Source organism: Streptomyces caeni (genome assembly GCF_042678285.1).
GTDB classification, from domain to species: domain Bacteria; phylum Actinomycetota; class Actinomycetes; order Streptomycetales; family Streptomycetaceae; genus Streptomyces; species Streptomyces caeni.
In genome coordinates this window covers 1-56,839 of sequence record NZ_JBHUDX010000053.1, presented here as the reverse complement: position 1 = coordinate 56,839, position 56,839 = coordinate 1, and the positions used below count along the sequence as shown (strand labels likewise).

Annotated in this window: 49 protein-coding genes and 1 pseudogene (1 of these 50 cut by a window edge); 19 read left to right on the top strand and 31 right to left on the bottom strand. The window is 71.2% G+C overall.

Annotation, left to right across the window (positions count from 1 at the left end):
• Nucleotides 1-2,214 carry the 3' portion of a dolichyl-phosphate beta-glucosyltransferase gene (locus ACFSL4_RS19660; RefSeq protein ID WP_381084382.1) on the top strand. 243 nt of this gene lie to the left of the window's left edge, so 2,214 of the gene's 2,457 nt are visible here — the last part of the coding sequence; its start codon lies beyond the left edge, outside the window; its stop codon occupies nt 2,212-2,214.
• Nucleotides 2,215-2,282: 68 nt separating this feature from the next.
• Nucleotides 2,283-2,933 (top strand): hypothetical protein, encoded by a 651-nt coding sequence (locus ACFSL4_RS19655; protein WP_381084380.1) that lies wholly within the window; start codon nt 2,283-2,285, stop codon nt 2,931-2,933.
• Between the two features lie 4 nt (nt 2,934-2,937).
• Here ACFSL4_RS19655 and ACFSL4_RS19650 read toward each other — a convergent pair whose 3' ends face one another.
• Together ACFSL4_RS19650 and ACFSL4_RS19645 are read right to left on the bottom strand one after the other, a co-directional pair.
• Nucleotides 2,938-4,752 carry a bifunctional metallophosphatase/5'-nucleotidase gene (locus ACFSL4_RS19650; protein WP_381084378.1) on the bottom strand — a complete coding sequence of 605 codons (1,815 nt, stop codon included), beginning with the start codon at nt 4,750-4,752 and terminating at the stop codon, nt 2,938-2,940.
• A gap of 244 nt (nt 4,753-4,996) precedes the next feature.
• On the bottom strand, nt 4,997-6,280 hold the full coding sequence (locus ACFSL4_RS19645) for an adenylosuccinate synthase (protein ID WP_381084376.1): 1,284 nt from the start codon (nt 6,278-6,280) through the stop codon (nt 4,997-4,999).
• A gap of 194 nt (nt 6,281-6,474) precedes the next feature.
• On the opposite strand from ACFSL4_RS19645, the gene ACFSL4_RS19640 reads away from it, so the two are divergent.
• On the top strand, nt 6,475-7,371 hold the full coding sequence (locus tag ACFSL4_RS19640; RefSeq protein ID WP_381084374.1) for a diacylglycerol kinase catalytic domain-containing protein: 897 nt from the start codon (nt 6,475-6,477) through the stop codon (nt 7,369-7,371).
• 61 nt (nt 7,372-7,432) lie between these two features.
• Here ACFSL4_RS19640 and ACFSL4_RS19635 read toward each other — a convergent pair whose 3' ends face one another.
• Nucleotides 7,433-7,930, bottom strand: a complete 498-nt coding sequence (locus ACFSL4_RS19635) for a GbsR/MarR family transcriptional regulator (protein ID WP_381084372.1) — start codon at nt 7,928-7,930, stop codon at nt 7,433-7,435.
• Between the two features lie 112 nt (nt 7,931-8,042).
• Between ACFSL4_RS19635 and ACFSL4_RS19630 the strand changes: the two genes are divergently transcribed.
• On the top strand, nt 8,043-8,972 hold the full coding sequence (locus ACFSL4_RS19630) for an ABC transporter ATP-binding protein (protein WP_381084370.1): 930 nt from the start codon (nt 8,043-8,045) through the stop codon (nt 8,970-8,972).
• The gene (locus ACFSL4_RS19625; protein WP_381084368.1) at nt 8,969-10,579 is read left to right on the top strand and encodes an ABC transporter permease; all 1,611 of its coding nucleotides are present in this window, start codon (nt 8,969-8,971) and stop codon (nt 10,577-10,579) included. Before ACFSL4_RS19630 ends, ACFSL4_RS19625 begins: the two co-directional genes overlap by 4 nt.
• Before the next feature lie 7 nt (nt 10,580-10,586).
• Here the strand turns inward: ACFSL4_RS19625 and ACFSL4_RS19620 are convergent, their stop codons facing one another.
• From ACFSL4_RS19620 to ACFSL4_RS19605, 4 genes and pseudogenes are all read right to left on the bottom strand, one after another.
• Nucleotides 10,587-11,177, bottom strand: a complete 591-nt coding sequence (locus tag ACFSL4_RS19620) for a Uma2 family endonuclease (RefSeq protein WP_381084739.1) — start codon at nt 11,175-11,177, stop codon at nt 10,587-10,589.
• Nucleotides 11,178-11,264: 87 nt separating this feature from the next.
• On the bottom strand, nt 11,265-12,485 hold the full coding sequence (locus ACFSL4_RS19615; RefSeq protein ID WP_381084366.1) for a cytochrome P450: 1,221 nt from the start codon (nt 12,483-12,485) through the stop codon (nt 11,265-11,267).
• Between the two features lie 74 nt (nt 12,486-12,559).
• Nucleotides 12,560-12,628: pseudogene (locus tag ACFSL4_RS19610) on the bottom strand (DNA-binding response regulator); the annotation flags it as partial.
• Nucleotides 12,629-12,693: 65 nt separating this feature from the next.
• Nucleotides 12,694-13,656 (bottom strand): alpha/beta hydrolase family protein, encoded by a 963-nt coding sequence (locus ACFSL4_RS19605; RefSeq protein WP_381084364.1) that lies wholly within the window; start codon nt 13,654-13,656, stop codon nt 12,694-12,696.
• A 258-nt stretch (nt 13,657-13,914) separates the two neighbouring features.
• Between ACFSL4_RS19605 and ACFSL4_RS19600 the strand changes: the two genes are divergently transcribed.
• Nucleotides 13,915-14,610, top strand: a complete 696-nt coding sequence (locus ACFSL4_RS19600) for a TetR/AcrR family transcriptional regulator (protein ID WP_381084362.1) — start codon at nt 13,915-13,917, stop codon at nt 14,608-14,610.
• Between the two features lie 813 nt (nt 14,611-15,423).
• Here the strand turns inward: ACFSL4_RS19600 and kynU are convergent.
• Both kynU and ACFSL4_RS19590 read right to left on the bottom strand, forming a co-directional pair.
• Nucleotides 15,424-16,647 carry a kynureninase gene (gene kynU / locus ACFSL4_RS19595; RefSeq protein WP_381084360.1) on the bottom strand — a complete coding sequence of 408 codons (1,224 nt, stop codon included), beginning with the start codon at nt 16,645-16,647 and terminating at the stop codon, nt 15,424-15,426.
• The gene (locus tag ACFSL4_RS19590; RefSeq protein ID WP_381084358.1) at nt 16,640-17,497 is read right to left on the bottom strand and encodes a tryptophan 2,3-dioxygenase family protein; all 858 of its coding nucleotides are present in this window, start codon (nt 17,495-17,497) and stop codon (nt 16,640-16,642) included. The genes kynU and ACFSL4_RS19590 overlap by 8 nt, the downstream gene beginning before the upstream one ends.
• 206 nt (nt 17,498-17,703) lie before the next feature.
• Here ACFSL4_RS19590 and ACFSL4_RS19585 point away from each other — a divergent pair, with 206 nt between their 5' ends.
• Entirely contained in the window at nt 17,704-18,111 is a 408-nt protein-coding gene (locus ACFSL4_RS19585; RefSeq protein WP_381084356.1) for a hypothetical protein, read from the top strand.
• Between the two features lie 12 nt (nt 18,112-18,123).
• Entirely contained in the window at nt 18,124-18,543 is a 420-nt protein-coding gene (locus tag ACFSL4_RS19580) for a DUF3151 domain-containing protein (RefSeq protein WP_381084354.1), read from the top strand.
• A gap of 108 nt (nt 18,544-18,651) precedes the next feature.
• On the opposite strand, the gene fbaA is transcribed toward ACFSL4_RS19580, so the two are convergent.
• The 6 genes from fbaA to ACFSL4_RS19550 all read right to left on the bottom strand — a co-directional run bounded on the left by fbaA (nt 18,652) and on the right by ACFSL4_RS19550 (nt 24,714).
• Entirely contained in the window at nt 18,652-19,683 is a 1,032-nt protein-coding gene (gene fbaA / locus ACFSL4_RS19575; protein ID WP_381084352.1) for a class II fructose-bisphosphate aldolase, read from the bottom strand.
• A 167-nt stretch (nt 19,684-19,850) separates the two neighbouring features.
• The gene (pyrE, locus tag ACFSL4_RS19570; protein WP_381084350.1) at nt 19,851-20,399 is read right to left on the bottom strand and encodes an orotate phosphoribosyltransferase; all 549 of its coding nucleotides are present in this window, start codon (nt 20,397-20,399) and stop codon (nt 19,851-19,853) included.
• Between the two features lie 46 nt (nt 20,400-20,445).
• Nucleotides 20,446-21,234, bottom strand: coding sequence for an aldose epimerase family protein (locus ACFSL4_RS19565; RefSeq protein ID WP_381084348.1), 789 nt, complete (start codon nt 21,232-21,234; stop codon nt 20,446-20,448).
• Between the two features lie 253 nt (nt 21,235-21,487).
• Nucleotides 21,488-22,333, bottom strand: a complete 846-nt coding sequence (locus ACFSL4_RS19560) for an SRPBCC family protein (protein ID WP_381084346.1) — start codon at nt 22,331-22,333, stop codon at nt 21,488-21,490.
• Nucleotides 22,334-22,409: 76 nt separating this feature from the next.
• Nucleotides 22,410-24,062, bottom strand: a complete 1,653-nt coding sequence (locus ACFSL4_RS19555; protein ID WP_381084344.1) for a polyamine aminopropyltransferase — start codon at nt 24,060-24,062, stop codon at nt 22,410-22,412.
• A gap of 94 nt (nt 24,063-24,156) precedes the next feature.
• A complete protein-coding gene (locus ACFSL4_RS19550) occupies nt 24,157-24,714 on the bottom strand; it encodes a DUF2617 family protein (RefSeq protein ID WP_381084342.1) in 558 nt (185 codons plus the stop codon).
• A gap of 940 nt (nt 24,715-25,654) precedes the next feature.
• On the opposite strand from ACFSL4_RS19550, the gene ACFSL4_RS19545 reads away from it, so the two are divergent.
• Both ACFSL4_RS19545 and ACFSL4_RS19540 read left to right on the top strand, forming a co-directional pair.
• Complete coding sequence (locus tag ACFSL4_RS19545) at nt 25,655-26,836, top strand: pyridoxal phosphate-dependent aminotransferase (protein WP_381084340.1); 1,182 nt, start codon at nt 25,655-25,657, stop codon at nt 26,834-26,836.
• A 360-nt stretch (nt 26,837-27,196) separates the two neighbouring features.
• Entirely contained in the window at nt 27,197-27,598 is a 402-nt protein-coding gene (locus tag ACFSL4_RS19540; RefSeq protein WP_381084338.1) for a hypothetical protein, read from the top strand.
• 30 nt (nt 27,599-27,628) lie between these two features.
• Here ACFSL4_RS19540 and ACFSL4_RS19535 read toward each other — a convergent pair whose 3' ends face one another.
• Nucleotides 27,629-28,159 (bottom strand): YbjN domain-containing protein, encoded by a 531-nt coding sequence (locus tag ACFSL4_RS19535; protein WP_381084336.1) that lies wholly within the window; start codon nt 28,157-28,159, stop codon nt 27,629-27,631.
• A 142-nt stretch (nt 28,160-28,301) separates the two neighbouring features.
• Here ACFSL4_RS19535 and ACFSL4_RS19530 point away from each other — a divergent pair, with 142 nt between their 5' ends.
• Nucleotides 28,302-28,736, top strand: coding sequence for a hypothetical protein (locus ACFSL4_RS19530; protein ID WP_381084334.1), 435 nt, complete (start codon nt 28,302-28,304; stop codon nt 28,734-28,736).
• A gap of 7 nt (nt 28,737-28,743) precedes the next feature.
• On the opposite strand, the gene clpB is transcribed toward ACFSL4_RS19530, so the two are convergent.
• Nucleotides 28,744-31,341, bottom strand: coding sequence for an ATP-dependent chaperone ClpB (gene clpB, locus ACFSL4_RS19525; protein WP_381084332.1), 2,598 nt, complete (start codon nt 31,339-31,341; stop codon nt 28,744-28,746).
• A 138-nt stretch (nt 31,342-31,479) separates the two neighbouring features.
• On the opposite strand from clpB, the gene ACFSL4_RS19520 reads away from it, so the two are divergent.
• Complete coding sequence (locus ACFSL4_RS19520) at nt 31,480-31,893, top strand: pyridoxamine 5'-phosphate oxidase family protein (RefSeq protein ID WP_381084330.1); 414 nt, start codon at nt 31,480-31,482, stop codon at nt 31,891-31,893.
• 134 nt (nt 31,894-32,027) lie between these two features.
• Here ACFSL4_RS19520 and ACFSL4_RS19515 read toward each other — a convergent pair whose 3' ends face one another.
• Both ACFSL4_RS19515 and ACFSL4_RS19510 read right to left on the bottom strand, forming a co-directional pair.
• The gene (locus tag ACFSL4_RS19515) at nt 32,028-32,363 is read right to left on the bottom strand and encodes a hypothetical protein (RefSeq protein WP_381084328.1); all 336 of its coding nucleotides are present in this window, start codon (nt 32,361-32,363) and stop codon (nt 32,028-32,030) included.
• On the bottom strand, nt 32,360-32,626 hold the full coding sequence (locus tag ACFSL4_RS19510; RefSeq protein WP_381084326.1) for a hypothetical protein: 267 nt from the start codon (nt 32,624-32,626) through the stop codon (nt 32,360-32,362). Before ACFSL4_RS19510 ends, ACFSL4_RS19515 begins: the two co-directional genes overlap by 4 nt.
• A gap of 235 nt (nt 32,627-32,861) precedes the next feature.
• On the opposite strand from ACFSL4_RS19510, the gene ACFSL4_RS19505 reads away from it, so the two are divergent.
• Entirely contained in the window at nt 32,862-33,848 is a 987-nt protein-coding gene (locus ACFSL4_RS19505) for a helix-turn-helix transcriptional regulator (protein ID WP_381084324.1), read from the top strand.
• 501 nt (nt 33,849-34,349) lie between these two features.
• On the opposite strand, the gene ACFSL4_RS19500 is transcribed toward ACFSL4_RS19505, so the two are convergent.
• From ACFSL4_RS19500 to ACFSL4_RS19465, 8 genes are all read right to left on the bottom strand, one after another.
• Nucleotides 34,350-35,387, bottom strand: a complete 1,038-nt coding sequence (locus tag ACFSL4_RS19500; RefSeq protein ID WP_381084322.1) for a helix-turn-helix transcriptional regulator — start codon at nt 35,385-35,387, stop codon at nt 34,350-34,352.
• Nucleotides 35,388-35,805: 418 nt separating this feature from the next.
• Nucleotides 35,806-36,897 (bottom strand): sugar ABC transporter substrate-binding protein, encoded by a 1,092-nt coding sequence (locus ACFSL4_RS19495; RefSeq protein ID WP_381084736.1) that lies wholly within the window; start codon nt 36,895-36,897, stop codon nt 35,806-35,808.
• A gap of 387 nt (nt 36,898-37,284) precedes the next feature.
• On the bottom strand, nt 37,285-37,737 hold the full coding sequence (locus ACFSL4_RS19490) for a heat shock protein transcriptional repressor HspR (protein ID WP_381084320.1): 453 nt from the start codon (nt 37,735-37,737) through the stop codon (nt 37,285-37,287).
• A gap of 4 nt (nt 37,738-37,741) precedes the next feature.
• Nucleotides 37,742-38,917 carry a molecular chaperone DnaJ gene (gene dnaJ, locus ACFSL4_RS19485; RefSeq protein WP_381084318.1) on the bottom strand — a complete coding sequence of 392 codons (1,176 nt, stop codon included), beginning with the start codon at nt 38,915-38,917 and terminating at the stop codon, nt 37,742-37,744.
• 51 nt (nt 38,918-38,968) lie between these two features.
• Nucleotides 38,969-39,628: a nucleotide exchange factor GrpE gene (gene grpE, locus ACFSL4_RS19480; RefSeq protein ID WP_381084316.1), complete on the bottom strand. Its 660-nt coding sequence runs from the start codon at nt 39,626-39,628 to the stop codon at nt 38,969-38,971.
• Nucleotides 39,625-41,463 (bottom strand): molecular chaperone DnaK, encoded by a 1,839-nt coding sequence (gene dnaK / locus ACFSL4_RS19475; protein WP_381084314.1) that lies wholly within the window; start codon nt 41,461-41,463, stop codon nt 39,625-39,627. The genes grpE and dnaK overlap by 4 nt, the downstream gene beginning before the upstream one ends.
• A gap of 87 nt (nt 41,464-41,550) precedes the next feature.
• On the bottom strand, nt 41,551-42,210 hold the full coding sequence (locus ACFSL4_RS19470) for an arsenate reductase/protein-tyrosine-phosphatase family protein (protein WP_381084312.1): 660 nt from the start codon (nt 42,208-42,210) through the stop codon (nt 41,551-41,553).
• Nucleotides 42,207-43,676 (bottom strand): tyrosine-protein kinase domain-containing protein, encoded by a 1,470-nt coding sequence (locus ACFSL4_RS19465; RefSeq protein ID WP_381084310.1) that lies wholly within the window; start codon nt 43,674-43,676, stop codon nt 42,207-42,209. The genes ACFSL4_RS19470 and ACFSL4_RS19465 overlap by 4 nt, the downstream gene beginning before the upstream one ends.
• Before the next feature lie 628 nt (nt 43,677-44,304).
• On the opposite strand from ACFSL4_RS19465, the gene ACFSL4_RS19460 reads away from it, so the two are divergent.
• The 4 genes from ACFSL4_RS19460 to ACFSL4_RS19445 all read left to right on the top strand — a co-directional run bounded on the left by ACFSL4_RS19460 (nt 44,305) and on the right by ACFSL4_RS19445 (nt 50,068).
• The gene (locus tag ACFSL4_RS19460; RefSeq protein WP_381084308.1) at nt 44,305-44,832 is read left to right on the top strand and encodes a hypothetical protein; all 528 of its coding nucleotides are present in this window, start codon (nt 44,305-44,307) and stop codon (nt 44,830-44,832) included.
• On the top strand, nt 44,829-46,724 hold the full coding sequence (locus ACFSL4_RS19455) for a DUF4012 domain-containing protein (RefSeq protein ID WP_381084306.1): 1,896 nt from the start codon (nt 44,829-44,831) through the stop codon (nt 46,722-46,724). The genes ACFSL4_RS19460 and ACFSL4_RS19455 overlap by 4 nt, the downstream gene beginning before the upstream one ends.
• Complete coding sequence (locus tag ACFSL4_RS19450; RefSeq protein ID WP_381084304.1) at nt 46,717-47,628, top strand: glutaminyl-peptide cyclotransferase; 912 nt, start codon at nt 46,717-46,719, stop codon at nt 47,626-47,628. The genes ACFSL4_RS19455 and ACFSL4_RS19450 overlap by 8 nt, the downstream gene beginning before the upstream one ends.
• A 172-nt stretch (nt 47,629-47,800) precedes the next feature.
• Complete coding sequence (locus tag ACFSL4_RS19445) at nt 47,801-50,068, top strand: (Fe-S)-binding protein (RefSeq protein WP_381084302.1); 2,268 nt, start codon at nt 47,801-47,803, stop codon at nt 50,066-50,068.
• 78 nt (nt 50,069-50,146) lie between these two features.
• On the opposite strand, the gene ACFSL4_RS19440 is transcribed toward ACFSL4_RS19445, so the two are convergent.
• Nucleotides 50,147-51,070 carry a GDP-L-fucose synthase family protein gene (locus ACFSL4_RS19440; RefSeq protein ID WP_381084300.1) on the bottom strand — a complete coding sequence of 308 codons (924 nt, stop codon included), beginning with the start codon at nt 51,068-51,070 and terminating at the stop codon, nt 50,147-50,149.
• 176 nt (nt 51,071-51,246) lie between these two features.
• Nucleotides 51,247-52,005: an FkbM family methyltransferase gene (locus ACFSL4_RS19435; protein ID WP_381084296.1), complete on the bottom strand. Its 759-nt coding sequence runs from the start codon at nt 52,003-52,005 to the stop codon at nt 51,247-51,249.
• Between the two features lie 329 nt (nt 52,006-52,334).
• Here ACFSL4_RS19435 and ACFSL4_RS19430 point away from each other — a divergent pair, with 329 nt between their 5' ends.
• Nucleotides 52,335-53,414: a CgeB family protein gene (locus ACFSL4_RS19430; protein ID WP_381084294.1), complete on the top strand. Its 1,080-nt coding sequence runs from the start codon at nt 52,335-52,337 to the stop codon at nt 53,412-53,414.
• A 29-nt stretch (nt 53,415-53,443) separates the two neighbouring features.
• Nucleotides 53,444-55,000: an oligosaccharide flippase family protein gene (locus ACFSL4_RS19425; RefSeq protein WP_381084292.1), complete on the top strand. Its 1,557-nt coding sequence runs from the start codon at nt 53,444-53,446 to the stop codon at nt 54,998-55,000.
• Between the two features lie 102 nt (nt 55,001-55,102).
• Here ACFSL4_RS19425 and ACFSL4_RS19420 read toward each other — a convergent pair whose 3' ends face one another.
• Complete coding sequence (locus ACFSL4_RS19420) at nt 55,103-56,560, bottom strand: O-antigen ligase family protein (protein WP_381084290.1); 1,458 nt, start codon at nt 56,558-56,560, stop codon at nt 55,103-55,105.
• 49 nt (nt 56,561-56,609) lie between these two features.
• The coding region (locus ACFSL4_RS19415; RefSeq protein WP_381084288.1) for a GDP-mannose 4,6-dehydratase at nt 56,610-56,839 on the bottom strand (230 nt) is incomplete at its 5' end.

The window sequence follows — 56,839 nt, the reverse complement described above, 5'->3', positions numbered from 1 at the left end:
CAGCTCGTCGCCAGCCCCCGCAACCGCGGCAAGGGCAACGCCCTGCGCCTGGGCGTCCTCGCCTCCTGCGGCCGCCGCGTCCTGGTCACGGATGCCGACCTGGCCGCCCCCATCGAGGAACTGGCGGCCCTCGACGAGGCGATGAGCGAGGGCCGCTTCGCGGCGATCGGCTCCCGCGCCGCACCCGGCGCGACCATAGAGCGGCGCCAGCACCGGATGCGCGAACTGCTCGGGCGCGCCGGGAACGTCCTGATACGCCGGATCGCCGTGCCCGGCGTCCAGGACACCCAGTGCGGCTTCAAGCTCTTCGACGGCGACCGCGCCCGCGAGGCGTTCACCGCGTCCCGGATCAGCGGCTGGGGCATCGACGTGGAGATACTCCAGCACTTCCGCCGCTCGGGCTGGCCGGTCACCGAGGTGCCGGTGCGCTGGGCCCACCAGCCCGGCTCCAAGGTGCACGCCCTCGACTACGCCCGGGTCCTGGCCGAGCTGACCGTGCTCAAGGTCCGCGCCGTGCGCCCCGCCGACGTCCTCGCGGTGGCCGCCTTCCTGCTGATGTCGCTGGCCCTGTACTCGGGCCGCTGGGCGGGCCCGGACCACCGCTACCTGCCGGACTCGCTGCAGGACCAGAACCAGTGGGAGTGGTTCTTCGCGGTGACGGCCGACAACGTCGCCCACCTGCGGGACCCGCTCTTCACCACCCTCCAGGGCTTCCCCGACGGCGTGAACCTCATGGCCAACACGGTCATGCTCGGCCTGACCGTGCCGTTCACACCGGTCACCCTGCTGTTCGGCCCCGCCGTCTCCCTCGCGCTGGTGATGACGCTCGGGCTCGCGGCCACCGCCGCCGCCTGGTACCGGCTGATCGCCGAGCGGGTGGTGCCGACCCGCGGCGCGGCCTTCATCGGCGCGGCGCTCGCCGCGTTCGCGCCCCCGATGGTCAGCCATGCCAACGCGCACCCCAACTTCGTCGTCCTGTTCATGATCCCGCTGATCGTGGAGCGCGTGCTGCGGCTGTGCACGGGCGCGCGGGTCGTCCGGGACGGCGTCGTCCTCGGGCTGATGACGGCGTACCAGATCTTCCTCGGCGAGGAACCGCTGCTGCTGGCGTCGCTGGGCATGGTGCTGTTCGCGGGCGCCTACGCGGTCGTACGCAGGGACGTGGCGAGGGCGGCCTGGCGCCCGCTGCTGAAGGGCCTGGCGATCGGCGCGGGGGTGTGCCTGCCGCTCGTCGCGCTCCCCCTGTACTGGCAGTTCTTCGGCCCGCAGAGCTACACGAGCGTGCTGCACGGCGACAGGGCGGGCAACAGCCCCCTGGCCCTGTTCTCCTTCTCCGGACGCTCCCTGGTCGCCGGCGACGACGCGATGGCGAACGCGCTCTCCCTCAACCCCACCGAGCAGAACGCCTTCTACGGCTGGCCGCTGGCGGCCCTGGCCTTCGCGATCGTGATCCGGCTGTGGGAGCGCGCCCTGGTCAAGGCCCTGGCGTTCACGGCGGTGGCCGCGGGACTGCTCTCCCTGGGCCCGCGCTTCCAGATCCCGCTCACCCACTCCACGGTCCCGGGCCCGTGGGCGCTGCTCGCGGACAAGCCCCTGTTCGAGTCGGTCATCGAGGGCCGGGTCGCCATGATCTGCGCGCCCGTCCTCGGCATGCTGGTGGCGGTGGCGGTCGAGCGGCTGGTGCACACGCCGAGCATCGGCAACCAGTTCATCGGCCTGACGGCGGTCGCCGCCGCGCTCATCCCGATCGTTCCGGCGCCGCTGAGGGCGGTCGAGCGCGCTCCGGTGCCGGCCTTCATCGCGGACGGGACGTGGAAGTCGTACGTCGGCAGGGACGAGACGCTCGTGCCCATTCCGCTGCCCGACTCGGGCAACGCGGAGGCACTGCACTGGCAGACCGCGGCGGGCCTGCGGTTCAAGCTGCCCGGCGGCTACTTCAACGGCCCCTACGGCAGCGAGCGCATCGGCATCTACGGCGCCTCGCCCCGCTACACCTCGAACATGCTGCGCGACATCAGCTTCACCGGCGTGGCCCCCGTGATCGGCGAGAACTGGCGGGCGCAGGCGCGCCGGGACTTCGCCTACTGGAAGGCGGGGGTGCTGGTGCTGCCCCCGCAGCAGTACCAGGACAAGCTGCGTGAGACCGTGGACAAGCTGGTGGGGCGGCCGGGTAGGTGGGTCGGCGGGGTGTGGGTATGGGACCTGCACGGCTGAGGCACCGCGCCCTCACGCCCACGACCACTACGCTGCCTGCACCACACCGATGACCGAGGAGCTTACTGTTGGCCTGTGACCTGTGGCTGGTCCCGCTCGTCGACGTGTTGTGCCACACTCCCGACAATCCCTTCGCCGAGGAACTCGCCCTCTACGACAAGGTGCTGGGCGAGGCCGGGCTGCCGCCGGTACCGGTGTACCAGTACATGCCGGGGCTGACCGGCGATGTCGCGCCGGTCGCGGGTTTCGACTACGACGCGCTGCACTTCCTGCGCCGCGCGTACCTGCTCCAGGTGTGCGGTCTCGCCGTGACCCCCATCGACGAACTGGGCGGGGACTACGAGCAGTTGCTGGAGATGTTCGAGTCGACGGCCCAGCAGTCCCACCTGGTGTGGCACTACGACCACGCGGGCGCCTACGTCCCGGTGGACTTCCCGCACCCCCTGTCCAACGACGAACTCCTCGCGAGCGGCGGCCCGCTGGGCTCGTCCCAGTCGCTGCTGCGGGAGCTGGAACTGGTGGCGCCGTCGATCGGCATCGACCCGGCCAACCCGCCCGTCACCCCCGCCCCCCCGCTCGCGCCCACCGCGCTGGAGGAGCCCGCGCCGCCCGCCCCGTACGATCCGAGCCCCTTCGCCCGCGAACGGCACGTGTGGCTGGGTCTGCACGCGGCGGCGACGCGGAGCCTGGCCCAGGGCTCGATGATCGTCTTCAGCTGATCCGTCAGGCCGGGAAGACCGGGGTTCCGTCCTGCGTCAGCCGCCAGTTGGCGTCCGCGAAGTCCGCCGGGTCCAGGGTGCCCTTGGACGTCACGTAGTCGATCATCAGCTGGCGGATCTCGTTGGTGGAGCTGTAGGCGATGTCGGCGGCGGCGATGTGCGGGTAGCCGCTGCCGCCGTTGGCGCGGTAGTTGTTGACGGCGACGACGAAGACCTGGTCGTCGGTGACGGCCGCGCCCCGGTAGGTGAGGTTCTTGATCCGCGATCCCTCGGGCTGCGCGATGTCGATCTCGTAGTCGACGCCGGCGGCCGTGTCGTACATGTAGTCCCAGAAGTTGTCGGCGTTGGTGAGGGTCGCGGTGTCGACCTTCGTGCCGGACGGGACCTGGTGGTAGTACTTCGCCGCGTACTCCAGGTAGTCCCTGAGCTGGGCGCCGGTGAGCTTCTTGCCGTACAGGGTGTTGTCGTAGATGTAGAGCCCGGCGATGTCCTTGATGGTCACGCTCCCGGCGGGGATGTCGGCGGTGCGGCTGAAGGGCGCGGCCACCGAGATCAGCGGGAGGGCGGCGTCGGCGGTGGAGAGCCCGGCCGCGACGGCCTTCATCTGGACCTCGTGGATGAAGTCCATGACGGGGACGTCCTTCCAGCAGGACTCGGCCGCCGACAGGTCCTGGGTGCAGATGCCCACGGGTGTGTTGACGTACTGCACGACGAGGTCGTGGTCGGCCTTGAGGAGCCGGGTGATCTCCGGGTCCTCCTCGGCGTCCTTCGGGTCGAGGGTCTGCGCCGTGGTGCCGGTCACCTTCCACTGTCCGTGGTGGAGTTCGAGCTCGAAGTCGAAGACGGTCAGGCGCATGCCCCAGCAGTAGGGCTCGGACAGGACGACGTCCTTGCCGGTCTCCTGGTTCTTGACCGTGTAGGAGGGGACCTCGACATGGGTGTGGCCGACGAGGATGGCGTCGATGCCGGGGACCTGCTCGGCGACGAGGTTGGAGGCGTTCTCGACGTAGGGGAGTTCACTGCCGTACGAGGAGGACCCGTCGAGCCCGGAGTGGTCGGTCAGGAAGACGACGTCGCAGCCGAGGGCGCGCAGCCGCGGCACGTACTTCCTCGCCTGCTCGACGAGCCCGGGGAAGACCATCCTGCCGCCGACGTTGTCCTTGTCCCACAGCGCGATACCGGGGTTGGTGAGACCCAGGATGCCGACCTTGATGTCCGGGGCCCCCGGCACACGGATCCGCTTCACGGTGTACGGCCGGAAGGCGGGCCTGAGGGTCCTGGCGTCGAGGGCGTTGGCGCCCAGCAGCGGGAAGTGGCACTGCTCCTCGAACTTCCGCAGCACCTCGATGCCGTAGTTGAACTCGTGGTTGCCGAGCGCGGCGGCGTCGTACCGCATGGCGTTCATGGCGACCGCCATCGGGTGCTCGGGGGCGTCGGCGCCGGTGATGGGATCGACGCGGGCGTAGTAGTACGCCAGGGAGGTCCCCTGGATGATGTCGCCGGCGTCGACGAGCAGCACCCGGTGCTCGCCCTTGGTTTCCCGCTGCTGCCTGATGAGCGTGGCGACACGGGCCACGCCGACGGAGTTGCCGGCCTTGTCGCTGTAGGCGGCGTCCTTGTAGTAGTCCCAGTCGAAGACGTGGCTGTGCAGGTCGGTGGTGCCCAGGATGGAGAACGACCAGGTGCGGTGCTCGTGTTCGGGCTTCCGCTCGGCCGCGCGGGCGGGGGCGGCCGCGAGGGTCCCCGCCGCGGCCACGGCCGCACCGGTGACGGCCGACTTCTGCATGAACGCGCGGCGGTTCATGGGGGTGACGGGCATACGGGTCTCCTGGGTCGCGCGCGAGGGGCGGATGGACGAGCTGTGCGGGACTACACGCGTAGAGCGTGGCGTCACCGCGCCCCACCGGGAACCAGGAACAAGCCATGTCCGGGTCAAGGATGCGTCAGCGGCCCCTCGCCGAAGCGGAGCAGCACCGCGCACGGACCCCCCGCCAGAGCGGAGCAGCACCGCGCGTGGGCCCCGCGACCGGGTCGCGGGGCCCACGCGTGGGGCGACGCGCGCGTCAGAGGAACGAGTTGATCTCGATCGTCTCGTCGCGGCCCGGGCCGACGCCGATCGCCGAGATCGGCGCGCCCGACATGTCCTCAAGCGCCTTGACGTAGTTCTGGGCGTTCTTGGGAAGGTCAGCGAAGGTCTTGGCCTTCGTGATGTTCTCCTGCCAGCCCGGGAGGTACTCGTAGACCGGCTTCGCGTGGTGGAAGTCCGTCTGGGAGTAAGGCAGTTCCTCGACGCGCTTGCCGTCGATCTCGTAGGCCACACAGACCGGGATCTGCTCCCAGCCGGTGAGGACGTCGAGCTTGGTGAGGAAGAAGTCGGTCAGGCCGTTGACCCGGGTCGCGTAGCGGGCGATCACCGCGTCGAACCAGCCGCAGCGGCGGTCACGGCCGGTGGTGACACCGCGTTCGCCGCCGATGCGCCGCAGCGCCTCGCCGTCCTCGTCCAGCAGCTCGGTCGGGAAGGGGCCCGAGCCGACACGCGTGGTGTACGCCTTCAGGATGCCGATGACGCGGCTGATCTTCGTCGGGCCGACGCCGGCGCCCGTGCAGGCACCGCCCGCGGTGGGGTTCGACGAGGTCACGAAGGGATACGTGCCGTGGTCGATGTCCAGCAGCGTGCCCTGGCCGCCCTCGAAGAGGACGACCTTGCCGGCCTCCAGCGCCTGGTTGAGGACCAGGACGGTGTCGGCGACGTACGGCCTCAGCTTCTCGGCGTAGCCCAGCAGCTCCCCGACCACCTGCTCCACGGCGATCGCGCGCCGGTTGTAGAGCTTGGTGAGGATCTGGTTCTTGGCGTCGAGGGCCGCCTCGACCTTCTGCGTCAGGATCGACTCGTCGTACAGGTCCTGGACCCGGATGCCGACCCGGTTGATCTTGTCGGCGTACGTCGGGCCGATGCCGCGGCCGGTCGTGCCGATCTTCCGCTTCCCGAGGAAGCGCTCGGTCACCTTGTCGACCGTCACGTTGTACGGCGTGATGATGTGCGCGTTCCCGCTGATCAGGAGCTTGGACGTGTCGACGCCACGCTCGTTCAGACCGCTCAGCTCGGAGAGCAGGACCGATGGGTCGACGACGACGCCGTTGCCGATGACGGGCGTACATCCGGGCGAGAGGATTCCGGAAGGGAGGAGGTGGAGGGCATACTTCTGGTCACCCACGACCACCGTGTGGCCCGCGTTGTTGCCACCCTGGTAGCGCACCACATAGTCCACCGAACCACCGAGCAGATCGGTGGCCTTTCCCTTCCCTTCGTCACCCCACTGAGCACCGAGCAGCACAAGTGCGGGCACGCGCGTACACCCCTTCCGGGCGGGGCATGTCCAGGGTCGGGGGAGTACGCGGTGGTCCACCGCCGCGTGCACCGCGACCATCGTTGGCCGCAAACCGTCGGACCGGATGCCCCGGAATAGACGAAGCCCCTGGCGCAATATCGCAAGGGGCTCTTGCACAAAGATGCTACCCGAGGAAGCGAGGCAGGACCGAGGTGGCGACTTCCGACCAGTTGCTGGTGGTCATCGACCCGGTCGCTCGTCACAGTGACGGTGAGTCGGTACGGATCGCGAAGGACGTGCTCAGCGCGGGTGCGGCCACGAAGATATGCCTCCCTGAGGGGCCGGAGGAATTCGCCCGCGCACTGGCGCGCAGAGGGTCGCGGCGGCCGGTGGTCGTGGGCGACGACCGGGCGCTGCTGCGCGCGGTGACGCTGCTGCACCGGCGGCGGGAGCTGGGCGCGACGGGCCTGTCGCTGGTCCCGGTCGGGGCCTCGCTGTCACTGGCCTGGTCCCTGGGGGTGCCGACGGGGGCGGTGGCGGCGGCGCGTGCCGTCCTGGACGGGGTGGAGCGGCGGCTGGATCTGCTGGTGGACGACAGCGACGGGCTGGTGCTCGGGGATCTGCGGATTCCGTCGCTCCCGGCCGCCGCGCCGGCTCCGGCCTCGCCGCCGGTGCCGTCCGGGCGCCGTGCTTCGCCGGCCGGCGCCGAGCCCTCGCCGGCCCCCGGGCCGTGGCTGCGGATGCGCCGGTCGCTGGTGCGGACGCTGGCGGCACGCCCGCCCCGGCTCTCGGGCCGGTCAGGGCCCGGGCCGTCCCGGCTGCGGGTCGAGGTCGACGGCGTGACGCTGGTGGACCTGGACCAGCCGGTGGAGGGGGTGTGCGTGGCGCCGGGGAATCCGGGGGTGGCCGAGGTCGAGGTGCGGCCGGTCTCGGTGGGGGCCGAGGCGACGGCGCTGCGCGCGTCGGGGCGGAAGGTGACCGTGTCGGGGGCGGACTTCCGGTACCGGGCGGACGCGGTGGTCGCGGGTCCGGTGCGGACGCGGACGTGGGTGGTGAGGGAAGCGGCGTGGGGGCTGACGCTGCCCGCCACGGGCGTGTCGGGGGTGTGAGTGCGCGGAGGGCGCGGCCTCGGCGCGCCGGCGTTCTGCCCCCGCCGTACGCCGGCGGTGCTCAGCCCTCGCCGTAGAGCTTCTCCCGGTGGACGCGCCAGCGTTCCATCATCTGGGCCAGCTCGCCTTCCACGAACTCGAAGAAGGCGAGGGTCTCCGCCAGGCGCCGGCCCGCCGGGGTGGCCACGCCGAGGCTGTCGACCCCGTCCCGCAGGGCGTGCTCCCAGCGCTTGAGCACCGCGTCGCGGTTGGTCAGCGCCTCGTACCACTGGTTGCTGCTGACCCGGTACCGCTCGCGGCGCGAGCCGGGTTCGCGCTCCCGGGAGACCATGTGCTGCTGGGCGAGGTACCGCACCGCGCCGGAGACGGCGGCCGGGCTGACCTGGAGCCGTTCACCGAGTTCGGCGGCGGTCAGGGAGCCGGAGTCGGAGGCCAGCAGGGCCGCGAACACCCGGGAGGGCATGCGCTGCATCCCGGCCTCGACCAGTTGCGCCGCGAAGCCCTCCACGAATTTCGAGACGGCCTCCGGGTCGCGCTCCACCGCGCTCGGTCCGCTCATCTCCCGATCATCTCCCCTGCCTGTCTGCCCGTCTGCCCGCCCTGAGTGTATCCGCGGTTTTATACACTTCCTTAACTTCACAAGTTTCTGAAACCAGCGTAACTTCTGAAGCATGACGAAGGCCATCACCGTCGCGGGACTCCACAAGTCCTTCGGCAGGACGCATGCGCTCGCCGGTCTCGACCTGGACGTCGAGGCCGGCGAGGTCCACGGTTTCCTCGGCCCGAACGGCGCCGGGAAGTCCACCACCATCCGGGTCCTGCTGGGCCTGCTGCGCGCCGACTCCGGCGCCGCCCAGGTGCTCGGCCGCGACCCGTGGGCGGACGCGGTGGAACTGCACCGCCGGGTCGCCTACGTCCCCGGGGACGTGACGCTGTGGCGCAACCTCTCCGGGGGCGAGGTCATCGACCTGTACGGGCGCCTGCGCGGCGGCCTCGACCAGCGGCGCCGGGCCGAACTGGTCGAGCGGTTCGAACTGGACCCGACCAAGAAGGGGCGCACGTACTCCAAGGGCAACCGGCAGAAGGTCGCCCTCGTCGCCGCCCTCGCCTCGGACGTCGACCTGCTCATCCTCGACGAGCCCACATCGGGCCTCGACCCGCTGATGGAGGAGGTCTTCCAGCGCTGCGTCGAGGAGGAACGCGAGCGCGGCCGGACCATCCTGTTGTCGAGCCACATCCTCAGCGAGGTCGAGGAGCTCTGCGACCGGGTGAGCATCATCCGCAACGGCCGCACCGTCGAGAGCGGCTCGCTCGCCGATCTGCGCCATCTGACCCGCACCAGCGTCACCGCCGAGCTCGTCGCACCGCCCAACGGGCTGTCCGGGCTGCCCGGCGTGCACGACCTCGACGTCCGGGGCCACCGCGTCCGGCTGCAGGTCGACACCGACAAGCTGGACGGCGTGCTCAGGTCGCTGAGCGAGTCGGGCGTGCGGTCGCTGACGTCGACGCCGCCCACCCTGGAGGAACTGTTCCTGCGGCACTACCAGGAGGAGCCGCCCGCCGCCGGAGCCGAGCAGGCCGGGGAGGCGGTGTCCCGATGACCGCCGTGGCGTCGGCCTTCGCGGTACGGGACGGGGGATCCCGCCCGCTGGCCGGTACGGGAACGCTGTTCAGGTTCGCCCTGCGCCGCGACCGGGTGATGATCCCGGTGTGGGTCGCGGTGAACGCGCTGATGGTGCTGTCGATGCCCAACACCCTCAAGGGGCTGTACGGCACGCCGGCCGCACGCGCCGAACTGGCCGCGCAGATGTCCGCCAACACGTCGCTGCGCGCCATGGTCGGGCCCGTCTTCGGCCAGTCGATCGGCGCGCTCACCGCCTGGCGCGTCGGCGTCTACGCCGGACTGCTCGCCGCGATCATGAGCCTGCTCATCGTGGTCCGGCACACCCGGGACGAGGAGGAGAGCGGACGGCAGGAGCTGATCTCGTCGGCGATGGTGGGCCGGCGCGCCCCGCTGACGGCGGCACTGTCCACGGCGCTGACCGCCAACCTCCTGCTCGCCCTGCTGGTCACCGCGGGCCTCGCCGCCCAGGGCGCCGTGGGGGCGCTGGCGCTGGGGCTCGGGATCGCCGGGGTGGGCATGGCGTTCGCCACGCTCGCGGCCATCGCCGCGCAGCTCACGGAGAGCGCACGGCTGACGCGCGGGCTGACCGCCGCCGGGCTGGGCGCGGCCTTCGTCCTGCGGGCCGCGGGCGACGCCGCGACGAACGACGGCTCGTCCGTCATGACCTGGCTCTCCCCGATCGGCTGGCTGGAGAACGAGCGGCCCTACGCCGGCGAGCGCTGGTGGGTGCTGCTGCTGTTCGCGGCCGCGGCGCTGATCCAGTCCTGGGCGGCCTACACCCTCGCCGACCGCCGCGACGTCGGCATGAGCTTCCTGCCCACCCGGCCCGGCCCGGCCACCGGTGGCCTCGGCTCGGCGGAGGCCCTGGCCTGGCGGCTGCAGCGGGGCGGTGTGCTGGGCTGGAGCATCGGCTTCTTCCTCGGCGGAGTCGTCTACGGCGGGATGACACAGGGAGCGGCGGACCTCGTCGGCGACAACGAGAAGGCCCGCGAGATCTTCCAGCGCATGGGCGGCCAGTCCGGGCTGACGGACGCGTTCCTCGCCGCGATCGCCGGCATCATGGGCCTGGTCGCGGCCCTGTACATCGTGGCGTCGGTGCTGCGGCTGCACGGCGAGGAGACATCGGGACGGGCGGAGCCGGTGCTGGCGACCGCGGTGGGCCGGCTTCGCTGGGCCGCCGGCCATCTGGTGATCGCCTTCGGCGGCTCCGTGCTGATCATGCTGCTGGCGGGCCTGGGCATGGCGGCGGGCTACGGCAAGGAGGCCGGCCCGATCCTGGGCGCCTGCCTGGCCCAGTTGCCGGCGGTGTGGGTGATCGGCGGCCTGGCGGTCCTGCTGTACGGCGTGCTGCCGCGGGCCGGGGTGGCGGCGTGGGCCGTGGCCGGGGCGGCCCTGCTGATCGGCTGGATCGGTCCCGCGCTCGACGCTCCGCAGATCGTGCTGGACCTGTCGCCGTACGGGCATCTGCCGAAGCTGCCGGGCGGGGAGATGGCCTGGGGGCCGGTGCTGACGCTGACCGGGATCGCGGTGGTGATGGTGGCCGGGGGGCTGGTGGGGCTGCGGAGGCGGGACCTGACGACGTGAGGGGCGTTCAGTCGGCGTACTTCTTGAGTTCCTCGGTGTCGAGTTCGACACCGATGGGGTCCGGCAGCGTGATTCGGCCGCCGAACCGGACCGTATGGACGGACTGGTAGCCGACCCCCGGATCAGGGTCGCTGTGCACGAGGACTGTGAGGTTGTCCCGGTCGATCAGCAGGTAGACCGGGATCCCCGCTTCGGCATAGCCGCGAGGCTTCTCCACGCGGTCGCGGTTGTGCGTGTCCGAGTCGTACGAGGTGATCTCGACCGCCATGAGCACCCCGTCGGGATCGGCCCAGTCGCCCTGGCCCACGAAATGATCAATCGGGGCGAGCACGCCGTCGGGCAGGGCGCGGCCCTTGCGGTAGGCCTCCGCCTTCAGCCCCTGCAAGGGGTTGAGGTCGAGTTCGGGCCGGGCCTGGATGCATCGGCGGAGCAGCCACATGATGATCGCGCCGTGGTTGCCGTCCGTCATGCCCTTGACCCCGATCCGCCCGTTGATGAACTCCAACCTGACGGTGTCGAGCTCTTTGGCCACGACTGCGGCAAGCTCCTCGAAATCCTCTACGGACATCTGGTCCGTGCGCTGCGCCATAACCGTCATGGTGCCCCCCTTTGCAGGCACGAGCCAGTGTGCCGAGCTGTCAGTGCTGACCGGCGACATCGGTCGCATGATCATCCGAACGGGTGATCATGCGATCTCCACCTCCAGCCCCTTCAGCCCCCGGATCACGAAGTTCGGCTTCCGCTCCGGCTCCGCCGCCAGCCGCAGGGTCGGGGCCCGCTCCAGCAGCGCCGTCATCGACGCCGTCAGCTCGATGCGGGCGAGCGGGGCGCCGATGCAGTAGTGGATGCCGGCGCTGAAGGAGATGTGCGGGTTGTCCCGGCGGGCCAGGTCGAGGCGCTCGGGGGCGTCGAACACCGCGGGGTCGTGGTTCGCGGAGCCGAACAGCATCGCGATCTCCGCGCCCCGCGGAATCACCGTCCCGTCGATCTCGATCTCGTCGAGGACCCAGCGTTCGAAGAGCTGCAGCGGGGTGTCGTAGCGCATCAGCTCCTCCACGGCGGACGGGACCAGGGAGTGGTCCGCGCGCAGGGCCGCCAGCCGGTCCGGGTGACGCAGCAGCGCCCACCAGCCGTTCACCGTGGCGTTCACCGTGGCCTCGTGACCGGCGTTCAGCAGCAGCACGCAGGTGGAGACCATCTCCTGCTCGGTGAGCCGGTCGCCCTCGTCGTGCGCCGCGATCAGGCCCGAGATCAGGTCCTGTCCCGGCCTCCTGCGGCGCTCCTCGATCAACTCCCGCAGATAGGCGGAGAACTCCACCGACGCCCGCACCGCCTTGCGCGCCGCCTCCTCGGACGGGTTCAGCTCGTACATCCCGCAGATGTCCGCCGACCAGGGGCGCAGCGGCGCGCGGTCCGCCTCCGGGATGCCCAGCATCTCGGCGATCACCGCGACCGGCAGCGGCTCGGCGACGTCCGTCAGCAGATCGCCGCCGCCCGCCTCCGCCAGACGGGACGCCAGGTCGCCGGCCAGCGCGCGCGCATACGGGCCGAGCCGCTCGACCGTGCGCGGGGTGAACGCCTTCGACACCAGCCGCCGGATGCGGGTGTGGTCCGGCGGCTCCAGGTCGAGCATGCCGTGGTCGTTGAGGGTGTGGAACGGCTCGTGCTCGGGCGGCGGGGCCGAGCGGCCGAAGTCCTCGTGGGTGAACCGGTGCCGGTACGTCCGGCCCAGGCGCCGGTCGCGCAGCAGCGCCGACACGTCCGCGTGGTGCGGGACCAGCCACTGGTCGCTGGGCTCGTAGTAGTGCACGCGGCCCCGCGCGCGCAGCTCGGCGTAGGCGGGGTAGGGGTCGGCGACGAACGCCGGGTCCCAGGGGTCGAACGCGAGGTGGGGTCGGGCTGCCATGACGGGACGCTAGCCCGGCCTCCCCGGGTCTGGCCAGACGTGCCCCGGCCGCCGCGGTCCCGGCCCCGGCGGGGTCAGCCCGGTGTCACCAGCCTGGTCTCGTACGCGAACACCGCCGCCTGCGTCCGGTCCCGCAGTCCCATCGGGAGGCCGGGCGGACGGGTGGGTCACCGGCACGGCGGCCTCCGCGGCGGCCTGCTCGGCGTGCCTACCACGCCAGTTGCGCGACCTCCTCCGCCACCACCGCGCACGCGTCCGCCGCCGGGTCGATCAGGGGGAAGTGGCCGACGTCCTCGAGAAGGGTGAGGCCGACGACCTCGCCCGCCCTCGCCGCCGCCTCCGCGTACGACTCGGCGACGGCCTGCGGGACCACGATGTCCGTGCGGCCCTGCACCAGGGTCGTGGCGATGCCGGTGGGCAGCAGCAGGGCCGGGTCCGCGTACGGCTGCCGCTCCGCGAACAGGGCCTCACCGCCCAGGAACTGGACGGTGGCCCCGGCGCACACCTCCAGCTTGCGGGCGATGTGGAAGTCCGCGATCGGGGCGAGCGCCACGACGCCGCGCAGCGGGGCCGGGCGGTCCGTGCGCCACGGGGAGTCCGCCGGGAGCACGTGGCGGGCCGCGGCCCACAGCGCGAGGTGGCCGCCCGCCGAGTGACCGGTGATCACGGTACGGCGCGGATCCGCCTGCGGGAGCGCCTCACGCACGAGCGCCGGGAGCGCGTCGAGGGCGACCGCGACATCGTCGAACGTATCCGGCCAGCGGCCCGCGACCGGCCCCGTGCCGCCGCTCCCGCCCTCGCGGTCGGCCTGGGCGGGGATGAGCACGCCCCGGCGGTACTCGACGTTGGCCACGGCGAAGCCCCGACGGGCCAGGAAGTCGGCGAACGGGGTGATGTGCGCGCGGTCGTACGGCGCCCGCCACGCGCCGCCGTGCAGGACGACGACGAGGGGGGCGAGGTCCGTCGCCCCGGTCGCCGTGCGTTCCGCCTCCCGCGGGGCGTAGAAGTCGATCACCTGGTCCGGGTGGTCGCCGTAGGCGGCGGTGGCGTCGGGGTCCACCGGCGCGTGCGAGAAGGCGGACGCTTCCTCCGCGGCGTCCCGGGCCGCGGCGTCCCGGGCGGACGCGTCGTCCGGTTCTGCGGCATCGCGGGGGGCGGCGTCGTCCGGCATGCTCCAACCTCTCAGCGGCGAAACGGATTTGGGTACGTGGTGGCGCGGTGGCCGGAAACAGAACCGGCCGTTTGCGGGGACGGTATCAGGCGGGTGACGTGCGCCGGCATGGGGTTGTCACGCTCGGTGAGGGGCAAACGGATCCACCGTTCCGTTACGGTGTGCGGCGGAAGCGTTCCGTCAGCTCAGCGCGTCCGTTCGTCGTTCGGTGTCCTGTTCGGCGCTGTGACGACGGTGCCTTTCACGCCAGGAGGTTCCATGTCCGAGGCCATGCCCGAGGCCCAGTTGGAGGCCAAGTCCGAGGCCGAGTCCCAGGCCGAGTCGGGGGCCGTGTCCCCCGGCGCGGGGGCGCCCGAACCCGGCACCGTACGGCCCGGCGGGCGCACCGCGCGGGTCCGTACCGCCGTGCTGCGGGCGGCCGGGGACGTGCTGGCCGAACACGGGTTCGCACATCTGGACCTGGCGGACGTGGCACGGCGGGCGGGCGTCGGGAAGACGACCGTGTACCGGCGGTGGGGTTCGGCGACCGCGCTGGTCGCGGATCTCCTGTGCGACATGGCCGAGCAGTCGCTGCCGCGGGTGGACACCGGGTCCGCCCTCGGGGATCTGCGGGCCAACGCGGAGCTGGTGCGGCGGACGCTGGCGGACGAGCGGCAAGGGGCGCTGTTCCGGGCGGTGATCGCGGCCGGGGCGTGCGACGCGCGCACCGCGTCGGCGCTGCGCCGCTTCTACGAGGTCAGGGTCGCCGAATGGGAGCCGTGTGTGACGGCGGCGGTGGCACGGGGGGAGTTCCCGGAGGGGACGGACGCCGGGGCGGTCGTACGGGCCGTGTCGGCGCCGCTGTACTACGGGTTGCTGACCACGGGAGCGGCACCGGACCCCGCCGACGCGGACCGAGCGGCCCGCGCGGCGGCGGCCGCGGCGGCGGCAGGGGTGTACGTGCCGTCGGGGTGAACGCGGGAGCCGTGTCCCGGCGGTCCGCCGCAGCCGGTCGGCTCCCAGCGCTGTCCGGCGGGCGCCCGCCGGACCGACCGAAGCCGCACCCGGGCCGCCCAGGCCGGGCCGGACCGGACCGAGCAGAAACCGAACCAGGCCATGCCAAGCCGGACCAGGCCAGGCCGAGCAGGACCAGGCCGAGCAGGACCAGGCCGGGCCGAGCCGAACCGGGCCAAGCAGGACCAGGCCGGGCCGAGCAGGGCCGAACCGGGCCGGGCGGGAGCCGGACCAGGCCGAGCCGGGCGGGAGCCGGACCAGGCCGAGCCGGACCGGACTGGGCGGGAGCCGGACCAGGCCAGGCCGGGCGGGAGCCGGGCCGGGCCGAGCCGGACCGGACCGTACGGGAGCCGGACCAGGCCGAGCCGAGCCGGGCGGGAGCCGGGCCGGGCCAGGCCGGGCGGGAGCCGAACCGGGCCGAGCCGGACCGGACCGTACGGGAGCCGGACCAGGCCGAGCCGGGCGGGAGCCGGGCCGGGCCAGGCCGGGCGGGAGCCGGACCAGGCCAGGCCGGGCGGGAGCCGAACCGGGCCGAGCCGGACCGGACCGTACGGGAGCCGGACCAGGCCGAGCCGAGCCGGGCGGGAGCCGGGCCGGGCCAGGCCGGGCGGGAGCCGGGCCGGAGCCGGGTCCGGGGAGCTCGTCTCGGGCGCCCCGCACCGAGGCGGCCGCGGTCGCAGCGCTCCCCGGCGGCGGAGCCCGCGGTGTGACCGCCGCGCTCGCCGTCGCCGGGAAGCTCTCCCGTCCGTGCTGCGGCCGCCGCGGGGGCGCCCGTCAGGACAGGGTCCGTGCCAGGACCCGCGCCGCCCGTTCCACGTCCGCGAAGCCCACGTACAGCGGCGTGAACCCGAACCGCAGCACGTCCGGCGGCCGGAAGTCGCCGACCACCCCGCTGTCGATCAGCCGTTTCATCACGTCGCCCGCGCCGGGGCAGCGCAACGCCACCTGGCTGCCGCGCTCGGCGTGCGCCTCAGGTGTCAGCGACTCGACCGTGCCCGCGGGCACGTACGCCGCCACGCACTCCAGGAAGAAGTCCGTGAGCGCGAGGGACTTGGCGCGCACGGCGTCGACCGGCACGTCGTCCCACACCTCCAGCGCCGCCTCCAGGGCGAGCATGGACAGGATGTCCGGGGTGCCGACACGGCCGCGCACCGCGCCCTCCGCCGCCTGGTACTCCGCGCGCATGCCGAAGGGCTCCGCATGGGAGTTCCAGCCCGGCAGCGGGGAGTCGAAGCGGTCCTGCAGCTCCCGCCGCACGTACAGGTACGCGGGTGAGCCGGGGCCCCCGTTGAGGTACTTGTACGTGCAGCCGACGGCCAGGTCGACCCCGTGCTCGTCCAGACCGACCGGCAGGGCGCCCGCGCTGTGGCACAGGTCCCAGACGGCCACCGCGCCCGCCGCGTGCACCGCGGCCGTCAGGCCGGGCAGGTCGTGCAGCCGGCCCGTGCGGTAGTCGACATGGTTCAGCAGCACCGCCGCCGTGCGGCCGGTGAGCGCCCCGGGAACGTCCGCGGGGGCCACCGGGCGCAGCGTGCAGCCCGTCATCCGGGCCGCCGAGGCGGCGATGTACCCGTCCGTCGGGAACGTCGTGGCGTCGACCAGGATCTCGTCCCGGCCGCTCCCATCGTCCCCGCGGTCCCCGCCGTTCCCACCGCCGTCCCCGGCCATGCGCACGGCCGCCACCAGCGCCTTGAAGACGTTGACGCTGGTGGAATCGCCCACCACGATCTGCCCGGGCGCCGCCCCGACCAGCGGGGCGATCAGGTCGCCGATCCGTTCCGGCGCCGTCCACCAGCCGCTCTCGTCCCAGGAGCGGATCCGCAGTGATCCCCACTGCCTGCGGACGACGTCCTCCATCCGGCCCGGCACGGCCGTCGGCAGCGCGCCCAGCGAGTTGCCGTCCAGGTAGACCGCGTCGTCGAGCACGAACCTCGCGCGCAGCCCGGCCAGCCGGTCGGACGCGTCCAGCTCCTTCGCCTTCGCGGCCAGTTCAGACATGGGAGCGCGCCGTCCACAGCTCGGGGAACACGCTCTTCTGCGCCCGCTTCTCCAGCCAGGCCACCCCGGCGGAGCCGCCCGTGCCCTGCTTGGCTCCCATCGCCCGCCGGGTGGCCATCAGGTGGTCGTTGCGCCAGCGCCACACCAGCTCGGCCACGTCGGTCAGCGCCTCACCGAGGCGGGCGAGTTCATGTGTCGCGTCACCGGAGTAGATGGCGGCCCAGACCGCCTCCACCTCCTCCGACGGCTCGTAGCGGAGGGACGGGTCGCGCCGCAGCACGGCGTCCGGGACGGCGTGCCCGCGCCGGGCGAGCAGCCGCAGCACCTCGTCGTAGAGGCCGGGCTCGTGCAGCGCCTTCTCCAGTTCGGCGTGGACGCGGGGCGCGCCGCGGTGCGGGACGAGCATGGACGCGGACTTCTCGCCGAGCAGGAACTCCATCCTGCGGTACATCGCCGACTGGAAGCCGGAGCCCTCGCCGAGGGCGGAGCGGTAGGAGTTGAACTGGGCGGGCGTCAGCTGCGCGAGCGGCCGCCAGGACGCGTTCAGCGCCTCCAGCTCCCGTACGGACCTCTTCAGCGCGTCGATCGCCGTCGGAACCCGGTCCTCGCGCAGCGCGCGGGCCGCGGTCTCCCACTCGTGGACGATCACGGTGAACCACAGCTCCATCACCTGGGTGGTGACCAGGAAGACCATCTCTCCGGGGTCGTCGGAGAGGGTGTGCTGGAGGTGGGTGAGCACGTCCGCCTTGACGTAGTCCTCGTACGGTGTCGTGCCCTGGAAGTCGAGATGCGGGGTCTCGGGCTCCTGCGTCTCCGGGGTCTCCTGGGACTGGTGAGCCTGTTGGGACATCGCTGTCTCCTGTATGTGCTTCGGGTAGCGGTCCGCCCCTGCCGATGCCGGCACGGGGGCCCCGGTCCCCACCGGCATCCTGCGCAATGCCACCGGACACCGCAAGGCCCGTCGGCTGACAGGCGGACCACAGGGCGCTGACCTGCACTCTTCAGGGTCAGCCGAGGGTCGGCCGCCCGTCACGGCCAGGTGTGCTCGATGCGGTCGTGTCGCACCGCGTAGGCCGCTGGACCGCCCTTCTCGACGGCCCGACGGGGATCGGCCCGGCGCAGAACGGCAAGCACGGCGACGGCCGCGGGTCGGTGTCGGTGTCGCTGTCGCTGTCGCTGTCGCTGTCGCTGTCGGCGAGCGGAATCGGCGTCTGCCCCTCGGCCTGCGCGGGCGCGTGCACCGTTTCCTGCACGGTCGCGGCGGGTGCGGGCGTTGCCCCCCCCACGGCCGCCGGGCAGCTTTCGGTGCCGACGCGGCTTCGGCGGCTCGGGCGGCCCGTCCGGATCCGGGCCACCGCCGGGGACGTCGTGGAAGTACGTCCGGGTACGGATCTGCCCGGTAGGACGGTCTGCGCGGAGTGTGCCCTGCAGGCGTGGACGTCCCGAGCACTCGTCCGCAAGTGACAGACTGCCTCCATGACGACGCACAAGAACCTGCTCGGCGGCCCGGAACCGACGTACCTGCCGGAGAACGAAGAGGCGTACCGCCTGCTGAGCGAGGAGTCCCGGCCGCCGGCCGAGGTCGCCGCGAAGCACCCCACGTTCTCGCTCGCCTGGGCGATCCTCGCCGACGACGCCTTCGAGGCGGGCCGCGTGGTCGAGTCGTACGCGTACGCGCGCACCGGCTACCACCGCGGTCTGGACGCGCTGCGGCGGGCGGGGTGGAAGGGGCATGGACCCGTCCCTTGGGGCCACCGGGCCAATCAGGGGTTCCTGCGCTGCCTCGCCGCCCTCGCCCGCGCCGCCGGCGCGATCGACGAGAAGGACGAGGCGGAGCGTTGCCGGCAGTTCCTTCAGGACAGCAGCGCCGAGGCGTACACCGAGCTGAAGCGGTAGCCGTCGCGGCGGAGACGGCCGTGACGCCGTAGGGCACCGCCGCACCGGCCCGGAGGGCCGGCGAGCCCGGCTCCGCAGCAGCGTCGCCGGGCTCGTCGGAACCGTCCGTTACTTGATCCTGGTGCCGGTGGACCGGAGGTTGGCGCACGCCTCGACGACCCGCTTGGCCATCGACGCCTCCGCCAGCTTGCCCCAGCTGCGCGGGTCGTAGGTCTTCTTGGAGCCGACCTCGCCGTCGACCTTCAGGACGCCGTCGTAGTTCTTGAACATGTGGTCGGCGACGGGACGCGTGAAGGCGTACTGGGTGTCCGTGTCGATGTTCATCTTGACCACGCCGTTCTCCAGCGCGGTCAGGATCTCCTGCTCGCTGGAGCCGGAGCCGCCGTGGAAGACGAAGTCGAACGGCTTGCTGTCGGCCGGCCTGCCGTACTTGGCGGCGACGCCCTCGTTCAGCTCCTTCAGCAGCTCGGGGCGCAGGACGACGTTGCCCGGCTTGTACACACCGTGCACGTTGCCGAACGACGCGGCCAGCAGGTAGCGGCCCTTCTCGCCCAGGCCCAGGGCCTCCGCCGTTCGGTTCGCGTCGTCGACGGTGGTGTAGAGGGAGTCGTTGATCTCGTGGGAGACGCCGTCCTCCTCACCGCCGGTCGGGGTGATCTCCACCTCCAGGACGATCTTCGCGGCGGCGGCGCGGGCCAGCAGCTCCTGCGCGATCTGCAGGTTGTCGGCGAGCGTCTCCGCGGAGCCGTCCCACATGTGGGACTGGAACAGCGGGTTCTCGCCGCGGGCCACACGCTCCTCGGAGACCGCGAGCAGCGGACGTACATAGCCGTCCAGCTTGTCCTTCGGGCAGTGGTCCGTGTGCAGCGCGACCGTGATGTCGTACTTCGCGGCGACGATGTGCGCGAACTCGGCCAGGGCGACGGCGCCCGTGACCATGTCCTTCTTGTGCTGGCCGCCCAGGAACTCGGCGCCACCCGTCGAGATCTGGATGATGCCGTCGCTCTCGGCCTCCGCGAAGCCGCGCAGGGCAGCGTGCAGGGTCTGGGACGAGGTCACGTTGATGGCCGGGTAGGCGAACTTGCCAGCCTTCGCCCGGTCCAGCATCTCGTTGTAGACCTCGGGGGTTGCGATGGGCATCTGTCCGCTCCTTGTATGTGCGGGTCTCGTACCGGGGTACGAACGGGACTGCTGCTTACGGCCCTGACCTAGGGGGGTGCGACGTCATCGTCGTCCCCATCTTTCCAGACATGACCCGATGCTCAGGTCACGTTTCCGACCTGTGGACGTCCTCCCCCGCAGGGCGCTCAGTCGAGGCCGAGCTCGTCCTTCGCATAGGCGAAGCGATAGGGGACGCCGGCGCCCTCCTGGATCTTCTCGGCGGCGCCCGTGGCCCGGTCGACGATCGTCGCGACCGCCACCACCTCGGCGCCCGACTCGCGCACCGCCTCCACCGCGGTGAGCGGGGAGCCGCCGGTGGTGGAGGTGTCCTCGACGACCAGGACCCGGCGGCCCTTGATCTCCGGTCCCTCCACGCGCCGCTGCAGGCCGTGCGCCTTCGCGGCCTTGCGGACGACGAACGCGTCGAGCCTCCTCCCGCGCGCGGCGGCGGCGTGCAGCATGGCGGCCGCGACCGGGTCCGCGCCCATGGTCAGCCCGCCGACCGCGTCGAAGTCCAGGTCGGCGGTCAGGTCCAGCAGCACCTGGCCCACCAGTGGGGCGGCCTCCCCGTCGAGGGTGATGCGGCGCAGGTCGACGTAGTAGTCGGCCTCCAGGCCCGAGGAGAGGGTCACCTTGCCGTGCACCACGGCCTTGTCCTTGATCTGCTGCAGCAGGGCGCCGCGTACGTCACTCATACCGGTCAGCTTAAGGGCGCCGCGGGCCCCCGGGACTTGCCGCGGCTCACAGCCGGCGCCACGTCCAGGTGGTCGTGGCCTCCAGCGGCTCGATCGGCGTGACCAGGCGCGGAAGGGTGTTCAGGCCGTCCGGCGGCCCGGTCTGCGGCTCCACGCACACCGCCTCCGGCTGCTGGTCGTACACCACCACCCACTCCTCGCGGCTGATGACCGCCAACTCCAGCCGCCCCGGCCAGGTGAGAGTGACGTCCACGCCGCCGGGCATGCCGAAGCAGTCGTCCCAGGGGCCGGGCGTGGGCTCGATGCGGTTCCCCGTGGGCAGGTGGTCCTCCCCGCGCTCCTCCTGCCAGGCGGGGCTGAAGCCGATGCGGACGTCCTCGCCGTCCAGGGTGCGGTTGAACCAGGGGTGCCAGCCGGCCTGGGCCGGGAACGAGGAGTCGTACGTCTCCACGGACATGGTGAGCGTGAGCGAGTCCGCGGTGAGCGCGGCGAGCTGGGTGACACGGCCGGGGTAGGGCCAGGGGGCGACCAGGTCGTAGGTGAGGACGGCCTCGGTCCGCGCGGCACGGGCCACGCGCCAGGCGCCGTCGCGGACGGTGCCGTGGATGGCGTGCGGCGGGGAGTTGAGGGGCATCCGGTGGACCGTCGCGCCGTCGCGGAACCTGCCGTCGCGCATCCGCCCGCACCAGGGGGCCATGGGGAAGCATCCGAACCGCTCACCCTGGCGCAGCAGTTCCGCGCCGCCGACGCGCAGACTCCTTACCCGCCCGCCGTTCGCCGGCGCCAGCACGACTTCCGCGTCCCCCGCGGCCAACGTGATCTCGTCGTTACTCACGTGGCCGACCCTACTGGGCAGATCGGACCGATCAAGAGGGCACCGACCCGGCCGGGGCGTCCGCGGGGTCCGCACCGGCGCATCCCGCCGCCCGACGGCTGTGCGTCCCGGCGCGGTCGGCGGGAATGACTTCCGGCCGGCCACCGGCCGCGGCTCCCGATCAGCCGAGGACGGCACACCCCCCACGGCCGGCGACCACGGCTCCCAGCCAGGCCACGGCAACGGCTCCCGGTCGGCGGTGGCTTCCGCGTGGTCAGCGGCGGCGGCGCAGCAGTCGGCCCGCCACGATCGCCGACGCCACGAGCAGGGCCGCCGCCGGGGCCGCCCACCGGAGGGTGGCGGAGGCGGCGGAGGACTCGGGGGCGGGGACTGGCGCGTAGCGGCCGCGCGGCGGTGCGTGGTCGACCTCCTCGGCGCTGCGGCCGATCATCGTGCGCCGGGCGTGCGCCGCCTCGGCGGGAGGCTCTTCCCCGTGGTCGACTTCATCGGAGCCGTCCGGTCCCTCCTCGTCGGCGAGGGGGTCGAGGGACGACGGGGGGACCTCGGTGTCAAAGACCGAGAAGGCGGAGGGCTCCTCGCTCTCCTGCACGGGCGGTTCCACCGACGCCTCCGCGGCTTCTTCGGCAGGCTCCCCGGCGGGGGTCCCGCTCGGCGCCGGCCCGGCGGCGGCCGCGGTCTCCCCAGGCGCACCCAGGTTCTCCGCGAACCGGCCCAGCAGCCGGGCCCCCGCCGCCGCGACCGCCTCCTCGGGCAGTTCCGCGATCCGGCCGTCGCCCGTCGCCGTTCCCGTGAACACGACCGTCGCGCCGCCCTCGGCCGCCAGCACGCGTACGGTCAGGGACAGCTCCACCGTGCCCGTGCCCCGGGCCTCCGACGCCTCGCCGTGCGCGGTGAACGAGCCGTCGCCCCGTTCCGCGACGCGCAGCGTGCCGCGGTAGGTGATCGTGTGGCCGCCGACGCGCACCTTCAGGCGGCCGGCGACGGGCCGCGTGCCCGCGTCCCGGTGAAGCCCGGGGATCGCCCGGGCCACCCGTGCGGGGTCGGCCAGCGCCTCCCTGAGCCGCTCGGCGGGAACCGGAACGAACACCTCATGCTTCATGTCGGTCGAGCCTACCCAGCACGGCCCGAACTGCACCCTTCCTCCGCGGTATTCACACGGCGGGCCACCGGCCGGGTCAGTCGGCGTACCTCGGGTGCACCAGCGTCGACGGGGGCAGCCCCCGCACCCGGGTGCGTGACGCGGCTCGCGCGTCCGCCCGCAGGGACGCCCGGGTCAACGTGCTCAGCCGCGGCTCGCGCGGGTCCAGGGTCAGGGCCGGAGGGGTACGGGCGGCGAGGACGAAGCCCCAGTCGCGCGGGGCCCGGGACCCGTTCGGCGAGCGGTCAGGGCCCGCCGCGAAGCCGGAGGCGCGCCCGCCGACGCGGTAGGGCACCGTGCGCAGGTCCGCCGCCCGTATCGTCGCCTCGACCGTCCAGAAGACCCATGGGCGGGACGTCACCGGGCCCGCGTGCACCACCAGGCGCCCACCGGGCGCGAGGACGCGGCGGGCGAGGCCGTAGAACTCCTGCGAGTACAGCTTGGTGCTCGCGGTGATGCCGGGGTCGGGAAGGTCCGCGACCACCACGTCGTACGTCCGCCGTGTGTGCCTCAGCCCGCAGAACACGTCCGCCGTGCGCACATGGACGCGTGGGTCGGCGAGGGCGTGCCGGTTCAGGGCGGACAGGGCCGGGTCGCGGAGGGCCAGCCTGGTCACCGCGGGGTCCGGCTCGATCACATCGACCCGCTCCACTCCCGGGTGCCGCAGCACCTCGCGCACCGCCAGGCCGTCGCCGCCGCCGAGGACGAGCACGCGCGCGTGCGGTCCTCCGCTCATCGCGGGGTGCACCAGCGCCTCGTGGTAGAGGCGCTCGTCGCGGCTGCTCACCCGCAGCCGGCCGTCTAGGAAGAGGGCGAGCGGACGGCCGCGGGTGCCGCCGGTCAGGACGACCTCCTGGACGCCGGTGCGCAGCGCGACCCGCACGTCCCCGCCGTACACCGCCTGGCGTGCCGCCCGTTCGAAGTCGTCGACCAGCGCGGCCGCCGTGGCGAGCAGGACCAGTACGACGATGTTGGCGACGAGGAGCAGCCAGCGGCCGCGCCGGCTCAGGTCGCGGCGGAACAGCCCGAGGACCAGCGCGCCGCCCGCGACCGCGTTGACCGCGCCGGTGAGCAGGGCGCCCGTCAGCTGGCCCAGCAGGGGGAGCAGGAGGAACGGGAAGGCGAGGCCGCCGACCAGCGCGCCCACGTAGTCCGCCGCGAACAGGTCGGCGACCGCGCGGCCCGCGTCCTGGCGGCGGATGCGCTGGATCAGCTCCATCAGCAGCGGCACCTCGGCGCCGATGAGAAGGCCGATCGCCAGCGAGAAGGCGACCAGCAGGCAGCGCGGCCCGGCCGACCAGGGGCCGCCCCAGTCGCCGGTCCAGGCGAAGACCGCGTACAGGGCCATCGCGCTGCAGCCGCCGATCAGCGCGAGCACCGCCTCGACCGTGCCGAAACCGGCCGCGGCACGGCAGCGCAGCCGCTTCGCGGCGAGCGAGCCGACCCCCATCGCGAAGACCATCACGGAGAGCACGACGGATGCCTGGGTGACCGAGTCGCCCATCAAGTACGAGGCCAGGGCGACGAGTTCGAGCTCGTAGACGAGACCGCAGGCGGCGCAGACGAACACGCCGGCGAGGACGAGGAACCGTCCGGTGCCGGGGCGCACGGGCAGCCGCGCCGGGCTCTGGCCGCCCTCGCCCCAGGAGGCCGGGGCGCCGGGCGGAGCGGGCGCGTGCGGTTCGATCACGGTCGGAACGCTACGTCACGCTTGCACGACGCTTTGTCACCCACACGTGTGGTCCTGCGGGGTTGTGGGGCGTCCGGCACGGCTGTACCCGTCCTCATGCGCGGGAGGGGCTCAGTCGCGCCTCGGGGCGGTCGGGGCATGCCGTCGGCGCCCTCACTCCCACCCGCGTCCGCGTCGCCACCAACTGGCCGTCCTGTGGGTAGGCGTGCCATGTGCGCCAGTGGACCTGGCCCTCGTGGCGCTGGGCCAGCAGGGCCGTGAACGCGTGCGGGCTGCCGGGGAAGACGCCGGCCAGGCCGTTGGGATGGTCGGAGACCAGGGCCAGCAGCTCCTGGGCGCGGCCCGCGAAGGACCGGGGGGACAGCGCCTCGACCCGGGACGCGAACTCGTACTCCCAGTCGCCCACCCGTTTGGCGACACCCAGGGGCAGCGGAGTGCTGGAGCCCGCGATGCACGCCACCGTCTCCGAACAGCTGCCCCGCTCCTCCTCCAGGAGTACCTGGTGGGATGCGCCGAGGAGTCTCAACTGAAGCTGCGCGCCGGCAAGTTCCAGGTCGAGTGTGGCGAGTGCCGGCAGCGGCTCGCGGCCCAGGGTCCAGGCGAGGTCGGCCGCACGCGTGTCGGTGTAGGAGGTGTTCAGGGTCGTGAGCATGGATCGGCTCCGCTAGCACGCAAAAGTGGGGAGGGATTCCGGCGCGCCCCGGCCGGGCACCGCGGGTGCGGCCGACTCAGCCGGTCGGGCGCGACGTCCGGGTCGGCCCGGTCGGGCGGAACGCCTGCGGGTCGGTGGCCGCAGGGCGTCCGGGGGGCTGCGTTGGTGGTTGAGAGGGAATCACGAACTGTGGCACCCCCACAGCGTTTTTACCCAAGTTCGTAGGGTTTCCATCCCACCGAGGGCTCAACAGCGCAATTGTTCAACTATGTTGTGCGCCTGGAGTGTTGATATGGGCGCTGTACGCCCGATCGCAGCGGATCCATAGGAGCGCGCCCGGCGCACAGCGCCATGGCATGCGCCCACGCGCTCCCCCTGTCGGGTGACCCGCTCCCGAACGGCTGACGGGTGGGGGGCGCACAGGCCGAGTGCCCGCCGGCCTACCTCCCGGCGGACACTCGGCGCACCCGGATGCGTTTCCCCCCGCGGAGCTCGGCTGCCCCGTGTCAGCTGTCTCCGCCGCATCCGCCCCCACCGCACGACGAGTGACCCCCGCCACACGAGTGGCCCCCACCACAGGAGTGGTGGCCCCCCGAGTGGTGGCCCCCCGAATGGTGGCCGCCCGACGACGAACCGCCGCCGTCGCCCGCCCACCAGCTGCTGCCGCCGGACCACGCGATCCCCCGCGTGCGCATCCGCGACCCGCGGCCCCGGGACCGCGATGCCGCTGTCCCGGAGCCACGGCCGGCCACCGCGACGAGCGTCACGACGGCGATAAAAACGAGCGCCAGGATGATGCCGAAGGTCATGGCGTCGCCCCCCTTTCGAATCCCCCGAAGCGGCCCCCCGCGGGCCTCTCTTCCTCGGTGCGTGAACGGGGGATGCCCCCGCGTCACACCCGTCAAAGCAGAGTTGAGGAACTCCAGAGCTTCGGCGCAGGATGGCGGTCATGACCTCCAGCGCGCGCCCCCTCCTCAACCGCCGGCTCACCGAGTTCGGAACGACGATCTTCGCCGAGATGTCCGCCCTCGCCGTGAGCACCGGGTCCATCAACCTGGGCCAGGGCTTCCCCGACACCGACGGACCCGAGGAGATCCGCGAGGCCGCCGTCCGGGCACTGCGCGACGGCCGCGGCAACCAGTACCCGCCTGGGCCGGGCGTCCCCGAGCTGCGCACGGCCATCAGCGACCACCAGCGCCGCTTCTACGACCTGGCCTTCGACCCCGACACGGAGGTCCTGGTCACGGCGGGGGCGACCGAGGCGATCGCCGCGACCCTGCTCGCCCTCCTGGAACCGGGGGACGAGGTGATCGCCTTCGAGCCCTACTACGACTCCTACGCGGCCTGCATCGCCTTGGCCGGCGCACGGCGCGTACCCCTCACCCTGCGCGCTCCGTCCTTCCGCCCGGACCTGGACGAGCTGCGGGCCAAGATCACCCCGAAGACCCGGCTCCTCCTCCTCAACACCCCGCACAACCCGACCGGCATGGTCCTCACCGCCGAGGAGCAGGGCGCCATCGCCGCGCTCGCCGTCGAACACGACCTGCTCGTCGTCACCGACGAGGTCTACGAACACCTCGTCTACGAAGGCGCGCACCACCCCATCGCGGCCCTGCCCGGCATGCGTGAACGCACCGTCTCCATCTCCTCCGCCGGCAAGACCTTCTCCTTCACCGGCTGGAAGGTCGGCTGGGTCACCGCGAACGGCCCGCTCGTCGCCGCCGTCCGCACCGCCAAGCAGTTCCTCACCTACGTCAGCGCGGGCCCGTTCCAGTACGCGATCGCCGAGGCCCTCCGTCTGCCGGACGCGTACTTCCACCACTTCCGCGCCGACCTCCGCCGCAAGCGGGACCTGCTCGGCGACGGCCTGCGCGCGGCCGGGTTCGAGGTCCACCGGCCCCAGGGCACGTACTTCATCACCACGGACATCACCCCCTTCGGCGAGAAGGACGCCTACGCCTTCTGCCGCGCGCTCCCCGAACGCTGCGGCGTCGTCGCCATCCCGAACTCCGTGTTCTACGACGACCCCGACGCCGGCCGCACCCAGGTCCGCTTCACCTTCTGCAAGAAGGAGGACGTCCTCCGGGAAGCCGCCGACCGCCTGCAACGCCTGGCGTCCTGACCCGGCGAGAGGCACCGACGCCCGTCGCGGTCCGGTGGAGCGCTCGCACCGGATGCGGATGCCGGAGCAGAAGCGGAGTCGTCATCCTGCGACGGAGCGCGGGTGCCTGCCTCTGAGGGCCGGATGGCGCCGTCCACGGGGGCCGGCGATGCCTGCGGGGAACCCGGCGGGCTGACGGGGCCTCACGGACCGGTAGCAGCACCACCGCCCCGTCCGTGGGCGGCGCGCCGGGCGCCGCGGATTCGCACCCGCACGGCCGTGCAATGCTCGCAGATCGGTCCTGAGCGACGCATGGTTCCGGTGTGACCCACGCCAGCACCATCCCCGCTCCCCCCGCCGAGAGGCCGGGGAACCACGACCGTGCCCGTCCGGCAGGGCACGGGCTGCGGCTGCGGGCGGGGCGCGCTGCACTTCGCCGGGCACATGCTGCTGCACGGCACCCGGCTGCTGTTCCCGATGGCGCTGGTGATCGTCGCGGTCAGCACCGTGCTCTTCACGCTGCTGCTGGTGGACCGCGCCCCCCTGCCGCTGGTCGTCTACAGCGGAGCCCTGCTGGTGATCACGCTCGGCGGCTCCGGATTCTTCGAGTCCAAGCCGCGCTTCCTGCTGCCGGCGTTCCCGCTGCTCATCGTGGTGGCGCGGGCGCTGGTGCGGACGGCGAGAGCCCGGCCCTGGCACGCCGCCGTGGTGGCATGCGCCCTGGCCGGGCTCTCGTTCGTCTACGGGGCGTATCTGGTGGTACTCGGCCGGTCACCCCTGTGAAACCGGGGGCCGGAGGTGCCGCGGCCGAATCTACTCCCCGTCGTCCTCGGGCTTGTCCGACTCGTCGACGTCCTCCGCGAGACCGAGCTGCTCGACGAGCCACCGGTCGAACTCGATGGCGGCCCGCACCCAGCTGACGGTCGACGAGACGAAGTGCTCCAGGCTCACGCCGGTGCCGATCAGCATCTGCGCCTCACCGATGAGGCGGACGGTGCCGTCGTCGTGCGTGTGGCTGTAGACCTTGGGCCACAGGGTGCGCCGGTTCCAGTCGTCGATGGCCTCCAGCAGCTGCGGCTTCTCGTCGATCTTGTGCGGACGGTCGTAGAACGTGCGCACCGAGAAGACCTGCTGGTCGCCCTCGCCGCGGAACATGAAGTACGTACGGAACTGCTCCCACGGCGCGACGAGGTCTCCCTCCTCGTCGACGAGGTGCTTGAGCTCCATCTGGTCGAGGAGCTGCTTCACAAGGTCCTGATCCGGAACCACGGGGCCCGCCGGTCCTTGCGGCTGCGGTTCGGGCTGGCCCCCGAAGTTCGGAATCGAGGACGGGTCGATGCTCACCGTGTTCTTCCCTTCGTACGGATTACGCCATCCTCCCCCATGCGGGGCGGGGGGTGGCAAGCCCGGACGGGTCGTGTCCGCCGGAGGCTGACAGGATGTGGCCGGTCTCCGCCGTCCGGGGGAGACGAGGGGGTGGATGAGAGTGCGCGCGATCCTTTGGGGCCTGTGGTGGCTGTGCGCGGTTTTCGTGGCGGTGTGCCTGGCGGGTGCGGGGTGGGTGGTGTACGCCTACGTGAAGCATGGGGACGACGCGTTCGGCTCGGCCGAGAAGGTCGACTGCGCCGAGGTCATCCACTTCGCGCGCGCCCAGCCGCCCGTCGGCATGAGCGACGAGGACTGCGCGCTGGACGACGCCGCGCACCGGTCGTACGACGGCAGCTGGCGGATGCCACGCGCCGAGGTGGCCGACTGGCTGAAGCGGTCGTTTCCGGGCCTGCGGCCGTCGACGCCGTGCGGCGCCGACCTGTGCATGAACCTCCGCGACGAAGCGCCGCCCGGGGCCAACCGGATGTGGCTGTGGGTGGAGTACGAGGGCGGGGGCACCGCCCTCGTATCCCTTGAGGTCTCCTCGGTCTGACGTTCGCTCAGAGGGTCTTGCCGGTCGCCGGGCCCACGATCAGCCCGTCGTCGGCCCTGTCCACGCGGACCGTGTCGCCGTCCTTGACCTCCCCGGCCAGGATCTCCTTGGCGAGGCGGTCTCCGATGGCGGTCTGCACCAGACGGCGCAGCGGCCGGGCTCCGTACGCCGGGTCCATGCCCTCGACGGCCAGCCAGGCCAGGGCCTCGGGCGTGATCTCCAGGGTCAGCCGCCGCTCGGCCAGCCGCTGGGCCAGGCGGTCGATCTGGAGCCGGGCGATCCGGCTCAGCTCGTCCTTCGTCAGCGCCGAGAAGACCACCAGGTCGTCGAGCCGGTTGAGGAACTCCGGCTTGAAGGAGGCGCGGACCACCTCCAGGACCTGCTCCTTCTTCTCCTCCTCGCTGGTGACCGGGTCCACCAGGAACTGGCTGCCCAGGTTCGAGGTCAGCACCAGGATCGTGTTGCGGAAGTCGACCGTCCGGCCCTGACCGTCCGTCAGGCGGCCGTCGTCCAGCACCTGGAGCAGGATGTCGAAGACCTCCGGGTGGGCCTTCTCCACCTCGTCGAGCAGCACGACGCTGTACGGGCGCCGCCGCACCGCCTCGGTGAGCTGGCCGCCCTCCTCGTAGCCGACGTATCCGGGCGGGGCGCCGACCAGCCGGGCGACGCTGTGCTTCTCGCTGTACTCCGACATGTCGATGCGGACCATCGCCCGCTCGTCGTCGAAGAGGAAGTCGGCGAGTGCCTTGGCCAGTTCGGTCTTGCCGACACCGGTGGGGCCGAGGAAGAGGAACGAGCCGGTCGGGCGGTCGGGGTCGGCGATGCCGGCCCGGCTGCGGCGCACGGCGTCCGACACCGCGCGCACGGCCTCGCTCTGGCCGATGAGCCGCTTGCCGATCTCCTCCTCCATGCGCAGCAGCTTCTGCGTCTCGCCCTCCAGGAGGCGTCCGGCGGGGATGCCGGTCCAGGAGGCGACGACGTCCGCGATGTCGTCGGAGCCGACCTCCTCCTTCACCATCGTGCCCCTGGAGGCCTCCTCCTCGGCCTCCGAGGCGGCCTCCAGCTCCTTCTCCAGGCCCGGGATCTCGCCGTACAGCAGCTTGGAGGCGGTGTCGAAGTCGCCGTCGCGCTGTGCGCGTTCGGCCTGGCCGCGCAGGTCGTCGAGCTGTTCCTTCAACTCACCGACGCGGTTGAGGGACTGCTTCTCCTTCTCCCAGCGGGCGGTCAGGCCGCGCAGCTCCTCCTCCTTGTCGGCGAGGTCGCGGCGCAGCTTCTCCAGGCGCTCCTTGGACGCCTGGTCGGTCTCCTTGCTCAGCGCCAGCTCCTCCATGCGGAGCCGGTCGACGGCCCGCTGGAGCTCGTCGATCTCCACCGGGGACGAGTCGATCTCCATGCGCAGCCGGGAGGCCGCCTCGTCGACCAGGTCGATGGCCTTGTCGGGCAGGAAGCGGGAGGTGATGTAGCGGTCGGAGAGGGTGGCGGCGGCCACCAGCGCGCTGTCCGCGATCTGCACCTTGTGGTGGGCCTCGTAGCGGCCCTTGAGCCCACGCAGGATCGCGATGGTGTCCTCCACGGTGGGCTCGGCGACCAGCACCTGCTGGAAGCGCCGCTCCAGGGCCGCGTCCTTCTCGATCCGCTCGCGGTACTCGTCGAGGGTGGTGGCACCGACCATGCGCAGCTCACCGCGCGCCAGCATCGGCTTGAGCATGTTGCCCGCGTCCATGGCGGAGTCGCCGCCGGCCCCGGCGCCCACGACGGTGTGCAGCTCGTCGATGAACGTGATGATCTGGCCGTCCGACTCCTTGATCTCGGCAAGGACGGTCTTCAGGCGCTCCTCGAACTCACCGCGGTACTTCGCGCCCGCGACCATGGCGCCCAGGTCGAGCGCGACCAGCCGCTTGTCCTTGAGGGACTCGGGCACGTCGCCCTTCACGATCCGCTGGGCGAGCCCCTCGACGACGGCGGTCTTGCCGACGCCGGGCTCGCCGATGAGGACCGGGTTGTTCTTCGTACGGCGGGACAGCACCTGCACCACGCGGCGGATCTCGTGGTCCCGGCCGATCACCGGGTCGAGCTTGCCGTCCCGCGCGGCGGCGGTGAAGTCGGTGCCGAACTTCTCGAGCGCCTTGTACTGGCCCTCCGGGTCCGGGGTCGTCACCCGGCGCCCTCCCCTGGTCTTCTGGAACGCGTCCAGCAGCTTCTTGGCGTCGGCCCCCTGCCGTGCGAGCACCTCGCCGACGGCGCCGCCCTTCGCGGCGATGCCGATGAGCAGGTGTTCGGTGGACAGGTACTCGTCGCCGAGGTCCTTGGCACGCTTGCTCGCGTCGGCGATCACGGCCAGCAGCTCGCGGTTGGGCTGGGGCGGCGCGACGGTCGATCCGGTCACGCTGGGCAGAGAGGCGAGCACGCGCTCGGCGCCGGCGCGCACGGACGCCTGGTCAACGTCCACGGCGGCCAGCAGGTCGATGATGTTCTCGTTGTCCTGCCCCTCGAGCAGAGCGAGGAGCAGGTGGGCGGGGGTGAGGTCCGGGTGCCCCTCGGACACGGCCCGCTGGGTGGCCGCGTTGATCGCGTCCCGGCTCCTGTTGGTCAGCTCGGCGTCCACGTTCGCCTTCTCCTTCTCGCGTCGGCCCGCGCTCAGCTGTCGTCTGTCGTCGTCGACTCTGACTAGAGCAACGTAACAAAGTTGAGTCTATTCCACTCAAGGCGTTGAACGGGAGAGGAAGCGGCTAGGTTCCGGACCATGGCCACGCACTCCGTAGACCCGGGCTCGCCCGACGCCCTGTACCTCAGGTTCTGGCGCGAACGGCACCTGTGCACGCTGACGACCCTCCGCGCGGACGGCAGCCCGCACGTCGTACCGGTCGGCGTGACCTACGACCCCGGGGCACGACTGGCCCGGGTGATCACCGACAAGGCGAGCGCGAAGGCGGGGCATGTGGCGGCCGCCGGGCCGGAGGGGGCGCGGGTCGCGGTCTGCCAGGTGGACGGGCGGCGGTGGGCGACGCTGGAGGGCCGCGCGCGGGTCTCGACGGATCCGGAGCGAATCGCGGAGGCGGAGCGGCGCTATGCCGAGCGCTACGGGCGGACACCGCGGCCCAACCCGTCACGGGCCGTGATCGAGATCGCCCTCACACGGGCACTGGGACACGGCTGATTCCAGCCACCCTCGGATAGCGGCGATACCGGGAGGTCTCCCCGCAAACTGCAGCGGCGTCACCGTGTTCAGGTCACGGTGACGCCGCTGCGGGGGGAAGCACCTGAGCGATCTGTTACGACGGGGGAATCGCGTCAGGCACTGCGGGGGGTGGCTGAGATGGTCCTCACTTCCGTACCGTCCGGCTCGGCCAGCTGATGGTCGCGCCGGTCCAGGTTCACAAAGATCATTCCGTATCGGATGGCGCACCGCACGGGCTGCGGCGCCCCCCGAGGCCGCCGCAGAAGCCGGTACGCCCGCACATCCTCGTCCTCGTCACGGGTGACGACGACGGGCTCCCCGAACACGGTCACCATCAACGAGTCACCGCTGTGCGGGATGGCGGTGACCAGGTCGATGAAGTGCCATCCGGAGCGGTAGGCAGTGGCCATTTCACGCCGGAAGGAACGGTCGTCGGGAGGAATCGTCATACGTCTGCGTCCAGGGGAAGAGCGTTCCAGCCACTGTCCGCCGGGGCGGCCACCTGCACGACGTTCCAGCCGCTGTCCGCCGGCACTGCGTTCCAGCCACTGTCGGCCGGCACGACGTTCCAGCCGCTGTCCACCGGTATGGCGTTCCAGCCACTGTCGGCCGGCACGACGTTCCAGCCGCTGTCCACCGGTATGGCGTTCCAGCCACTGTCCGCCGGGGCGGCCACATCCACGGCGTTCCAGCCGCTGTCCGACTGGACCACCGATCGGGTCTGCCCGGCATCAAGAACCGAGCCGCTCTGAGCACCGAGAACCACTGCGGCGGAGAAGACGGCTGCAAGCACTGAACCAAGCAATCTCGGTCGCATAGTCGGCTTCGTCCTCACTTGATGGAATCCTCTCCCCCGCAGCACAAGACGATGGCTCATTCAGGCATGTCAATGCCACAGGGGCGATGCATCATGTTCCTGCACGTTCAGGACCCTGGGGGGTGGAGAAATGGCAACATACAACTCAAAACCGACACATCCCCACGCTGTCACTGAGTTGTGCGACGACGGAGCACGGCTTTACGCCAACGCGCTGCGCTCCGGACGGATCACGCGTTCCGAGGTGGAACCGGCGCCGTGTCTGCTGGAGTTCGCGCTGCTGCATCCGGATCCGGACGACGCCAACTGGCTGCGACCGGTTCCCCCCTCCGTGGCACTCGCCCAGCGACTGCACCCGCTGGAGCGCGAGATACAGGAACGCCGGCGCCAGACCATCGAACTGACCGAATCCTTCGACCCGTTCATCGCCATCAGCACGCAGAGCCCCCAGGCGAGCCTCCACTCGATCACCGTGCTGGAGGGCTTCGAACGGATCAACACGGCGCTCAACTCGGCCACCGCCGAGTGCCACATCGAGATGCTGACGGTGCAACCGGGCGGCGGCCGCCCCACGGACGCCCTCATGGAGGCCCTGGAGCGCGACCGGCCCCTCGCCGACCGCGGCGTCACCATCCGCACCCTGTACCAGCACACGGCCCGGCACAGCCAGAGCACCCTCGCCTACGTGGACCGCATCTCCGACGGCAAGATCCAGGTCCGCACACTCGAGGAACTGATCGAGCGTCTGATCGTCTTCGACCGCACGGTCGCCTTCATCCCGGCCAGCGAGGACCGGCGCGTGGCCCTGGAACTGCGCCACCCCGGCCTGGTGCGGTATCTCGCCATGGTCTTCGAGCAGTTGTGGCAACGCGCGGTGCCGCTGACCGAGGAGGTGCCCAACGCCGTCGACCCCAACGGCATCACGGGAGTGCAGCGCTCGATCGCCAAGCTCCTCATAGAGGGCCACGTCGACGAGGCGATCGCGCGGCGCCTCGGCATGAACGTCCGCACCTGCCGCGCCCACATAGCCAAGATCGCGGCGGTCCTGGGCAGCGGCAGCCGGGCCCAACTGGGCTACCTCATCGCGCAGTCGGGGATCCTGGAGCAGGGCGACTGAATGGCGTGATCCGGTCGCTGACAACGGGCCCCGGGCAAGGACGCGTGGCCGCCCGCACGGCAGGACGCCCGGCCACCCGCAGAGGGAGAGCCCAAAGAGCCCGTCACCTCCCGCACGGAAAGACGACCGACCGCCCGCGTGGAAGGGCGACGGCCCGGCCGCGGGCGAGGCGGGCGACCGGGCCCCGTGGTGTCCACCGCGGCCGTGGTGCGCGGGCCCTTCCAGCCGTCGCGGCGCCGCCGTGCCGCCGTGGCCGCGTCGCGGGCCCTGACGGCGGTCGTGCAGCCCCACGGGCGGCACGGCGCGGGACTTGACGGCCGCCCCGCCCATGGCCGGCGTGGCGAGGCCCCCCGGTCCCGCGAACGGCGCGGTGCAGGGGCCTCGGCCCCGCGGCGGCACCGCGCGGCCTGGAGACCGCCTCGCCCCACGAGAAGCCGCAGGAGCCCTCGCTCCGACGCGTGAAGCGGGCGAAGCGGCAGAAGCGGGCGCGGCCCGGCCGGCTCAGAGATCGGTCGGGGATTGTGGGGCGCCCGGAGCGGTGACCGGGAGCAGTTCCGGCGCGCGCGGGGGACCGTCCAGGCCCGCCTGGGCGATGCGCACGCCGAGCTGCGTACGGCTCGCCGCGCCCAGGGTCTCCGAGAGGCGGGCGATGTGCGCGCGGCAGGTGCGGACGCTGATGCCCAGGCGTTCGGCGACCACCGCGTCCTGGTGGCCCTCCGCGAGCAGCGCCGCGATGGAGCGCTCCCGGTGGGTGATGCCGTCGATGCCCGTCTCCGGGAGCGGGGAGGTGAGCGGGATCCCCAGCCGCCACAGCCGCTCGAAGACGGTCACCAGGTAGTCGACCACCGCGGGGTGGCGCAGCTCAAGCGCGATGGTGCGGTCGGAATTGGCGGGGATGAAGGCGACCGTGCGGTCGAAGAGGATCAGGCGCTCGGGCACCTCGTCGAGGGTGCGCGCCTCGGCCGCGTCGCCCATCAACTCCATGTAGTTGTGCAGGCCCTGGCCGTGCCGGGCGACATGCGTGTACAGGTCGCGCATGCGCACCCCGCGCCGGCACATCTCCAGCGCCCGGTGCAGGCCCTCGGAGAGTTCGTCCTCGCGGCGGATGCCTCCCGGCTGCACCGTCAGCACCTCGCTGGTGCACCGCTCGGTCGCCTGGTCCATGGCGGCGCGGATGCGCGGCAGTCCGTCCAGCACACGGATCGCGACCCCCTCCACGGGGCCCTGCTCACGGCCGCCGAGCCCGGCGTACCACTCGACCGCCGCCACCGTCGTCCCGACCCGCGCCTGGCTCGCGGTGACCTCCTCGTACACGCCCCGCAGCAGCCGGGTCATCACCTCCTGCGGGGAGGTCGGCACCAGCCACTGCATGTCGTCGGGGTCCGGGTGCAGCAGCGCCAGGTCGAGCAGGCACGGCACCGGCTCGGCGTCGGCACGCGGCACCCGCCCCCGGCGTACGGCCCGGGAGTACACACGGTTCCCGGCCTCACAGAGCCGGTCAGCGCCGTGCGTATGCGCGTCCGTCCCGTGCCCGGCCATCTCCCACCCCTGGCTCCAACTCCTGGCTCCAGCGTCCCTGCGCCACGCAGCTCACCGGCAACGTCCTTGAACGTCCTCGACGTGCGCCGGACGCGCGCCGTCCACGCCGCGCCCCACACGCCTTCGCAGCGCAACTATGCGCGGCCGTGCCCGCCTCCGCAACACGGGTTGACCGCCGCAACGCCCGTAATTCACCTGATACATCCGGGATCCTCCCCACCTCCGGAACTTCCCTTGCATCGAGCGGATGGGGGGCGGGGTCCGCAGGCCCGGACACGACGCCGCCCGCGACGCGGTGCGATCGCGGGCGGCGAGGAATTGCACAAGCGAACAGGAACGGAAACGGGAACAGAAACGGGAACGGAAAGCGGTCATGGAAGGGCGGGCGGGCCGGTGGAGGGAGGACCCGCCCCACGCCCTACTTCAGCCCGATCGCCTGGCAGTCCGACTTGTACTTGGCGGTGCAGATGTCCTTCACGGTGTAGATCTCGTCCTGGAGCACCGTGTCCTCGATGTTCTCCTTGGTCAGGGCGACCACGGGCACGAGCATGGCAGGGATCTGCTTCTGCGTCGGGCTGTCGACCTTGTCCCGCGTCAACGCGTCGAACTCGATCGAGCGGCCCTGGACCTTCGCCACCGCCATCTCCGCGGCGCTGGTCGCCTCCTGCGGGTACGACTTGTACACGCTCATGTACTGGTCGCCCGCAACGATCCGCTGCACCGCGGCGAGCTCCGCGTCCTGGCCGGTCACCGGCGGGACCTTACTGACCCCCGCCTCCTTCAGCGCGTCGATGACGGCGCCGGCGATACCGTCGTTCGCGGAGTAGACCGCGGCGATGTTGTTCAGCCCGACGGCCCGGATCGCCTCCGCCATGTTCGCCTTGGCGACCTCCGGCTTCCAGTCCCTGGTGTCGTACGTCTTGACGATGTTCACCTTGCCCTTGAGTTCGCTGAGCGCACCCTCCTTGAACTGCGCCGCGTTCGGGTCGGTGACCGAGCCGTTCATCATGATGATCTTGCTGTACGGCGCCTTGGCGCCGAGCGCTTCGGCCAGGGAGCGGCCCTGCACCTGGCCGACCAGTTGGTTGTCGAAGGAGATGTACGCGTCGATCGGGCCCTGCGCGAGCCGGTCGTAGGCGATCACCGGGATGCCCGCGTCCTTGGCCTTCTTGATGCCCGGCGCGATGGCCTCGGCGTCCACCGCGTCCACGAGCAGCACGTCCACCTGGTCGTCGATCATCTGGTCGAGCTGCTTGCTCTGCTCGTCCGCGTCCGCGCCCGCGTTGGCGTAGACCACCTTGCCCTGGCCGTGGGTCAGGGCCGTGACCTTCTTCTTGATGATGGGGTAGTCGAACTTCTCGTAGCGCGTGTTCTCCTTCTCGGGCAGAAGGAGACCCACCGTGATGTCGTTGCCCTTCTTCGGCGTCACGGGGGTACTACCCGCGTCGACCCCGTCCATGACGCCGCACGCGGCCAGCGAGAGAGCCGACGCGGACGCGGCCAGGGCCATGGCGGTACGACGCACAGCGGTCCTACGAGGAGTACGAGTGTTCACATCAGGTGCCTTCCGGGCGGAGCGGGGGGGCGGCTTTGAGACCCAGGTGGCTGAAAGCCAACGCGGCGACGGTATACACCGTCAAGAAGTAAGCGTTAACGAGATGGCAACGGCATTGTTGTGGGGGTCAAGTGAAGACAAAGAGCGTCATGTGAGCATGTGCCACCCGCACATCTTCGTGACCTGAAGACAGCGCTTTCCGCGTGCACCGGAACGCGACTCATCGGTCGACGGTCCGTCACGACGGCACACCCGGTGCCTCCCCGGCTTCCCTTCGTTCCGGCCGCACACGGCAAAGGGCCCGGAGGTCGTCCGCCTCCGGGCCCTTGAGATGAGATGCCGTCAGTCCGTCTGCTGCTGCCTCTTCGGCCGCCACACCACCAGCGCGCTGGTCTGCTGGACCTCCTGGTACGGCACCAGATCACGGCGGTACGAGGCGTGCACCGCCGCCTCACGCTGCCGCATCGCCGCGGCGGCGCCGTCCAGCGCGGCCTCCAGCTCCGCGACGCGGGACTGGAGCGCCGCTACCTGGTTCTCCAGTTCGATGATGCGCTTGATGCCGGCCAGGTTGATGCCCTCGTCCTGCGACAACTGCTGTACCTGGCGGAGCAGTTCGATATCACGGGCCGAGTAGCGCCGGCCCCGGCCGGCCGTGCGGTCCGGGGACACGAGGCCGAGGCGGTCGTACTGCCGCAGGGTCTGCGGATGCAGGCCGGAGAGCTGGGCCGCCACCGAAATGACGTAAACCGGGGTTTCCTCGGTCAGTTCGTACGGATTGCGTCGACGGCCGTCCATCTGGTCATGCTCCCTTCGCGGCCTGGAACAGCTCCGCCCGCGGGTCCTCCCCCGCGGTTGCCTCGCGATACGCCTCCAGCGCGTCACGAGCCTTCCCCGAAAGGCCCCTGGGGACACTCACCTCGACCGTCACCAGCAGGTCGCCGCGCGTGCCGTCCTTGCGGACCGCACCCTTGCCGCGCGCGCGCATCGTGCGCCCGTTCGGCGTGCCCGGAGGCAGCTTCAGCGTCACCGGGGGCCCGCCGAGCGTGGGCACCCGGATGTCGGCGCCGAGCGCCGCCTCCGTGAACGTCACCGGCACGGTCACCGTCAGGTTGTCGCCCTTGCGGCCGAACACGGGATGCGTGTCCACGTGGACGACCACGTACAGATCGCCGGCCGGGCCGCCCCGCTCGCCGGGCGCGCCCTTGCCGCGCAGCCTGATGCGCTGGCCGTCCGTGACACCCGCGGGGATGCGGACCTGCATGGTCCGGGACGACTTCGCCCGGCCGCTGCCCTTGCACTCGGGGCACGGGTGCTCCGCGATCAGACCGCGGCCCTTGCAGTCCGGGCAGGGGTCGGTCAGCGAGAAGCCGCCGCCCGAGCCGCGCGCCACCTGCCCGGTGCCGACGCAGGTCGGGCACACGCGCGGTGTGCCGTTCTTGTCGCCGGTGCCCGAACACGCCTTGCACGGCGCCTGCGAGGACATGCGCAGCGGCACGGTCGCGCCGTCCACCGCCTCCATGAAGCTCAGCGTGACCTCGGACTCGATGTCCTGGCCGCGCCGCGGCTGCGTCCGCGTGCCCGCGCCGCCGCCGCCGCGGTTGAACAGGCCCCCGAAGACGTCACCGAGTCCGCCGCCGAAGCTCCCTGAGGCGCTGCCGCCCTGGCCTCCGAAGAGGTCGCCCAGGTCGAAGTTGAACGAGCCGCCGCCCGCCCCGGGGCCGGGGCGGAAGCCGCCGTTGCCGAAGAGGGCGCGGGCCTCGTCGTACTCCTTGCGTTTCTTGGGGTCGCCGAGGACGTCGTTCGCCTCGGAGATCTCCTTGAAGCGCTCCTCGGCCCTGGCGTTGCCCTTGTTGGCGTCCGGGTGGAACTCGCGGGCGAGCTTCCGGTACGCCTTCTTGATCTCGGCCTCGGTGGCGTCCTTGGGGACGCCGAGGACCTTGTAGTAGTCCTTCTCGATGAAGTCCTTGGTGCTCATCCCCGACGTCCCTCCTTCCTCATGCCCGATCGCTGTGCACCGGGACGTACGTCAGCCCTCGTCCGGGCCACCGCTCTCCTTGTCCTCGCCCGCCTCGGCCGCCTCGTCGGCCTTGACCGTCTGAGCCCCCGGCTGCGGCTCCGCCACCGCCACCCGCGCGGGGCGGATGGTGCGCTCGCCGAACCGATACCCGGGCTGGAGAATCGCCACGCACGTCGTCTCTGTGACGTCCGGCGCGTACGAGTGCATCAGCGCCTCGTGGATCGTCGGGTCGAACGGCTCGCCCTCCTTGCCGAACTGCTGCAGCCCCATCTTCGCCGCGACGGTCTCCAGCGATTCGGCGACGGACTTGAAGCCGCCGACGAGTTCGCCGTGGTCCCGCGCGCGGCCGATGTCGTCGAGCACGGGCAGGAGCTCGGTCAGGAGGTTCGCGATGGCGATCTCCTTGACCGCGATCCGGTCGCGCTCGACGCGGCGGCGGTAGTTCTGGAACTCGGCCTGGAGGCGCTGGAGGTCCGCTGTGCGCTCGCTCAGCGCCGTGCGCACCTGGTCCAGCTCCGCCACCAGACCCGCGGTCCGTGCGGTTGCGTCCCCCGCCGGGGCCGCCGCCTCCTCCGGAGAGGGGGAAGCGGCCTGCGGCTCGGCGTCATCAGGGGTGGCGCCGGAGGGGACGTCGGGCTTCTCCTCGAAGCCCGGGGTCTCCTCCGTCACGCGGCACCGTCCTTCCGCTCGTCGTCCACGATCTCGGCGTCGACCACGTCGTCGTCGGCCCGGGCCTCGGAGGCACCCGCGCCGCCGCCGGCCTGGGCGGCCTGGGCGTCGGCGTACATGGCCTGGCCCAGCTTCTGCGAGACGGCCGCGACCTTCTCCGTGGCGGTGCGGATCTCGGCCGTGTCCTCGCCCTTCAGCTTCTCCTTCAGCTCCGCGACGGCGGCCTCGACCTCGGTCTTGATCTCGCCGGGGACCTTGTCCTCGTTGTCCTTGAGGAACTTCTCGGTCTGGTAGACGAGCTGCTCGCCCTGGTTGCGGGTCTCGGCGGCCTCGCGGCGGCGGTGGTCCTCCTCCGCGTACTGCTCGGCCTCCTGCCGCATCCGGTCGACCTCGTCCTTCGGGAGCGAGGAGCCGCCGGTGACGGTCATCTTCTGCTCCTTGCCGGTGCCGAGGTCCTTCGCCGTGACGTGCATGATGCCGTTGGCGTCGATGTCGAAGGACACCTCGATCTGCGGGACACCGCGCGGGGCCGGCGGCAGACCGGTCAGCTCGAACATACCGAGCTTCTTGTTGTACGCCGCGATCTCGCGCTCGCCCTGGTAGACCTGGATCTGCACGGACGGCTGGTTGTCCTCGGCCGTGGTGAAGATCTCCGACCGCTTGGTCGGGATCGTCGTGTTCCGCTCGATCAGCTTGGTCATGATGCCGCCCTTGGTCTCGATACCGAGGGACAGCGGCGTCACGTCGAGCAGCAGGACGTCCTTGACCTCGCCCTTGAGGACACCGGCCTGGAGCGAGGCGCCGATGGCGACGACCTCGTCCGGGTTGACGCCCTTGTTGGCCTCCTTGCCGCCGGTCAGCTCCCTGACGAGCTCGGCGACCGCGGGCATACGGGTCGAGCCGCCCACGAGGACGACGTGGTCGATCTCGTTGATGGAGATGCCGGCGTCCTTGATGACGTTGTGGAACGGCGTCTTGCAGCGCTCCAGGAGGTCGGCCGTCAGCTGCTGGAACTGCGCCCGGGTGAGCTTCTCGTCCAGGTGCAGCGGGCCCTCGGCGGACGCCGTGATGTAGGGCAGGTTGATCGAGGTCTCGGTGGAGGAGGACAGCTCGATCTTGGCCTTCTCGGCGGCCTCACGGAGGCGCTGGAGGGCCATCTTGTCCTTGCCGAGGTCCACCCCGTGGCCGGCGGCGAACTGCTTGACCAGGTAGTCGACGACGCGCTGGTCCCAGTCGTCACCACCGAGGTGGTTGTCACCGTTGGTGGCCTTCACCTCGACGACGCCGTCGCCGATCTCCAGGAGGGACACGTCGAAGGTGCCGCCACCGAGGTCGAAGACGAGGATGGTCTGGTCGTCCTTGTCGAGGCCGTAGGCCAGGGCGGCCGCGGTCGGCTCGTTGACGATGCGGAGCACGTTCAGACCGGCGATCTCGCCGGCCTCCTTCGTGGCCTGCCGCTCCGAGTCGTTGAAGTACGCGGGGACGGTGATGACGGCGTCGGTCACCTTCTCACCGAGGTACGCCTCCGCGTCCCGCTTCAGCTTCTGCAGGATGAAGGCGGAGATCTGCTGCGGGTTGAAGTCCTTCCCGTCCAGCTGGATCTTCCAGTCGGTGCCCATGTGGCGCTTCACGGACCGGATGGTCCGGTCCACGTTGGTGACCGCCTGGCGCTTGGCCACCTCACCGACCAGCACCTCGCCGTTCTTGGCGAAGGCGACGACGGACGGCGTGGTCCTGGCGCCCTCGGCGTTGGTGATGACGGTGGGCTCGCCGCCCTCCAGAACGCTGACGACGGAGTTAGTCGTGCCCAGGTCGATGCCGACCGCACGTGCCATTTCGATTCCTCCAGCTGACTTGAGTGGAACAGGCTCAAGGATGCCTGAGGGATCGGGTCGGCGTCAACAGAGCTGAGTCACAGGGACTCAACTTTGGTTCGGTGGCTCAGGGCAACCGAGGGGCGACGGTGCGTGGGCCCGGCCGCCGTCCAGCAGGCGGGCCAGCCCCCTCACCGCCTCGTCGATCTCCAGGGCGCACCCGTGCAGTACCTCGCGGGGCATGCCCCAGGGATCGGCGATGTCGTCCTCCTCCGGGGTGACGGGGGCGGCCGTGCCGCGGCGGGCCGCTGCGGCCGCCACCACCGCCTTCAGACGGTCCACCGTGTTCGAACGGTCCACCGTGTGCAAACGGTCCGGGCCGCCCGGACCTTCCCCGTGGGGCGTCCCGACGTCCCCTCCGCCTCCGGCGCCGAGACGCACGAACTCCTTCAGGGTGAAACAGCGCCGCAACGCGACCGGCGCCAGGCGCACGGCCGCCTCCCGGTGCTCGCGGGCGAGCCCGAGCACCAGAGCCGCTCCCGCCACGAGCTCCGCGGTGAGCCGGCGGGACGCGAAGCCGGAGGCGTCGCCGCCCAGCTCCTCCAGCACCGACTTGGTGGAGGGTTCCATGCTGGGCCAGGACCACGCCTCCGTACCTGCGCTCTCCGGCCGTACGCCCGAGCCGGGCGGCATCCTCACGGCCAGCAACCGCTCGGCGAGCGCCGAGCGGTACACGTTGCCGGTGCAGACGAACAGGACCCGGGTCATCTCCCTCCCGCGCGACGAGGCCCCCCGGGTGCGGCTGCCTCCTTCCGGGGAGCGGCCGTCCGAGGAGCGGGCAGCTCGCCGTATCCGCCGTAGGCCCCATAGGCGCCGTGACGGGCGCCCTTGGGAATCGGAGCCATGCTGAAGACAGTGCCGAGGGTGCGGACGCCCACGCGCTCCAGCGACTCCGTGGCGTGACGCACTTGGTCCCGACTGGTTTTCGCCGCGCGGACGACGAGCAGCGCACCCTGGGTGAGCGGTGCAAGCCCGACGGTGTCGGCGACCGGCAGCAGGGGGGCACTGTCGACAATGACGACCTCATGGGTGCCCGCCAACTCACGCAGCACCTCTTCCATGCGTGCCGACGCGAGCAGTTCCGTGGGGTTCGGCGGTACGGCACCGCTGGTGAGCACGGAGAGCCGGCCCCCGGCCTGCTGCATCACGTCCCGGATACCGGCCTGGCCGATGAGCACCGTGGTGAGCCCGGCGTCCTGGACGAGGCCGAAGGTCGAGGCCACACACGGACGGCGCAGGTCGGCGTCCACCAGACAGGTGGAGATGCCCGCCTCGGCGAGTGAGAGGGCGAGGTTCGCCGCGGTGTTCGTCTTGCCCTCACCGGGCATCGAACTCGTGACCAAGATGATCCGGGGCCGGTCGTCGACCTGCGAGAACTGCAGGTTGGTGCGCAGTTTGCGGAATGCCTCGGCGCGCTTGGAGTGCTCTGCGCTGACGAGTGGATGCCTGGGGGCGTTCTTGTCGTACGGAATGGTGCCGAGGCCGGGCAGGTCGGTGAGTTCGACCAGTGCCTCGCTCGTCTTGAGGGTCGTGTCGAGGGTCTCGCGCAACACGACGATCCCAGCGCCGAGCAGCAGGCCGCCGAGCACTCCCGCAGCCAGGTTCAGCAGGGGGCGGGGGGAGACCGGGGCCACAGGGGCGACGGCTTCCTGGGTGATGCCCAGAGACACGGGGGAGACAGGCGGGGCGTCGCCCGCGCGCTTCTTGCCGGCTCGGACCGGGCCGGGTACACGCCTGGGCGCTTCAAGCCGCTCCACGACAGCGCTGAACCGCCCCGCCACGGCGTTGGCGATCCGGGCGGCCCGCTCGGGTTCGGTGTCCCGCACGGTGATGTTGATGAGCACGGTGTTGAGCGGTGCCTCGGCGGTGATCTGGGACGCGAGCTGTTCCGGCGTGATGTGCAGCCGCAGCTCCTTCACCACGGGCTGGGTCACCTGACGGGTCGTGACGATCTCGGCGTACGACTGCACGCGCGCCTGCGAGAAGCTCTGCCCCTGGTTCAACTGGGCGGTGTCCTCGCCGGTGCGGGTGGCGACGAAGAGCTGAGTCCCGGCCTCGTAGACGGGGGTGCTCAAGCCCGTCATGGCAAGCGCCGCCCCGATCGCCAGAACCAGACAGACCACGACGGTCGGCCAGCGTCTGGCAAGAGCCTTCAGGAATCCGTGGAGATCCAAGCTGCACCCCTCATAGAACCGAGGGAACCACCCGAAATAGGCTGTTCTGTTCCCTGTGCGTGCAGCCGAAGATTAGGGACTCGCGCGCTCCAACCGGGGGAGCCACCCCATGTCGTCCCGCCGAACGACCCTGGACGCACATCACCCCCTCACTCCGCCGGGCCCACGAGGCGAGTCATCGAGAGGCGGCCTCTACCCCATCCGGTGCCTTCTGGGCGGCACCCCGCACCCGTTGTCCGTATGTCCCATTTATTCCATGTATCTAGATCTTGATACGGCTGACGCTGCGCAGCCTGACCCGTACAGAAGTCGAGGAGAGTGACCGAAGATGACGACATCGCCGAGATGGCGGGTTGCGCTGGCATCGGCAGCATCGGCTGCCGCGCTGGTCGCCACACCACTGGCAGGGGCGTCGACCGCCTATGCACAGTACGGAACGCCGCCCCCGACCCTGAGAGTGGACCCCACGACGGTGACCGCCGGTGGCACCGTGACCATCTATGCGGAGAACTTCCCCGCCAGCACGGTGCTCACTGAAGAGCTGCACTCGGATGACGGTCGCACCGGGAACCGCGGGAACAACGGGAGCCGGGGGGGCGACAGGCGCAGCGGGGGCAGTGGACGCAGTGTGCGCGGCGGACACAACGGCCACGACGACGGCCACGGCGGGCACAACGGGCACAACGGGGGCGATGAGGCCGACGGGGGCGACGGGGGCTTCCTGGGCAGGGTCACGACGGACGCGACGGGAGCCGCCACCGACACGGTGACGATCCCGGTTTGCACCTCCCCCGGGTATCACTTCCTCGAACTGGAAGACAACCGCTCCCACCTGGAGGCATGGGCGCGCATCAGGGTGCTGGCCGCCGCCGGCGGGGGAGACAGCCGCTGCCGCGGTGACGACGGACGCGGTGACGACGACCGGCGCGACGAGGGACGCGACCAGGGCAGGGACAGGGACAGGGACAGGGACGAGTCCATGGGCAGCGAGGAGTCCTCGGGCCGCCCCGGCGCGGCCGGTGCGCCGGGCCGGCGGCAGAACGCCCTCGCGGCCACGGGCAGTGAGAAGGCCATGGCGCTGGGCGGCGCCGCTGCCGCACTGGTCGTCCTGGGCGGCGGCACGATGATGGCCGTGCGCCGGCGCCGCAGTTCATGACGGAGCGCACCATCGGCAAAGCGGTACCACGGCGTCCCGGCCCCCGCCGGGACGCCGTCGGCGTACCCGGGCCCGGCCGCTCAGGCGACCGTTCACCGGGCCGGCGTCGCGCCCTGAGGATCGCCCTGCTGGCCGCCGCGGCGCTTCCGCTGGCCGGCGCGGCATGGATCGGGGTCACCGGCCTGCTCGCCCGTTCGGAACTGACGGCCGCCCAGCGGGACCTCGACGCGCTGCGGCAGTCGGTCGCGCCCGCACCGGCGCCCGGCCCCGCCGGCGGTGCAGCAACGTCGGCGGCCGCCCAGGACCGTGTACGGGCCGTGCGTTCCGCGGCCGCCCACGCCGCCCGGGCGCATGACCTCACCACCGGCCCGGCCTGGTACCCGGCCGCCCTCCTGCCCTTCGTGGGGGAGCCGGTCAGAACCGTGCGGGGCGCCGCGTACGCGGCGGACAGGCTGGCCGGCGGCGTGCTGTCCCCCCTGGCGCAGGTCCTGCCGGCTCCCACGTCAGGCAACCGCGGCGACGGGATGTCCAGGGCCCTCGCGGCGTTGCAGGAGCACGCACCGGACGTCGTCCGGGCCGCACAGGTCGCGGCCGAGGTGAGGACCGACGTGGACGGGCTCCCGCGATCCACGTGGCTGCCGGCAGCGGACCGGGCCCGGTCCGAGCTCGCGCGGCAGGTCGACCGTCTCGTCCCGGTGATGAGCGACGCCTCTCTCGCGGCCCGCGTCCTGCCGTCCATGCTCGGCGCGCACGGGGAGCGGCGGTATTTCATGACGTTCCAGAACACCGCCGAGGCGCGCGGCACCGGTGGCCTGCCGGGCGCCTTCGCCGTGCTGCGGGCCGACCGGGGCCGTCTGTCCTTCGAGCGGTTCGGCAACAACACCGAGATGGCCTCGGTCAAGGCGGACGTCGACCTGGGAGCCGACTTCACGGCCCGTTACGGGGGCTACAACCCGACCGGCACGTGGAACAACTCCAACCTGAGCCCCCACTTCCCCTACGCGGCCCGCATCTGGGCCTCGGCCTGGCGCCGGCACACCGGCCAGCATGTGGACGGCGCCCTCGCCGTCGATCCCGCCACGCTGAGCCGCTTCCTGCGCGTCACCGGCCCGGCGCGCATGCCGGGGGGCGTCGAGCTCACCGCCGACAACGTCGTCGACCTCACCGAACGAGCCAGCTACGCGATGTACGACAACACCATCGAGCGCAAGGCGTTCTTCGTCAGGGCGGCCCGCGCGGCCGCCGGGCGGCTGATGTCGGCGGCCGGCGACTCCCGCCTGCTGCCCGCGCTGCTCGTCGCCGTACACGACGCCCAGCGGGACGGACGGCTGAAGGTGTGGAGCGCCCACGAGAGGGAACAGCGGCTCCTTGAGACCCGCTCCCTCTCAGGCACCCTCCCGGACACTCCCGGCCCCTTCGCGGGGGTGGTGGTGAACAACGCGGCGGGCTCCAAGCTGGACTACTACCTCGACCGCAGCCTGGTCTGGGAGGCGAAGGGCTGCTCGCGCGGCGACCGCGCGGTCACCGCGACGGTCACCCTGACCAACCGGGCCCCCAAGTCGGGGCTGCCCGGCTACGTCACGCTGCGGGTCGACTCCCCGCGTCACCCCACCCGGCCGGGTGACAACCGGCTCATGGTGTCGTACTACGCCGGGGTCGGGGCCAGTCTCACGAGCGCCACTCTCGACGGACGCCGGGTACCGCTGGCCTCCGGCGTCGAACGCGGCCACTCCGTGTTCTGGCTGAACGTCGAGCTGCCCGCCCGCTCCAGCCGCACCCTGGTGCTGCACCTGAGGGAGCCGCACGCCGACCGCGCTCCCGTCGTCCTGCAGCAGCCCCTGGTGACGCCTCTGCGGAGCACGCTGAAGCCGGGAGGCGCCTGCCATGTCTGAGCGCGGGCGCCGCGCGGGCGCCGCCGTGCTCACCGGCGCGCTTCTGCTCGTGTCGTGCATCGCCGGGAACCCGGCTCGGGACCGCCCCGCCTCCGACGACGAGGCCGGGAGGCGCTCCGCGGGGAGCCGGCGGGCCGCAGGGGATTCGCATGCCGCAGGGGGCGGGCGGGCCACCCCGCCCCCGGTCGAGCACCTGCGGGTCAAGGTCCTCGAAACCCTTCCCCACGACCCGCAGGCGTTCACCCAGGGCCTGGAGATGGCCGACGACAGGCTCTACGAAGGCACCGGCATCCCCGGCCGGTCCTCACTACGGGCGGGACCCCCCGGCAAGCGGCCCACGGTCCGCACGGCGCTGCCGAAGCCCTTCTTCGGCGAGGGGATCACCGTGCTCGGCCGCACCCTGTGGCAGCTGACCTGGCAGAACCACATCGCCATCGAGCGCGACGCCGGGACGCTCGCGGAGCTCCGACGTGTCGCGTACCCGGACGACGGCTGGGGTGTGTGCCTGCAGCGGGCACGGCACCGCCTGGTGACCAGTGACGGCTCGTCGCGGCTGATCTTCCGTGACCCGCGCACGCTGGCGAAGACAGGCCAGGTCACCGTGACCGAGGAGGGCCGGCCGGTGACGGAGCTGAACGAGCTGGAGTGCGTCGGCGGCGCCGTCTTCGCCAATGTGCTCTTCACCGACCGCCTCGTGCGCATCGACCCGGCCACCGGCCGGGTGACGGCGAGCATCGACGCCTCCGGGCTGCTGCGCGAGGACGAACTCGTCCAGGGGGCCACCCTGAACGGTATCGCGGCAGTCCCCGGCACCGATCAGTTCCTGATCACCGGGAAGTTCTGGCCGAAGATGTTCCGTGTGGTGTTCGTCCCGGCGGGGAGGGCCGGCGGCTCCGGAGTCTGAACCGGGGGAGGGGCTCCGACAGCGACGCAGATCACCGCCTGCGCCACTACAGTGCGGCGGCATAAGTGGGTAGTCTCAAACGGACTGCATAAGTTACCGCTTAGTAATCACGTCCTCGGAGTACACAGGAAGTACGCCGCAGGAACCCCTCGCAGGCCCGAGGAGCCCCCAAATGCAACTCGCCGCGATCATCGTGTCGCTGGTCCTGACCGTGGTCGGCGTCGCCCTGCTCGCACGCGCCGTCGGCCAGTTCGTCCGGTATTTCAAGCTGGGCCAGCCCGTGCCCGCCGGCAGCCGGACCGACAACCCCTACCAGCGCAGCGTGACGCTGGTCAGGGAGTTCCTCGGCCACACGCGGATGAACCGGTGGGGCATCGTGGGCATCGCCCACTGGTTCGTGGCCATCGGCTTCCTGACCCTGCCGCCGACGATCATCAACGCCTACGGCCAGCTCTTCCAGGCCGACTGGACGCTGCCGGTCCTCGGCGGTTTCCTGCCGTACGAGCTGTACATCGAGTTCATCGGCACGATGACCACCCTCGGCATCGTCACGCTGATGGTGATCCGCCTGCTGAGCCTGCCGTCACGGCCCGGCCGCAAGTCCCGGTTCGCGGGCTCGAAGATGGGCCAGGCGTACTTCGTCGAGTACGTGATCTTCACCATCGGTCTGGCGATCATGGCCCTGCGCGCGCTCGAGGGCGCGCTGCACCACGTGGACCACTACGAGGCCGCGTACTTCGCCTCGTATCCGCTGATCCTGGCCCTCAAGGGCCTCAGCCTGACCACGCTGCAGAACCTCACGTACTTCTTCGCCATGATCAAGCTGGGCACCACCATGGTCTGGATGATCACGGTGAGCCTGAACACCAACATGGGTGTGGCCTGGCACCGCTTCCTCGCCTTCCCGAACATCTGGTTCAAGCGCAACGCGACCGGCGGGACGGCCCTCGGCGCGCTGCAGCCGATGACGTCGGGCGGCGAGCCGATCAACTTCGAGGACCCGGGCGAGGACGACGTCTTCGGCGTCTCCCAGGTCGAGCAGTTCTCCTGGAAGGGTCTGCTGGACTTCTCCACCTGCACCGAGTGCGGCCGCTGCCAGTCGCAGTGCCCGGCCTGGAACACCGGCAAGCCCCTGTCGCCCAAGCTGCTGATCATGTCGCTGCGGGACCACGCGCACGCCAAGGCGCCGTACCTGCTGGCCGGCGGCGGCAAGACGACGGAGGGCGAGGAGAAGGCGTCCGAGGAGCAGCTCGCCGGTGTGCCGGCCGCGGCTCTCGCGGAGGCCGAGCGGCCGCTGATCGGCACCGTCGAGGAGAACGGCGTCATCGACCCGGACGTCCTGTGGTCCTGCACCACCTGCGGCGCCTGCGTCGAGCAGTGCCCGGTCGACATCGAGCACGTCGACCACATCGTCGACATGCGCCGCTACCAGGTCATGATCGAGTCCGCGTTCCCCTCCGAGGCGGGCACGATGCTCAAGAACCTGGAGAAGAAGGGCAACCCCTGGGGCCTGGCCAAGAAGCAGCGCCTGGAGTGGACCAAGGAGGTCGACTTCGAGGTCCCGGTCGTCGGCAAGGATGTCGAGGACCTCACCGAGGTCGACTACCTGTACTGGGTCGGCTGCGCCGGCGCCCTGGAGGACCGGGCCAAGAAGACCACGAAGGCGTTCGCCGAACTCCTCCACATCGCGGGCGTCAAGTTCGCGATCATGGGCGGCGACGAGAAGTGCACCGGCGACTCGGCCCGCCGCCTGGGCAACGAGCCCCTGTTCCAGGAGCTCGGCATGGAGAACGTGGCCGCGCTGAACATGGCCTTCGGCGAGGACGACGACGACCCGTCGACGAAGAAACCGAAGTCGGCGAAGAAGATCGTCGCCACCTGCCCGCACTGCCTCAACACCCTCGGCAACGAGTACCCGCAGCTCGGCGGCGACTACGAGGTCATCCACCACACCCAGCTGCTGCAGCACCTGGTCGACGAGGGCAAGCTGGTCCCGGTCACCCCGGTCGAGGGCATCATCACCTACCACGACCCCTGCTACCTGGGCCGCCACAACAAGATCTACACGCCCCCGCGCGAGATCATCGGCAAGGTCCCGGGCCTGCGCAACGAGGAGATGCACCGCCACAAGGAGCGCGGCTTCTGCTGCGGCGCCGGCGGCGCCCGCATGTGGATGGAGGAGCGGATCGGCAAGCGCATCAACAACGAGCGCGTCGACGAGGCACTCTCCCTCAACCCCGACATCGTCTCCACCGCCTGCCCGTTCTGCCTCGTCATGCTGACCGACTCGGTCAACGGCAAGAAGAACGACGGCCAGGCGAAGGAATCCATCCAGGTCGTGGATGTCGCCCAGTTGCTCCTCGACTCCGTGAAGACGCCGGGCGACCCGGCGGGCTCGGAGGAGCCCGAGGACGCGCCGGAGCCGGAGCCGGTGAAGTAGTCGCTGCGCACAGACGGGTGAAGGCCGGTACCGCTCAAGCGGTACCGGCCTTCGCGTTGTCCGACCGTGCTGAGACGGTCAGCGCCGCAGGGCGCCGGATCCGAGGTTCTCGACGTACCAGGCGTACGTCTGGGCGAGTCCCTCACGCAGTCCGATGCGAGGCGCCCAGCCCAGCGCGGTGAGCCGGGAGACATCGAGGAGTTTGCGTGGAGTGCCGTCCGGCTGGCTCGGGTCCCATTCGACACGTCCCTGATACCCGACGACCTCCGCGACCAGTTCCGCCAGTTCCCGGATGGTCAGGTCCGTGCCGGTGCCGATGTTGACCGGCTCGTCCGCGTCGTAGTGTTCCAGCACGTGCAGGCACGCCCGAGCCAGGTCGTCCACGTGCAGGAACTCCCTGCGAGGCGTGCCACTGCCCCAGTTCACGACGCGCCTGGCCCCCGACTCCTTCGCCTCGTGGAACCGCCGGACCAAGGACGGCAGCACATGGGAGTGTTCGGGATGGAAGTTGTCGCCGGTCCCGTACAGATTGGTCGGCATGGCGGAGATCCACGGCAGACCGTACTGCCGCCGTGCCGCCTGCACGTGCATAATTCCTGCGATCTTGGCGATGGCGTAGGCGTCGTTGGTCGGTTCGAGCGGACCCGTCAGCAACGCCTCCTCCCGGATGGGCTGCTCGGCGAACTTGGGATAGATGCAACTGGAGCCGAGAAACAGCAGCCGCTCCACTCGATGCTCCAACGCAGCGTCCAGCACGTTGACCTGGATGCGCAGGTTGTCGGAGAGGAACTCGACCGGCCGGGTAGCGTTCGCCCTGATCCCGCCCACCCGCGCGGCCGCGAGCACGACCGCGTCGGGCCGCTCGGCGGCGAACCAGTCGAAAACGGCCCGGCGCTCCCGAAGGTCCAACTCCGCCGATCCGGGCCCGACCACATCGGTGAACCCCTCCCGGACCAGTTCCCTCCACACCGCCGAACCGACGAGACCACGGCTTCCGGCCACGAACACTCGGGCCGAACGGTCGAGGGGGTGGTGGGCCTTCGTGTCCGCCGCCGCACCAAAGGCCCTCGGTGCTACAGCGGTCAGAGGTGTGACATCACCGCCTGTGTTCGTAGGGATGGCCATGGGCGTCGCTACCCTCCTTGACTGACGTTACGTCGGGCCGTCTTACGGTGGAGTCACCATTGCGGTTGAGAAGATCTGGTTTCCGGGACTTGTTCCGCCGCGGAGGCCGGATGGACGCCGTCGCGGAAGAACACGGCATCGCACTGCAGCATTTGGCCCGTTCGTGGATCGGTGAACCCGGGCATCAGGCCCATCAGCGTCAGGCCGTATCGGCGCTGCACGAGGTCGAGCGCTCGAGAGAACTGCAGTCCGCCCTCGTACAGAGGGACACACGAGAGTTCCATCTGCATTCCCGTGCACTCCTTGACGCAGTCACCGGCTCCACGCAGGACCGCCTCTTCGTAGCCCTGGACATCGAGTTTGAGAAAGACCCGTTCTTCCGGTCGCGTCAACTGCGGCCATAATGCGTCGAGTCGACGCTGTGTCACCTCCTGCCGGTCCACGTAACCGGATTCCGGACACGCCTCACGATGCCTCGGCAGCATGGGAAGGACGGAACTGCTCGCCTCGTCGTTTCCTGCCACGTTGACGGTGACGGTGGCGTCCTCGTCGCCGATCGCGTACGGGAACGCCGTCCACAGCCCGTCGGCGGCCGACCGACGGCGCAGGTCCTCAAAAGGCCCGCTCAGCGGTTCGAAGGAAGTAATCCGTCCCCGGTATCCGAATCGCCGCAACATCGCACCGTACTGCCCACGGTTCGCCCCGACATCGACGACCGCACCAACGCGGTAGCGGGACAGCAATTGCACAAGGCGGTATTCGAGAGCGCATTCGGGAAACCGCCTCACGTCAATGCCGAAGTGCTGGGCCACCGTACGAAATCGGTGAAGAGTAGTCACCCGCCCATTGTGCCCGTATCACCCGTGATTCACGGACATATGGGGCAGACAGAAAGCCGCGTCCGTTCGCTGGTCCTTACGGGTGAATCGGGGCCGTCCTTCCCGGACACCCCCGACAGCGCCTGTTGGCCTCACATCACGTGCCCTACGTTGCTGCCACGACGCTACGAGACACAGTGCGGTGCGGGGCCACACTGACGTGCCCACCACCGTTTTCGGCCGGCACTGTTCCTGACGGAACGACCTGTGCAGCCCGGATCCACGCGCATTCGCCGGTCTGCCCAGAGCCCTGAGGAGTGGTGATGAGTCCACCAGTGGTGTTGCACCTCAGCAACGAGCCGAAGCTCACCCCGTGCAGCGGCTTCGTCGGCGCCTTCCGAAGGCTGCAGGCGGACGGCCGTCTGAGGCACACGGCAACCGCTCCGCGGGCCGACATGGCCCGCGGTGGGCGTGAAGCGGTGTTCACCGCCGTGAAGCGCGCGATCGCCGACGCGGTCCCCGACGTGGTGCTGGTCCAGTGTCCACAGGGCTACCCGTTCGGGCACGACGACGTCGACCGGCTCCTGCGTCTGCTGGGCGGGCCCCGCGTCGTCTGCTGGGAGGGAGACGCGTGGGGCGGCAACAAGCGCCTGCCGCAGTCCACCCTGGCATGGCTGCACCGGGCCGACGCGGTGTTCACCGTCGCCGGCGGCGCCCAACTGACCATGCTGCGTGCCGCCGCGCGCGGAACGGTCCACTACGTGCCGAACACCTTTCCGCTGGACCTCTTCCCCGAACAGGACCGTCCGGCGCCACCCGGCGACGGGGCCCATTTCGACGTCGTGACCATCGGCAACAACATGGTGAGGGCCGGCCTCGTACAACGCGTGCCGGGTGCCTGGGACCGAACGCGTCTGGTGCGCGGACTGCGGCGCCTCGGCTGCCGCCTGGGCGTGTTCGGGGCGGGATGGCGCGGGCCTCACGCCTGTGGCCCCCTTCCCTTCAAGGACCAGCTGGCAGTGGTGCAAGACGCCCGGCTCAGTGTGGGATGGAATCACTACGGGCACTACCCGGGAAGCTTCTCCAACCGATTGCCCATCTGCGCGGCGGCCGGCCGCGTCCACGTGGGGCAGGGAGGTTCCGGCCGGGAGTGGCTTCCCGGGCCGCAGGACGGGCTGCACCTCGTACTGACACCGGCGGAGGCGGTGGCGCGGGTGCGTGACCTGCTGACCGTCAAACAAGAAGAGCTGGACCAGGCCGGGCAAAGGCTACGGCACTGGATCCACACGCGGCTGACCGACGTGCAGTCGCTGCAGTTCATGCTCGGCGGCTTCGCCCCCATGCCGCGTCCACCGGACGACCCGTGGCTGAAGATCGCGGCGTGGGAGAGCGGCGCAGAGTGAGGTCGCGCCGTCTCCCCACGTGGACCTCGGTGAAGGCGCCGTACACCGAGGCGGACAATGGCAGACGCTCCAAGAACCACCCCGTCGTCACCGCAACTCTGTGGAACTACTGCTCAGCAGCCGTGGCCACGATTCTCCAGCTCGGCTACACGGCATATACGGGGCGTACCGTCAGCGTATCCGCCTTCGGCGCCTTCGCCTCCGCCCAGTCCATCATTCAGCTCCTGGGGTACTTCGCCAACGCGGGGCTGGGAACAGCCGTGCTCCGTGCACGTGAGCCCTCCCAGGAACTGCTGGCGGCAGCGCTGAAGCTCGGGGCCGTCAGCGGCCCCCTGTGCTGCGTCCTGATCCAGGCGACGGCCACGATGTGGGCCGACCTGTGGAACGCGCCGCAGGCCACACCGATGCTGCGGGTGCTCGGCTGCCAGTTTTTGATCCTTCCCTTCGCGGCGATCGCGACGGCCTGGCTGGGACGCCTCATGGCCCAACGCACCGTCGCGGTGATCGAGATGGCCTCACAGTCCACGGGGCTGCTGGCCAGCACAGTGCTGCTGACGTCCGGCTGGAATCCGGTGGGGCTCGCCGCCGCCCCCGTCGTCTCTCAGCTGTGTGCGGCTGCCCTGGCGTTTCCGCGACTGCTGCTCCTGCTGCGGGCATTGCGACCGCCTGGCCGTCCCCACCGGCGGGTGAGGCTCTGGAAGCTCGCGAGGACAACGGGTTTCCTCGCCGGCCACTCACTCGTTCAGTACGCCACCAACACCCTGCCCCTGTGGACGGCGAGCGCGACACTCGGCCTGACCGCGGTCGGCAACTACTCCCGAGCCGTGATGTTCACCGGGATTCCGCTGGCTCTCCTGGCGAGTGGGCTGTCCCGGGTCACGACGCCAAGCCTCTCCCGAGTGCTGGCGCGTGTTCAGAGTGACGGGCAAGCCCTGATCCCAAGGATCCCCGGCCGGCAAGTGGACGACCGTGTCGATCCTTCCTTCACCCGTGCGGTCACGGATGTCCTTCTCGCTGCCTCTGCCCTGTCGTTCCTGCCTTTCGCGTTCCTGGCCGGAATCGGGCCAAAGATGCTCCGCCTGCTCCTGGGCCCCGGGTGGGCGGACGCCGCAAGCCTGGTGCCATGGCTGTGCCTGGCGTCCAGCGCGGCGATGATGTACTCGACCGCGCTGTCCGTGGACACCGTGCGCGGAGCGTTCCGCCAGATGGTTCGCGCGCAGGTCGTGACCGCCACCGCGATCGGCGGGACGGCCATCGCCGCGGCTGCCACCGGCAGCATTCACCTGTTGGCTCTCGCCGCCGGCGCGGGGCCGTTGTGCGGCCACGCCGTCCAGATGCGCACGTGGCGCACCGACAGCCTGCTCGAATCCCGCAGGCTGTGGGACGGCTACCGGGTGCACGCCGCCCTCGCGCTCCTCCTCTACGCTGCCGGCGCGTCCATCGCCTGGTTGGCCGACGGCCGTCTTCTGCGGGCGGTCCCGGTGCTGCTGTGCACGGTGTGCGCCCTTGGCGTGTGCTGGCGGTTGCGCAGCCGCCAGCCCCTGTACCGCATCGCAACGGCTCGTGGTCTGCTGTCGCCTCAGTGATGGATGGAGTCGCCGAGAAGCAACTTTGTTGGCTGACGGGGCTTGGGGCGGCGGCTGTCGGAGGAGGCGCCGCCGCGGAGACCCGCGTCGAGGACACAAACGTCACGTACACGTCGGCGCTGCTCTTGCCACTCTCCGATGGGAGGCGCCGGATCCCGCCGGCACCCACGCCGTGCGCGGTTCCACGACCGCAGGACGGGGCAACGGCCCTGGAACGTCGGCCGACCTCTTGCCGGTGCCCCGGTCGGCCGTCCTGAACCGGATCTGCCACAGGCACAGTCCCAGGAGCAGCCCCTGCTCGGGAGACGCGGAGTAGGCCGCACAGAACACGAGCTGGGAGACGATCAGCAAGCGCAGCAAAAGGCCGCCCGGTCCGTCGCGGGGAAGCCGCCACCAGACCTGGGTGTACACGGCCACCAGCAGGAGCAGGCCCACCAGACCGAGGCGCAGAGCCACGTGGACGTAGTAGTCGTGCGGGGACACCGTGATGAGGCCCCCTTCGACGATGCGCACGTACCCGGAACCGAACGGTGACCCGACGACCCAGTCCACCCATGGCCTCGGCGCACTCAGCAGTTCCTGCCAGCCGAGAATCCGCCACACGAACGTACTGTGCGAGTCCTGCGCGTCCGCCAAGGATGCGGCGACCTTGCCGCCGACCGATCCGAAGACGCCCAGGCCGTAGCAGACCGCGGTCAGGCAGCCGACGAGTACCCCAGCGACGGCGGTGGCGACGCGCTGTCCCGTGGGAGAGGGACGGAGCGCCCAGTACACGACCACCACCACGGCCGCCACCACCCAAACCGTCCGGTGCTGCAGCAGGATGACGCAGACGAACAGCAGAACGGCCAGTGTGGACCTGATCAGGCGATGACGCCTCGTACCGGATCTGCCGCCACCTGCCCTGCCGGGCACCCGTGGGTCCGATGCAGGCGGACACAGCAGCAGTACCGCGCCCTGCACCAACATGAGCGCCGCGTTCGCGGGCACAGGCCTGGCATCGGTGACCGCGCCGACCGCCGCAGTCGGGGACCCCACCGCTTGCAGCCCCGCGTCGGCCCATCCGGCCAGGCTCAAGACCACGTAGACGGCTGCGGCCGCCAGCCACGCCCTGCCGATGACTCTGCCCATGGCCGCGCTCAGGGGAGCCGTGGCGACGTACAGCGTGAAGGCGAAGACCTGGAAGAAGTAGACGCGGGAGTCGTTGGCGGCCGTCTGGAATCCGCCGACGCCGATGCCCCGGACGATCGACCATACGGTCAGGGCCATCATTCCCAGGATGAGCAGCACCCCCGCTCGGGCCGGCACGCGGTGGAGCAGCAGACGGGACAAGGCCACCAGGCACGCGCAGGCGCTCAGGAAGTCGGCGGGGTAGGCGTGGAGGCCGACGTCGAGCGCGGGAAGACGCCCGTGCGCCACGACGATCCACACCTGTGAGGCCAGGAGCAACCCGACGCCGACCGAGTAATGCCGTGCGAAGATCCACAGCAGAGCGATGGCCAGCGTCAGTGCTGCGAAAAGGCTGGGGGCCGTGTCGACGGCGACGGCAAGGTGGTGCACTGTGGGGCCTGCCCTAGAATCGACTGAACAGTACGAAGAGGCGGCCTCGTCATCCCGTCGCCGGCGAAAGTGCCGTCGCGGCCGTCGTGTCCACCGGACCGGCGGGGCGCGGCAGGCCGGCGAGTTCGGCGTCGACCATGAGGCGGGCGAGTTCGGGGGCGTGGATGGTGGGCTGCCAGCCGAGGACCCGCCGGGCCTTGGAGGCGTCCCCGACGAGGTGGTCGACTTCGGAGGGGCGCAGGTAGCGCTCGTCGAAGCGGACGTGGTCACGCCAGTCCA

Bases quoted from the DNA above. Each gene is read 5' to 3' on its own strand.
- ACFSL4_RS19490 (WP_381084320.1), bottom strand. From the start codon at position 37,737: ATGGACGGCCGTCGACGCAATCCGTACGAACTGACCGAGGAAACCCCG.
- pyrE (WP_381084350.1), bottom strand. From the start codon at position 20,399: ATGAGTGACGTACGCGGCGCCCTGCTGCAGCAGATCAAGGACAAGGCC.
- ACFSL4_RS19445 (WP_381084302.1), top strand. From the start codon at position 47,801: ATGCAACTCGCCGCGATCATCGTGTCGCTGGTCCTGACCGTGGTCGGC.
- ACFSL4_RS19580 (WP_381084354.1), top strand. From the start codon at position 18,124: ATGACGACGCACAAGAACCTGCTCGGCGGCCCGGAACCGACGTACCTG.
- ACFSL4_RS19470 (WP_381084312.1), bottom strand. From the start codon at position 42,210: ATGACCCGGGTCCTGTTCGTCTGCACCGGCAACGTGTACCGCTCGGCG.
- ACFSL4_RS19550 (WP_381084342.1), bottom strand. From the start codon at position 24,714: ATGCTCACGACCCTGAACACCTCCTACACCGACACGCGTGCGGCCGAC.
- ACFSL4_RS19545 (WP_381084340.1), top strand. From the start codon at position 25,655: ATGGCGGTCATGACCTCCAGCGCGCGCCCCCTCCTCAACCGCCGGCTC.
- ACFSL4_RS19455 (WP_381084306.1), top strand. From the start codon at position 44,829: ATGACGGAGCGCACCATCGGCAAAGCGGTACCACGGCGTCCCGGCCCC.
- ACFSL4_RS19625 (WP_381084368.1), top strand. From the start codon at position 8,969: ATGACCGCCGTGGCGTCGGCCTTCGCGGTACGGGACGGGGGATCCCGC.
- ACFSL4_RS19430 (WP_381084294.1), top strand. From the start codon at position 52,335: ATGAGTCCACCAGTGGTGTTGCACCTCAGCAACGAGCCGAAGCTCACC.
- ACFSL4_RS19620 (WP_381084739.1), bottom strand. From the start codon at position 11,177: ATGACGGTTATGGCGCAGCGCACGGACCAGATGTCCGTAGAGGATTTC.
- ACFSL4_RS19650 (WP_381084378.1), bottom strand. From the start codon at position 4,752: ATGCCCGTCACCCCCATGAACCGCCGCGCGTTCATGCAGAAGTCGGCC.
- ACFSL4_RS19500 (WP_381084322.1), bottom strand. From the start codon at position 35,387: ATGGCCGGGCACGGGACGGACGCGCATACGCACGGCGCTGACCGGCTC.
- ACFSL4_RS19590 (WP_381084358.1), bottom strand. From the start codon at position 17,497: ATGTCCCAACAGGCTCACCAGTCCCAGGAGACCCCGGAGACGCAGGAG.
- kynU (WP_381084360.1), bottom strand. From the start codon at position 16,647: ATGTCTGAACTGGCCGCGAAGGCGAAGGAGCTGGACGCGTCCGACCGG.
- ACFSL4_RS19630 (WP_381084370.1), top strand. From the start codon at position 8,043: ATGACGAAGGCCATCACCGTCGCGGGACTCCACAAGTCCTTCGGCAGG.
- ACFSL4_RS19605 (WP_381084364.1), bottom strand. From the start codon at position 13,656: ATGCCGGACGACGCCGCCCCCCGCGATGCCGCAGAACCGGACGACGCG.
- ACFSL4_RS19600 (WP_381084362.1), top strand. From the start codon at position 13,915: ATGTCCGAGGCCATGCCCGAGGCCCAGTTGGAGGCCAAGTCCGAGGCC.
- ACFSL4_RS19495 (WP_381084736.1), bottom strand. From the start codon at position 36,897: ATGGCCCTGGCCGCGTCCGCGTCGGCTCTCTCGCTGGCCGCGTGCGGC.
- ACFSL4_RS19515 (WP_381084328.1), bottom strand. From the start codon at position 32,363: ATGACGATTCCTCCCGACGACCGTTCCTTCCGGCGTGAAATGGCCACT.
- dnaJ (WP_381084318.1), bottom strand. From the start codon at position 38,917: ATGAGCACCAAGGACTTCATCGAGAAGGACTACTACAAGGTCCTCGGC.
- fbaA (WP_381084352.1), bottom strand. From the start codon at position 19,683: ATGCCCATCGCAACCCCCGAGGTCTACAACGAGATGCTGGACCGGGCG.
- dnaK (WP_381084314.1), bottom strand. From the start codon at position 41,463: ATGGCACGTGCGGTCGGCATCGACCTGGGCACGACTAACTCCGTCGTC.
- ACFSL4_RS19520 (WP_381084330.1), top strand. From the start codon at position 31,480: ATGGCCACGCACTCCGTAGACCCGGGCTCGCCCGACGCCCTGTACCTC.
- ACFSL4_RS19560 (WP_381084346.1), bottom strand. From the start codon at position 22,333: ATGAAGCATGAGGTGTTCGTTCCGGTTCCCGCCGAGCGGCTCAGGGAG.
- ACFSL4_RS19635 (WP_381084372.1), bottom strand. From the start codon at position 7,930: ATGAGCGGACCGAGCGCGGTGGAGCGCGACCCGGAGGCCGTCTCGAAA.
- ACFSL4_RS19450 (WP_381084304.1), top strand. From the start codon at position 46,717: ATGTCTGAGCGCGGGCGCCGCGCGGGCGCCGCCGTGCTCACCGGCGCG.
- ACFSL4_RS19615 (WP_381084366.1), bottom strand. From the start codon at position 12,485: ATGGCAGCCCGACCCCACCTCGCGTTCGACCCCTGGGACCCGGCGTTC.
- ACFSL4_RS19505 (WP_381084324.1), top strand. From the start codon at position 32,862: ATGGCAACATACAACTCAAAACCGACACATCCCCACGCTGTCACTGAG.